Here is a 57,671-nt window from a genome sequence, read left to right as displayed (position 1 = left end):
CCATGGGTGCGGGCATCGTCGAGGTCTGTGCACGGCACGGCCTCAGCGTCGTCGCCGTCGACATGGACGACGCCGCCGTCGACCGTGGTCGTGGGCACGTCGAGCGGTCGACGGGCCGGGCCGTCGAGCGCGGCAAGATGCCGGCGAAGGAGCAGCAGGAGATCCTCGGACGGATCACCTTCGCGGCCGACCTCGAGGCGGTCGCCGACTGCGACCTGGTCGTCGAGGCGGTCCCCGAGATCCTCGCCATCAAGCGGGACCTGTTCGCGAGGCTGGACGGCATCGTCAAGGAGTCCTGCGTCCTCGCGACCAACACCTCGAGCCTGTCCGTGACCGAGATCTCCGTGGCGACCAGCCACCCCGAGCGCGTGCTCGGCCTGCACTTCTTCAACCCCGCTCCCGTGCAGAAGCTCGTCGAGATCATCTCCACCGTCGTCACCGACCCCGACATCGTCACGGCCGCCCGCGAGCTCGCCGAGCGCCTCGACAAGACCCCCGTGGTGGTCGGCGACAAGGCCGGGTTCATCGGCAACTACCTGCTCTTCGGCTACCTCAACCACGCCATGAGCATGTACGAGTCGCGCTACGCCACCCGCGAGGACCTCGACGCCGCCATGCAGCACGGCTGCGGCTACCCGATGGGCCCGCTGGCGCTGCTCGACCTGATCGGCCTGGACACGGCCTACCAGGTCCTCGACACGATGTACCGCGAGGGACGCGACAAGCTGCACGCCCCGAGCCCGATCCTCAAGCAGATGGTCACGGCCGGGCTGCTGGGCCGCAAGACCGGCCGCGGGTTCTACACCTACGAGGCGCCCGGCTCCGGCAAGATCGTCGCGGACGCGCTGACCCCCGTCGAGTCGCAGTCTCCCCGGCCCACCCGTGACGTCGCGACGGTCGGCGTCGTCGGCACCGGCACCATGGCCGCCGGCATCGTCGAGGTGTTCGCCAAGGCGGGCTACCCCGTCGTCGTGGTCGGCCGCACCGACGACAAGGTCGCCGGGGTGTCCGCCGCCATCGCCAAGAGCATGGACCGGGCGATCAGCAAGGGGCGCGCGACGGAGGAGGCCAAGGCAGAGGCGCTCGGTCGCGTCACCGCCGCCACCGACGTGTCCGCGCTCGCCGACGTCGACCTCGTCGTCGAGGCCATCGCCGAGGACGTCGACGTCAAGACCGAGATGTTCCGCCGGCTCGACGAGGTCTGCAAGCAGGGGGCGATCCTCGCCACCACCACAAGCTCGCTGCCCGTCATCCAGGTCGCGGCGGCCACGAGCCGTCCCGGCGACGTCATCGGCATGCACTTCTTCAACCCCGCCCAGGTGATGAAGCTCGTCGAGGTCGTCACGACGGTCTCCACGGAGGGCGACGTCGAGGAGACCGTGCTGCAGCTGTGCCGCACGATCGGCAAGGTGCCGGTCCGCTGCGGCGACCGCGCCGGCTTCATCGTCAACGCGCTGCTCTTCCCCTACCTCAACGACGCCGTCAAGATGCTCGAGGCCCACTACGCGACGGCCGACGACATCGACACGGCGATGAAGAACGGCTGCGCCCTGCCCATGGGCCCGTTCGAGCTGCTGGACGTCGTGGGCCTGGACGTGTCCTACGCGATCCAGCGGCAGCTCTACCTCGAGTTCCGCGACCGCGGCTACGCCCCGGCGCCGCTGCTGGAGCACATGGTCACGGCGGGCTACCTCGGTCGCAAGACCAAGCGGGGCTTCCGCACCTACTGACCACGGCCCGTATGCCGACGCGCCCTCCCTCTCGCTCCGGCGGAGGGAGGGCGCGACCTTTGCGACAATGGATGCATGCCCCGAGCCAACCGACGCAGCGAGCAGCACGTCCCGCTGGCGATGGGCCGGCTGGCGGGGATGGAGCGCCGTGAGGTCCACCCCGACGGTGCGTGGATCGTGCGGGGCGTCCGTGGGGCCTCGACGGGCAAGGTCTATCGCTGCCCGGGCTGCCAGCAGACCCTGAGCGATGCCGTCGCGCACGTCGTGGCGTGGCCGGCCGAGGGGCTGCGAGGCCTGCCGGACCGGCGGCACTGGCACACCCCGTGCTGGTCCGCCCGGGATCACCGCCACTAGCCCCCGGCATACCAGCTGGTCTGATGGCGCAGCCAGCCAGCCAGCCAGCCGTCCGCCCTGGCCCACCGTCCGCCGCCGTCCCCTTGCCCGTCCACCCGAGGAGCCGAGACCCCTTGCCCAGCCACGAGATCCGTGCCAACACCGTCCTCCCATCCCGCAGGGAGGAGATCGAGCTGCACACCGCCGACGGCCTCCGGCTCGTCGGAGAGCTCGCGCTCCCCGTGGACCGCGACCCCGTGGCGACCCTGGTGACGCTGCACCCCCTGCCGACCCACGGCGGCTTCATGGACAGCCACGTCTACAAGAAGGCCGCCAACCGGCTTCCGGCCCTGGCCGACATCGCCGTGCTGCGCTTCAACACCCGCGGTACGAGCTCGCCGCGCGGCACCAGCGAGGGGGAGTTCGAGCACGCCGAGGGGGAGCGCTTCGACGTGGCGGCGGCCATCGAGTACGCCGAGTTCCACGAGACTCCGCCGCTGCCGCACCGCTGGCTCGTCGGCTGGTCCTTCGGCACGGACCTGACCCTGATGTACGGCCTCGACCCGGCCATCGAGGGCGCGATCCTGCTCAGCCCTCCGCTGCGCTGGACCGGGTCCGAGCACCTGCGCGAGTGGGCGGTCGACGGACGGCCCCTCGTGGCGCTGGTGCCGGAGCACGACGACTACCTGCAGCCCGCCGAGGCGCGGGAGAAGTTCTCGGTCGTGCCGCAGGCCGAGGTCGTCGGCGTCGACGGGTGCAAGCACCTGTGGGTGGGGGAGACCTACGTCCGCCGCGCCCTGGACGAGATCGTCGCGCGGGTGCGACCGGGCTTCGGCCCCCTGCCGACGACGTGGGACGGCGAGGTCGTCGAGGACTGAGCGCCTGCGACGTCCCCTCAGTCGCGCTTGGCGTCCACGACGTCGACCAGCGCGCCCACGTCGCTCAGCCCCGACATCTCCGCGTCGGACAGGTGGATCCCGAAGGCGTTCTCCACGCTGAACATCAGGCTCACGTGCGCCAGGGAGTCCCAGCCGTCCACCTGGTCGGCGACGGTCTCGCGCGTCAGTGTGAGGTCGGGATCGGCCAGGACGTCGCGAAAGATCTCCTGGACCTGCTCGAGGGTGGTCGGCTCGGTCATCGATGCTCCTTCAGGGCAGGCAGCGCGACGGCGACATAGGTCGGCGGCTGCGGGAGGGGGCGGGTGAGGTCGAGGCTCCAGGTCTGCGGGGCGTCCGGGTCCTGAGGCCGGGGTGCGGCGTCGGCAGCGTCGGGCCTGACGCCCGCGTCGGCAGCGTCGGCACGACGCTCGTCGCGGGTGAACCCGCTGGACCGGTAGACGTCTCGCGAGGGGGTGTTCTTTGCGGTGGGCACGAAGTCGCCGCGCAGGCGCGCGAACCCGGCGTCGCGGGCGTGCTCGGCCAGTGCGACGAGCAGGCTCTGCTCGACGGTGCGCCCGATCACGCGGCAGGACATCACGAAGGTGTCCACGACCAGGTCGTCCCCGTCCGGCACGGCGACGAGCGCCGCGACCAGGCCGTGGTCGTCGAAGCGGTCCCGCACGCGCATCCCCCACACGACGGCCCGGTCGACGCCGGCGAGACGCTGCACGTCGGCCGCCGAGTGACGTCGGCCGGTGAGGTTGAACTGGTTGGTCTTGCCGATGAGCTGCACGATCCGCTGGGCGTTGACCTCGTCCAACGGCTCGATCGTGGCCGCGAGCTCGAGCCCGGCGAGGAAGTCCTCCCGAGAGCCGGCCTGCGCGGCGAACGCGCCGGCCTGTGCGCGGGCGCGGTACTGCGCGGTGCGGCGGGTGTCCTCGTGCGTCAGGGCGACGGCCTGCAGCCCCGGGAACCGAGCGATGGTGCGGAGGTACTCGGTCGGTGCGGCCGGCAGCTCGACGACACCGACCTGGGGCAGCGCCTGCCGGACGGCCTCCCGCTCGACGGGGTTGTCGTCGACGAAGACCAGGGCGTCGAGCCCGAGGTCCAGGTGTGCGGCCACCCGCTGCACGGCGAGCGGCTTGTCGTCCCAGGACGCCTCGAACGCGACGATGTCGTCCAGGGTCAGCCGCATGTCCGGGTGGCGTTCGAAGGGCTCCCGCGCGTCGTCGGGGTTGTTCTTGCTGACGACCGCGAGCAGCATGCCTCGGCGGGTGAGCTCCTTGAGCCAGGCCTGGAGGTCGACGTAGGCCTCGCCGGCGGCTCCCGATCCGAGCTGGATCCCGCCGACGCCGTCCTCGCCGACGACACCGCCCCACAACGTGTTGTCCAGGTCCAGCACGACGACCTTGCGTCCGAGCCCCAGGGCCGAGGCCGTGACGTCGAGGATCGCGGTGGCGAGGGTGGGGAGCGCCGCCAGGCCGACGGCGTGCTTGGAGTGGTACCAGTAGCGCGGGTCGTGCCACTGCGCCTCGCCGACCCGGGCGGCCACCGTCTCGGCATCCACGAGGTGCACGCCGTCGGGGGCTGCTGCCGCCAGCTCCAGCCCGAGGCGGCGGATCATCGCGACGCGGCCACCCGGCGACGCGAAGGCCAGGCCTGCGTAGGGGTCGTCGGTGGGCGGGACGAAGGTCGTCTGCACGATCCGCGCGCCGGTGCGCTCCTGCAGCACCTGCCACAGGCGCGTCCAGCGGGAGACCTCGGCGGCGACGTCCACCACCGGGTCGTCGCTGATCGGCGGCAGGTGCAGGTCACGGCGGTCGATCACGAGGGCCACCACGTCCGGCCCGAACGCGTAGAGCGCCGACGTCGGATCGTGCACCTGCTCCTCGTAGGCCCGGTAAGGGGTCTCGTGGACCTCCAGCCGGATGCCGTGCGCGAGTGCCGCCACCCGCAGCGCGACCGCGAGCTGGCCGCTCGTGTGGCTGCTCAGGAGGGCGAGGCGCACTGTCCTGCGCAGCCCGGGAGGGGCGTCGTGCCCGTCCGCGCGCTGCCACAGCTGCCCGAGGAGACGGTCGGCGGCGAGCCAGGTGGTCAGGTCGTCCGTCTCGGTGGCCACCCGCCCCAGGGTGGCGAGGCCCTGCGCGAGGTCGTGCTCGGCCAGCTGCCCGCGGGCGCGGGCGATCAGCTCCCCGGCCATCAGCGGACCGTGGGGATGCGCAGGACCCGGGGCTGCTGGTCCACGACGGTGGCGCCCTCGGGGACGTTGGTCATGATCGTGGTGTTGGGTCCGAGGTTGGCCCCGTCGCCGACCCGGACACCCCCGACGATCGCGCAACCCGCGCCGATGGAGACGCCGTTGCCGATGCGCGGCGCCTGCCGACGGAAGGTCTCGGGCTTGCCGCTGCCGGCGCCGAGCGTGACGTTCTGCCGGATGACGCAGTCGTCGCCGATCGTGGCGTGCGGGTGGATGACGATGCCGCTCTGGTGCGCGATCCGCACACGCCGGCCGAGCGCGACCGTGCGGGGGAGCTCGATGCCGTAGACGTTGCGGCACACCAGATATCCGGCCCGGCTGACCAGGTCTGCGGGGACCCGCGCCCACCGGGGCGCCTCGCCGGCGTCCACCCAGGCGCCGATCCGCGCCGACGCCACGGCCTGGAATCCTGGCGTCGTGACGTCGCCGTCGTGAGCCTGGCGGTCCTCGCGCAGCTGGTCCACCACCGAGAGGTGGGTCCGCAGCCACCTGACCCAGGGCCGTCGTGGCACGATCGTCGGCGTTGTCGTCGGCGTAGTCGTGCTCTCCACCGTCATGCGATTCCCCCTCGCGCTCTCGACAACACTCACGTTATGGCAGGGTTGCGTCCGGGGTGCGGCTGGGGCTGGGGGGGCGGCGCAAGGTTCACCGGACCGGGCGCTCACCATCACGAAGCATCACGCTGGGTCAGCAGCAGGTGAGCGGCAGGTCACAGGCGTCGCTGACGCGGGACGAGCACCTCCTCGTAGAGCAGGAGCAGCGCCGCGGCCGTCGGGATCGCCAGCAGCGCACCCAGCATGCCCAGCAGCGTGCCGCCGGCGAGGGCCGCGACCACCGTGACCGCCCCGGGCACCGCCACGGTGCGCTGCATGATCCGCGGCACGATGATGTAGTTCTCGACCTGCTGGTAGATCACGTAGTAGACGAGCAGGATCAGCCCTGTCTGCGGGCTCTGGATCAGGCCGGCGCCGGTCACGAGCGCTCCACCCAGGGCGGCTCCGACCATGGGGATCAGCCCGAGGAACGCGACCGTGACGGCGAGCACCTCGGCATACGAGACTCCCAGGATCCTCATGGCGATCCAGCTGAGCAGGCCGTTGATCGTGGCCACGCCCACCTGGCCGATCGCATAGCTGCCGACCCGCCGCATCATCTCCTCGGAGAGGTAGACGACCCGCGCGCGACGGCTGGCCGGGACGACGGCGTAGGCCGCCTTCTTGGTCGTGGGCAGGCTGGCGAGGAAGTAGAGCGTGAGGATGAGGACCGTGAAGGTCTGGAAGATGCCGCTGCCGAGCGCCTGCCCCGCCCCGATGAGCCCGCCCGCCACCGTGGACAGGAAGGTCTGGTCGCGCAGCCGCTCGGTGAGCTGCTGCTGCACCTGCGCCGTGAGGTTGTAGTCCTTGTCGAGGTTCTGCACCCAGGGCTGGCCGAGGAGCTGGGTGACGTAGTCGGGGGCGTTTTTGATCAGGGCGGAGGACTGCTCGACGACCGGCGGGACGACGAGGCCCGCCAGGAGCGCGAAGACGACGAGCAGGCCGAGGAACACGATCCCGACCGCGGCGCCGCGGCGCAGCCCACCCGTCACGAGCCGCTGGACCAGCGGGTCGAGGGCGAGGGTGAGGAAGAACGCGACGGTCAGCAGGGTCAGCGTGAGGCTGAGCGCGCCGATCATGCTCCACAGCGTCGCGGCGGCGAGCACGCCGATGGCGCCGACGAAGCCGATGGTGAACGGCGACTGATGGATCAGCGGGACCCCCGTCCGCGTGGGGGCCGAAGGTGTCGCGCCGGACGTGGTCGTCGTGGTGGTCGGGTCGCCGGTCCCTGACGCCGTCGGCTCGACCGTCCCGCCGGTCAGCGTGGTGTCCACGCCCCCGCCCACGTCCCCGCCCACACTCTCGCCCGCGTCCCCGCCCACCGGGAGGTCGGCGGCGTCGCGCCTGATCCGGTTGCTCTCGGCCAGGGCCTCGCGCTGGCGGGCGCGATAGGCGTGCCAGCGGCGACGTGCCGCGACCGTCCGGTCGACCAGGGGGATCCTCACGGTCCGAGGGTATGTCGGGGACCGGCCGCCACGTGGGTCACACGCGGGCGGCCGGGCCCCTCGTCATACGGCTCAGACGTCGCGGAACCGGTCGATCTCGGACTGGAGCTCGGCCCGCATCTCGGGCCTGGACACCCCGAGGCCCTGCTCGGGGGCGAGGGTGAGGACGCCGACCTTGCCCTGGTGGGCGTTGCGGTGGACGTCGAGCGCGGCCTGGCCGACCTCGTCCATCGTGTAGGTCTTGGACAGCGTCGGGTGGATCAGGCCGCGGCGGATGAGGGAGTTGGCCTCCCAGGCCTCGCGGTAGTTGGCGAAGTGCGAGCCGACGATGGACTTGAGGTTCATCCACAGGTAGCGGTTGTCGAACTCGTGCATGTATCCGGACGTCGAGGCGCAGGTCACGATCGTGCCGCCCTTGCGCGTGACGTAGACCGAGGCGCCGAAGGTCTCGCGGCCAGGGTGCTCGAAGACGATGTCCGGGTCGTGGCCGTTGGTCAGCTCACGGATCTTGGCGCCCAGGCGCTTCCACTCCTTGGGGTCCTGGGTCTGCTCGTCCTTCCAGAACCGGTAGCCCTCGGCGTTGCGGTCGATGACCAGGTCGGCGCCCATCTTGCGGCAGATCTCGGCCTTCTCCGGGGAGGAGACGACGCAGATCGGGGTCGCGCCACCGGCCAGGGCCATCTGCGTGGCGTAGGACCCGAGGCCGCCCGAGGCGCCCCAGACGAGCACGCGGTCACCGAGCTTCATGCCGGCGCCGTTGCGCGAGATGAGCTGGCGGTAGGCCGTGGAGTTGACCAGACCGGGGGAGGCGGCCTCCTCCCAGGTGAGGTGCTCGGCCTTGGGCATGAGCTGGTTGGCCTTGACGATCGCCAGCTGGGCGAGGCCGCCGAAGTTGGTCTCGAAGCCCCAGATGCGCTGCTCGGGGTCGAGCATCGTGTCGTTGTGCCCGTCGTGGTGCTCCAGCTCGACCGACAGGCAGTGGGCGACGACCTCGGTGCCGGGGGCCCAGATGTGCACGCCCGGCCCGGTGCGCAGCACGATCCCGGACAGGTCCGACCCGACGACGTGGTAGGGCAGGTCGTGGCGCTTGCCCGCGTCGCTCGTGCGGCCGTAGCGCTCGAGGAAGCCGAACGTCGGGACCGGCTCGAAGATCGAGGTCCACACCGTGTTGTAGTTGATCGAGCTCGCCATGACGGCGACCAGCGCCTCTCCGGGCGCGAGCTCGGGGAGGGCGACCTCGTCCAGGTGGAGGCTCTCACGAGGGTCCTTGTCGCGGCTCGCCCGGCCCTCGAAGATCCCGACCTCGTCCTTGTGCACCGTGACGGCCCGGTAGGACTCGGGGACGGCCAGGCCGGCGTAGGTCTCGGCCGACCGGTCCCCGCTCAGGATGGCGTCGCGGATGGCGGTCATGGCGTCGTTCGTCATGTCTGCTCCTCGGGCATGGGGCACCACTGCGTGCCGCCTCACCCGGGACGCTACTGGCGGGTCACGTCACGGCGATAGGGGTCTGAGACCTCCGACACAGGGGTGACGTCGCTCACGTGCCGGGGGCGCTAGCATGGCCGCACCGCCCGGGCAAGCCGAGCGCGATGGGGCAGACGGTGTCGTTCGTGCCCTGGGGGATGCGGGGGACCATGCGGGTGGGGAGGGCCGGGCTGTCGGGCCTGGGGTCGCTCGTCGTGTCGCGCCGGACGGCGCTGACCGGCGCTGTCCTGTGCGCCGTCTCTGGCGCCGGGCTCGCCGTGACGGACGACGGCCGGCTCGAGCTCGCCCTCGGCCCCACCTCCTCGCCGCAGTCGCGCCGCGCGGACCGCGACTGCGTCAGCTATGTCCGGACCCACCGGCCCGTGCTGTCGCTCACCTTCGACGACGGGCCGGACCCGCGCTACACCCCCGCGGTCCTGGACCTGCTGCGCCGGTATGACGCGCGCGCCACCTTCTTCGTCGTCGGCGCCAACGCCGCGGCCCACCCCGACCTGGTCGCGCGCATGCGGGCGGAGGGCCACGAGGTCGCCAACCACACGCACGACCACGCCCACTTGACGGAGATCTCGAACGCCGAGGTCCGCGACCAGATCGCCCGCGGCCGCCGCGTCATCGGCGACGCGGGGGCGCGGCTGCTGCGCCCGCCCGTGGGCCGCACCAGCACGTCGGTGGCCGAGGTCGCCCGGTCGCTGGGGGAGCGTCAGGCCTTCTGGAGCTCCTGCCTCGAGGCGTGCCTGCACGACGGCGCGCGCGTCGGGGGCACCGGCCTGGGCGAGGCGCTCGACCCCGGCGCGGTGGTCCTGGCGCACGACGGTGGCCGGGTGGAGGGACGCTGGGCCCAGGAGTACCCCCGCGACCAGACGGTGGAGGCGCTGCCGCACCTGCTGGAGGCCCTGGCCGCGCGAGGGCTGAGCTCCGTGCCGGTGGGCGAGCTCGTGCGCTCCGGCCGCATCCGCTGACCCCGCCGACCACGCCCCGGCTCCGCCATCCTCCGTGGTGCCGGCCAGTCCCGGTGGTGTGTTGCAGCACGCCACGGGGGCTGGTGGCGGCCACGGGGGCGGGTGGTTGCCACGGGGGCCGGTGGCGGCCGGGGGGCGCCCCGGACGCGCCCCCGCAGAGTCCGGCGGGGTTCTGCGTGGTGGGCTCCGCCATCCCCCGTGGTGCCGGCCAGTCCCGGTGGTGTGTTGCAGCACGCCACGGGGGCGGGCGGCGGCCACGGGGGCGGGTGGTTGCCGCGGGGGCCGGTGGTGCCTCGGCACGGGCGAGCGCCCGACCCCGTGTGGGGCGGGCGCTCCGCCATAGAAGAAGTCAGGCTGCCGCGACCCTCCGGTTCATCCCGTGACGCCGCCGGGCCCGCAGGCGTGCCCCCTCGACCTTCCGGCGCAGCAGCGCGGGGTCGTCGAGCAGCTCGTTGGTGATGCGGACGACCTCCCACCCCTGATCGCGGATGTCGTCCTCACGCACCTTCTCGCTGGGCAGCACACGGCCTGACACCGGGTCGGCATACTTCCCGCGCCCGTCGTACTCGAAGCAGACCCACTCGCCGTCGATGGCCCCGTCCACGCGGTAGCGCTTCAGACGACCGGTCACCGGGACCTGCGGCGTCGTCGCGTAGCCGAGGTGGTGCAGCGCCAGAGCGGAACGTGACTCCCCGGGTGACTCGCGTCGGCCGTCCGCCAGCCGGTGCACGAGCATCACTCCTGATCCGCCTCGCTCGAACGCGAGCCGCTGAGCCCACACGGCGAGGTCGTTCGCCGTCGTCCGGCCCGTGCGCACCGCCTCGTCGGCCGCCATGAGGGCGGACTCGGGGTCCAGCAGGGCGGTCTCCATGACGGCCCGAGCGACCCTGCACCCGGAGTCGAGCAGCAGGGCTTCGTGGACATAGACGCGTCCGCGACTCTCACGCGGGCACCCCGAGGTCCTCCATCGCATGTGGATCGTGGACAGGTCCGGCTCGTGCACCGGGAGGCCGAGATGGATCAGAGCGCTGTGGTGGCTCGCACGTTGATGTGGGTGGAGGTGCATCTCGATGCGTGTGTCCACCCGGTGGTGGTCCCGTGGCCACGGGAGGTCCTCGGCGGTGTACCAGCCTCGTCGCACCCGGGTGATCGTGCCGGCCTTGACCGCGCTGCGGAGATCGGAGTCGGTGACGCCGGAGGCGAGGGCGTCCTCGCGCGAGAAGAACTCACGGGCGAGCAGGGCTGGGGGGATCGACATGGACTGAGGATGTCTGCGTGGCCCATTCGCGACCAGGGTCCCGGCTGCTCCTGTGGATGGGGCGTTCCGCAACGCGTCGCGCTGTGGACGACGGGCCCTTCTGACGGGTTCCGGCGGGCGTTGGCCGGGGGATCTCACGGATTGTCGTGCTCATGATGTCGCGCAGGTGGCACCTCCCGGTGTCGGAGGTGCCCAGCAGCGTAGGTGGCGAGCCGCAGCACGCCACGGTCGCCGCTCAACGCCACGGGGGCTGCTCCCCGCCACGGGCGGGGCGGGTCAGGACAGGCGGGTCAGGACAGGCGGGTCAGGACAGGCGGGTCAGGACAGGGGAGGCAGGACAGGCGGGTCAGGACAGGCGGCTGGGGGCAGGACGCGGGCGCGCCCGACCCCGCGTGGGGTCGGGCGCTCCCGGCATACGGCCGGGGCCTGAGGTCAGTGCATGCCACCCGGCGCGGGCTCGACGAGCTCGACCAGCACGCCACCGGCGTCCTTGGGGTGGATGAAGTTGATGCGCGACCCGGCCGTCCCGCGCTTGGGCTCGGGGTAGAGCAGGCGCAGGCCGCGCTCCTTGAGGGTCGCGCACACGTCGTCGATGGACTCGACGCGGTAGGCCATCTGCTGCATGCCGACGCCGGACTTGTCGATGAACTTGGCGATCGTGCTCTGCTCGTTGAGGGGGGCGAGCAGCTGGATGTGGGAGGTCGAGTCGCCGACCGCCATCATCGCCTCGGCGACGCCCTGCTCCTCGTTGACTTCGCGGTGGGCCATCGTCATGCCGTACTTCGTCTCGTAGAACTCGATGGCCTCGTCGAGGTCGCGGACCGCGATGCCGACGTGGTCGATGTGCGTGAACAGTCCCTGCAGCGTGTTGTCAGCCATGCCTCCAGCCTAGGACCGGGGGTCTGCGGCCACTCACCCGGGGGCCGACGGACGGCGCGGTATGACGAGGCTCACGTCCCCGCACGACGCGACGCCCGTCACCCTCCGCAGAGCGAGGCGCCGGGACCTGGATAAGGTGGGCGGGCACGAGCCTGACCCACCACCGCTGCTGGAGGCCTCTCAATGTCCGCAACTGCCAGTCCGTCCGTCATCGTGGCCGGCGCCCGGACCCCGATGGGCCGGCTCATGGGCTCCCTCAAGGGGTTCTCCGGGGCCGACCTCGGCGCCGTCGCCATCAAGGGTGCGCTCGACAAGTCCGGCGTGGCGCCCGACCAGGTCGAGTACGTCATCATGGGCCAGGTCCTGGGCGCCGGCGTCGGTCAGATCCCCGCCCGCCAGGCCGCCGTCAAGGCCGGCATCCCGATGAGCGTCCCCGCCGTGACGGTCAACAAGGTTTGCCTGTCCGGGCTCGACGCGATCGCCCTGGCCGACCAGCTGATCCGCGCGGGGGAGTTCGACGTGATCGTGGCCGGTGGCCAGGAGTCGATGACCAACGCGCCTCACCTGCTCGCCAAGTCGCGCGACGGCTTCAAGTACGGCGACGCCACCCTGGCCGACTCGATGGTGGTCGACGGCCTGTGGGACGTCTTCACCGAGCAGCCGATGGGCCTGCTGACCGAGGCGGAGAACTCCGGCGACCTGGCGGTGTCCCGCGAGGAGCAGGACGCGTTCGCCGCGCGCTCGCACCAGCTGGCCGCGGCCGCGTGGGAGGCCGGTCGGTATGACGAAGAGGTCGTGCCCGTCACGATCCCGCAGCGCAAGGGCGACCCGATCGAGTTCCGCACCGACGAGGGCGTGCGCGGCGACACGACGACGGAGTCCCTCGGCAAGCTGCGTCCGGCCTTCACCAAGGACGGCACGATCACCGCCGGCACGGCCTCGCAGATCTCCGACGGCGCCGCCGCCGTGGTCGTCATGAGCAAGGCCAAGGCCGAGGAGCTCGGCCTCACCTGGATCGCCGAGATCGGCGCGCACGGCAACGTCGCCGGCCCCGACTCGTCCCTGCAGCAGCAGCCCGCCAACGCGATCGCCGCCGCCTGCCGCAAGGAGGGCATCGCCCCCACCGACCTCGACCTGATCGAGATCAACGAGGCCTTCGCGGCCGTGGGGATCGCCTCGACGCGCGAGCTCGGCGTGGACGCCGACAAGGTCAACGTCGACGGCGGCGCGATCGCGCTCGGCCACCCGCTCGGCATGTCCGGCGCCCGCATCGTGCTGCACCTCGCCCTGGAGCTGGGACGCCGCGGCGGCGGCACCGGCGTGGCCGCGCTGTGCGGTGGCGGCGGCCAGGGTGACGCGCTGATCATCAAGGTCGCCCAGTAGTCGCCCAGTAGCAGACCCGCCGGGGGCAGAGGCATCGACCGGCCTTCGCACCGCAGGCTGATGCCTTCGCCCCCGGTAGGTACGACCACGCCGCTCGCCAGCACGAGCGGCGCACCACGCAGGAGGAGCTGACAACCGTGTCCCGCCAGGTCGACATCCCGTCCCTCGTCGAGCAGGCCCGCGCCGGCCGCCCCCGCGCGGTCGCCCGCCTCATCTCGATGGTGGAGGACGCCCATCCGGCGCTGCGCGAGGTGATGGCGGCGCTCGCGCCCCACACCGGGCACGCCCACGTCATCGGGATCACCGGCTCCCCGGGCGTCGGCAAGTCGACCTCCACCAACGCGCTCGTCACCGCGCTGCGCCAGCGGGACCTGCGCGTCGGGGTCCTCGCCGTGGACCCGTCGTCGCCGTTCTCCGGCGGCGCGCTCCTCGGCGACCGCATCCGCATGGCCGACCACGTGCTCGACCCGCAGGTCTACATCCGCTCGATGGCCTCCCGCGGTCACCTCGGCGGCCTGTCCTGGACCACGCCGCAGGCGTTGCGGGTCCTCGACGCCGCGGGCTGCGACGTGATCCTCGTCGAGACCGTCGGCGTCGGGCAGAGCGAGGTCGAGGTCGTGGGGCTGGCCGACACGACGATCGTCCTGCTGGCGCCGGGGATGGGCGACGGCATCCAGGCCGCCAAGGCCGGGATCCTCGAGATCGGCGACGTCTTCGTGGTCAACAAGGCCGACCGCGACGGCGCCGACAACACGGTGCGCGACATCCGCCACATGATCTCGCTCGGCGACCGCACCGAGGCCGGGCTGTGGCGGCCACCGGTCATCAAGACCGTCGCCCACAAGCACGAGGGCGTCGACGAGGTCGTCGAGGCGCTCGACAAGCACGTCGCGTGGATGACCGACAAGGGCGTCCTGCGCCAGCGACGCCTCAAGCGGGCGACCGACGAGATCGAGTCGATCGTCATCAAGGGCCTGCGCGAGCGCATGGGTGACCTGCGTGGCGACCACGGCATGGAGGCCCTGGCCGCGGCCGTGGTCGACGGCCTGAGCGACCCCTACGCCGCGGCCGACCAAGTCATCGGCGACCTGACCTGACCTGACCTGACCTGGCGACCAGGCAGCCGCGCAGCCCGGCCGACCTCCGTCGGACCGAGCTCTCCCTCGGGGCTCGCCAGCAGTTCGCCTGTGCCGTATGGCGATCCACGGGCCCCCGTCACGATGTCCGATTCGTCACGCGATGCCCACCCACGGTTGCGTACAGTGGTGAGGTGCCCTTCACCCTCGCCCACCCCGCTCTGGTGCTCCCGCTGCGCCGCAGTGGCCTGCCGCTGACCGCGCTGGTGGCCGGATCGCTGTCTCCCGACGTGCCGCTCTACGTCCCCGGCGGGTTGCTGGGCAGCCGTGACGAGGGGCACTCGTGGACGCACACCTGGTTCGGTCTCGCGGTGTTCGACCTGCCCGTCGGCATCCTGATGGTCGTCGCCTGGACCTACCTGCTCGCCGAGCCGCTGCGTGACGCCGCCCCTGACGCCCTGCGGGACCGGCTGCGCCGCCGCCGCGCCCTCCCTCGCTCCGCGTGGTGGTCGGTCCCGCTCGCGGTGCTGCTCGCCAACCTGGGTCACCTGGGCTGGGACCAGTTCACGCACGAGCCGAGCTGGACGACGAACCGGGTGCCCTTCCTCGACCAGGTCGTCGCGGGCATCCCGATGAGCCGGTGGCTCATGTACGCCTTCTCCGTCCTCGGCCTAGTCGCGATCGCGTGGGTGATGTGGCGCGAGCTGCGGGACCGGCGGGTGCATCGCACGCCCCGGCTGCGACCCGACCTGGCCCCGTGGATCGTGCGCGCCCCCGTCATCGTCGCGGCGGCGCTCGCGGTCCGCACGATGATCACGGTGGGCCCCTACATGGGGACCCACGCCTTGCTCTACTACATGCTCACGTCAGGCATCGCGGCGGGTGCCGCGGTCCTGCTGGTGCTCTGCGTCGTGTGGCAGCTCGTGGCGCCGGTGGACGGGCCGGACGGGTCGGGCCGGCCCGACGCCATCGTCCCAGCCGACGACCGCAGCATCGACCGCGCCCACGAACGCACCCCCGACCAGGCGCGCTGAGGCCTCGCCCTAGGATCGAGGCATGCTCTTCGCCTTCTCGATCGCTCCCGCCACCGCCGCCGACGAGACCGGCTCGGTCTCCGACGCGGTCGCCGACGTCATCGCGGTGGTCCGCGACTCTGGCCTGCCCCATCGCACGGACGCGATGTTCACCACGATCGAGGGCGAGTGGGACGAGTGCATGGCGGTGATCAAGCGCGCGTGCGACGCCTGTGCCGAGCACAGCCCCCGCGTCAGCCTCGTCCTCAAGGCCGACCTGCGCCCGGGCCGGACGGGCGAGCTCGACGGCAAGCTGGAGCGCCTCGAGGCCAAGCTCGCCGACCGCCCCTCGTGATCGCCGAGCCCGAGCAGCTGGCTGACGCGTTCGTCGAGGCCTGGAACGACCACGACCCCGACGCCCTGGCGGACCTGTTCACCGCCGACGCGGACTTCGTCAACGTCGTGGGGCTGTGGTGGCGCGACCGGGCGGGGATCAGGGGAGCGCACGCCTACGGCTTCGAGCGGATCTTCGGGCAGAGCAGTATGACGCTCCGCCGTCGTCGCGTCCGCCGCCTCGGCGAGGTCGCCGTGGTCGTGGCGCAGTGGTCGTTGACCGGTCAGCTCTCGCCGGCGGGGGAGCCGGCCGGCGAGCGTCGCGGCGTGCTGACCCTCGTCGGACGCCGCGGCCAGGACGGGTGGCGCACCGTCAGCGCCCACAACACCGACACGGTTCCCGGCGTGGAGACCCACGTCGCGCGGGACGGCGGGCTCGACCCCACGGACTACCGCGAGCCGCGCGAGGGCGGGTCTCGATGACCGACATCCTCGTGGTGCTGGCGCTGCTCGTCGGCCTGGCCGTGCTCGCGGCGCTGGTCCTGTCCTGGCGGCGGCACCGCTCCCACCTGCCCGAGGGGCTCGTCGCGGTCGGGGTGCTCTCGATGGTGGCGGGCATGCTCGGCTGGGGAGCCTGGATCACCAGCCACGACGTGGACTCCTCCGTCGTGGCCGTGCAGGGCGGCGACCGGTGCCGCGTGACCTGGGTGGACCCCACGGACGCCACGCTCCGGGAGACGGACGTCGACTGCTCGGCCGACGACGACACGCCGCTGGGCCCCTCGGACGACCTGCGGATCAAGGCCCACACCGGCCTGCTGACGGGCACGGCGGTGTCGCACGAGGGGCCGACGACCTACGGCCTGAGGTTCTGGGTGCCGGGCCTCGGCACGGCGCTCGCCCTCGTCGGCCTCGTCCTGGTGCAGCGCCGCGCGAGGGGCTGACCCCGCCGAACGCCGGGCGCTGCGGCATACGGCCCTCTATCCTGCCCAGGTGACCGCCCCCCTCAACCTGCCGTTCGACCCGATCGCCCGCGCCGAGAGCTCGTGGCGCGAACGTTGGGGCGAGGCCGCGCCGTCCCGGCAGATGGCGACGGCCACGAGCCTGCTGCGGGTGGCGCAGATGCTCACGACGGCCTTCGACCAGGCGTGCGCGCAGCACGGGCTGACCTTCGCGCGCTACGAGGCGCTGGTGCTGCTGACCTTCGGCCGCGACAGCGGGCTGCCGATGAGCGTCATCGGGGAGCGGCTCATGGTCCACCCCACCAGCGCCACGAGCATCGTCCAGCGGCTCGAGGCGCAGGGATTCGTGCGGCGGGTGCCCAACCCGGCGGACGGTCGCGGCACGCTCGCCCAGATCACCGACGAGGGCCGCGCGGTGATGGAGGCGGCGACGCAGGACCTGCACGAGCTGGACTTCGGGCTGGACGTGCTGACGACGCACGAGCACGAGCAGCTGTTCGCCCTGCTGCGGCGCGTGCGGGTGGCCGGCGGCGACTTCACCTCGTGAGACCCCGGGCTTCGAGAGGGGCCCGAGGCGCCTGACGCGATCGGCGACGCCAGCCTGGTGACATTTACTAGGACGTCCTAGTAAATTGTGGTCCATGACCATCCAGGAGACCCAGCGCAGCGCCTCCGCCGCACCCGCCGCCGACTCGCCCGAGCGTCGCCGCGACGGGCGTCGCCGGTGGCAGGAGCGGTACGACGAGGCCGTGGCCAAGGGCCGCATCCGCACCGCCGACTTCACCACCCTGTCCGGCGTCGAGGTCGACCCGGTCTACGGCCCCACCGACGAGCAGGCCGCCGCCGACGAGCGCATGGACCGCATCGGCTGGCCCGGCGAGTTCCCCTACACCCGAGGGCTGCACGCGACGGGCTACCGCGGGCGCAGCTGGACGATCCGCCAGTTCGCCGGGTTCGGCAACGCGGTGCAGACCAACGAGCGCTACAAGATGATCCTGGCGCGCGGCGGCGGTGGCCTCTCGGTCGCCTTCGACATGCCGACCCTCATGGGTCGCGACTCCGACGACCCGATGAGCCTCGGCGAGGTCGGCCACTGCGGCGTCGCCATCGACTCGGCGTCCGACATGGACGTCCTGTTCAGCGACATCCCCATGGGTGACACGACCACCTCGATGACGGTCTCCGGGCCCGCCGTGCCGGTCTTCTGCATGTACCTCGTGGCCGCCGAGCGCCAGGGCGTCGACATCTCGACCCTCAACGGAACGCTGCAGACGGACATCTTCAAGGAGTACATCGCCCAGAAGGAGTGGCTCTTCGCCCCCGAGCCGCACCTGCGCCTCATCGGTGACCTGATGGCCTACTGCGACGAGAACATCAAGGCCTACAAGCCGCTCTCGGTCTCCGGCTACCACATCCGCGAGGCCGGCTCCACGGCAGCGCAGGAGCTCGCGTTCACCCTCGCCGACGGCTTCGGCTACGTCGAACTGGGCCTGTCGCGAGGCCTGGACATCAACTCGTTCGCGCCGGGCCTGTCCTTCTTCTTCGACTCCCACGTCGACTTCTTCGAGGAGATCGCCAAGTTCCGCGCGGCCCGCCGCATCTGGGCGCGCTGGATGCGCGACGTCTACGGCGCCACCTCCGACAAGGCGATGCAGCTGCGCTTCCACACGCAGACGGCCGGGGTGTCCCTCACCGCCCAGCAGCCCTACAACAACGTCGTGCGTACCGCCGTCGAGGCGCTCGCCGCGGTCCTGGGCGGCACCAACTCGCTGCACACCAACGCGCTCGACGAGACCCTCGCCCTCCCGACCGAGCAGTCCGCGGAGATCGCGCTGCGCACCCAGCAGGTGCTCATGGAGGAGACCGGCATCACCAATGTCGCCGACCCGCTGGGCGGTTCGTGGTACGTCGAGGCCCTGACCGACACGATCGAGGCCGAGGCGGAGGCGATCTTCACCCGCATCCTGTCGATGGGCAAGGTTCCGGTCGAGTCCTCCGACAAGGCCAGGCTGGCCGAGGTCGTCCGCGACAACGTCGGCGTCGCCGAGGGCGGTCTGTGGCCGATGACGTCCGGCATCCTGCGCGGCATCGAGGAGGGCTGGTTCATGTCCGAGATCGGGGACGCGGCCTTCACCCACCAGCTGGCGCTCGAGTCGGGCCAGAAGCGCATCGTCGGCGTCAACTGCCTCACCGAGTCGGTCAGCTCCGAGCTCGACATCCTGCGCGTCTCGCACGAGGTGGAGCGCGAGCAGGTGGCCGCGCTCGGCCAGCGTCGCGCGGGGCGCAACGAGGAGATCGCGGCCGACGCCGTCCGGCGGATGGTCGAGGTGTCCCGCACCTCGGACAACATGATCCCGGCGATGCTCGACGCGGTCCGCGCCGAGGCGACGCTGGGCGAGATCTGCGACGCGCTGCGCGACGAGTGGGGCATCTACCGCGAGCCTGCTCGCTTCTGATCCCGCTCGGGTTAGATCGAGCTCGTCGTCCGGTTACCCGGCAGCGGACCGGGTGCGACACAATGCCCGTATGACGTCGCAACCGTTCTCCAACGCCGCCGCTCGTGGTGCGGTCGACCTGTCCGGACTCAGCCAGCACCCCGCCGGCGCCCCCGCCCAGGGTGGGGGCGCCCGCCAGGGCTCCCCGGTCGTGGTGGAGGCCACCGAGGCCACGATCCAGCAGATCATGCAGCAGTCGGTCAGCGTGCCGTCCGTGCTGCTCGTGTGGAGCGCCACCCGGGGCGGCCAGGAGGTCGTCGCCGACTTCGCCGCCGTCGCCGAGGCCAGCGGTGGTCGGTTCGTGCTCGCGACGGTCGATGTCGACAGCAACCCCGGCCTCGCGCAGGCGCTGCAGGTGCAGCAGATCCCCATGGCGGTCGGCCTGCTCCAGGGCCAGCCGGTGCCGCTGTTCGTCGGCAGCCAGCCCAAGGACGTCATCCAGCAGTACGTCGACGAGCTGCTCAAGGTCGCCGTCGCCAACGGCATCACCGGCCGGGTCGACGTGGGGGAGCAGGCCGACCCCGACGCCGAGGTCCCGATGTCGCCGGAGCACGAGGAGGCCTTCACCGCCCTCGAGCGCGGTGACTTCGAGGGCGCCCGGGCGGCATACGACAAGGCCCTGGCCAAGGACCCCCAGGACCGCGACGCCCAGGTGGGCAAGGCCCAGGTCGACCTGCTCGAGCGCACCACCGGTGTCGACCTGCAGGCCGCCCGCCAGGCCGCGGCCGACGACCCGTCCGACGTGGGCGCGCAGCTGCTGGTGGCCGACCTCGACGTCATGGGCGGGCACGTGGAGGATGCCTTCCTGCGGCTCGTCGACCTCGTGCGCACGCTGGCCGGCGACGACCGCGAGACGGTCCGCCTGCACCTGATCACCCTCTTCGACGTCGTGGGCAACGACGACCCGCGCGTCAAGAAGGGCCGCACGTCCCTCATGTCCGCCCTCTTCTGACCTACCTCAGGTAGTCACGTCCGCCGGGGTTGGCACCCCAGGTCGAGGTGACTACCTCAGGTAGATCCGCCCACGACGTCCCCGACACACCCAGGAGCGCCGATGCCCGACCTGCAGCCGGTCTACGACGAGCTCGTCCGTCGACTGTCGGTGCACGAGGACGTGTTCCGCACGACCGACAACGTCACGGAGGCCAACTGCGACGGCGGTCGCAAGGAGGCGCAGGCGCCCGACCCCGGCAGCTACCTGCTGCTCGGCGCGCCCTTCCGCAACTACTCCGACGGGATCTCCTTCGCCGGGGTCCGGCTCGGCAAGCGCTATGTCAGCTATCACCTGATGTGCGCCTACCTGCGGCCCGAGACGGTCGCCGACATGTCGCCGGAGCTGCGCAAGAGGATGCAGGGCAAGTCCTGCTTCACCTTCACCAGGGTGGACCACGCGCTCTTTGACGAGCTCGACGAGATCACCCGCCGGGGTCGGGACCACTTCGCCGCCGAGGGCCTCACCCTCCGCTGATGGGGCAGGACGCGACCGACGAGGAGCGCCGGCGCCTGCGGGCGGTGGCCCACCCGCTGCGCCTGCGGATGCTGTCGCTCCTGACCGGGGCCGAGCTCAGCGCCACCGAGGTGTCGCGCGAGCTCGACATCACCCAGGCCAACGCGAGCTATCACCTGCGGGCGCTCCTGGGGGCGGGGCTGATCGAGGTGGCCTCAGAGGAGCGGGTCCGCGGTTAGCGGGTGGCGTGCCCGCCATCCCACTCCAGCATGGTCTTGCCGCTCGAGTCCCGGGCGCCCAGCGAGCGATAGGTCGCCAGGGCAGCCTCGTTGTCGGTGTCCGTGACCGTCCACAGGGCGCTGCAGCCACGCTCGGTCGCGATCGCCTGCAGCTCGCGGAGCAGGGCGGAGGCGATGCCGCGGCGCTGCTGCGCGGGGTCCACGGCCAGCTCGTAGACGAACATCTCGGTGCCCTTGTCGGGGTGGCCCATCTCGACCCCGCTGACGAACCCGACCGGCCGGTAGCCCTCGATCGCCAGCACGAGGTGGTGCCCGGGCATCTCGAGGAATCGTCGCGCGCCCTCCTCGGTGGGCGGGGTGCCGAACAGGTCGCCGGCGGCCAGCACCAGCAGCGCGTCGCGGTGGCCGAGACGCGTCAGTCGCAGCGAGCTCATCGGGCGGCGGCCTCGCGCTCGTCGCGGGGCAGGCAGGTGATCATCGCCTCGGCCACCTGGTCGACCGCGGTGGGGGAGCCGGCGACGTGCCAGGTGTGTCCCCCGACCGGCACCAGCCGCGTCACGCCGCCGGCGGCCTCCACGAGCGCCTGGCCGGGATACCAGTCCCAGGGGTGGCAGTCCGCTTGGTACCACACGCCCACGCGGCTGTCGGAGGTCCAGGCGAGGTCGACCGACGCCGACCCGAGCATGCGGACCGTCGCGCACAGCCGGGTCGCCTCGGCCCACGGCGCGATCATCTCGGGCCGACCGAACCTCGTCGGGTGCAGGTAGGTCGCCGCGCTGACCAGGTCGAGCGACAGGTCGCGGACGGGGCCGACGGGCACGCCGTTGCACGTCGTGGGGTGGTCGCGGCCCCCCAGCCAGAGCTGGTCGCTCTCGGGGTGGTACACGGCACCGAGGATCGGCCCCTCGTCGTCCACGAGGGCGAGCGCGGAGCACCAGTGCGTCATGCCGTGCAGGAAGTTGTAGGTCCCGTCGACCGGGTCGATGAACCACCTGCGGCCGCTCGTGGCCGGGGCGCTCGTCCCCTCCTCGCCGACGAGGCCGTCGTCGGGGCGCTCGGCCCGCAGCCGCGAACCCACGAGCTCCTCCGCCGCGTGGTCGGCGGCGGTGACGACGTCCGACACCGAGGTCTTGCGGGTCCCCTCAAGGCCCGCGGCGCGCATCTCGAGCGCCAGCGTGCCGGCGGAGCGGACCAGGTCGGCGGCGAGGGCGAGATCGTCGGCAGAGGTCATGGGGGCCAGCCTAGTGGTGCCGCGGGAGGTGCACCCGCCCGCGCTCACGACCTCGCGCGCACCCCGCGGTATGCCGAGAGCCCGGCCGCCTCGTGGGGATCCGCGACGCGGCCGGGCTCCGGCATACGGTCAGGACCGCCGTCGGCCGCCGGTCACTGTCCCAGGGCGGCGGAGACGACCGCCCGCGCCTCCTCCTGGACCTGCGCGAGGTGCTCCGGCCCCTTGAAGGACTCGGCGTAGATCTTGTAGACGTCCTCGGTGCCGGACGGGCGGGCCGCGAACCACGCGGACTCCGTCGTCACCTTGAGGCCGCCGATCGCCGCGCCGTTGCCCGGCGCCTCCGTCAGCTTGGCCGTGATCGGCTCTCCCGCAAGGGACTCCGCGGCGACGTCCGAGGGGGACAGCGCCTTGAGGTTGGCCTTCTGCTCGCGGTTGGCCGGGGCGTCGACGCGGGCGTAGGCCGGGTCGCCGTGGCGGGCCACGAGCTCGGCGTAGTGCTGCGAGGGGGACGTCCCGGTCTTGGCCTGGATCTCGCTCGCGAGGAGCGCCAGGATGATGCCGTCCTTGTCGGTCGACCACACGGACCCGTCGAAGCGCAGGAAGGACGCGCCCGCCGACTCCTCGCCGCCGAACGGCCCGGAGCCGTCGAGCAGCCCGGGCACGAACCACTTGAAGCCCACCGGCACCTCGACGAGCCGCCGCCCGAGGTCGGCCGCGACGCGGTCGATCATCGACGACGAGACCAGCGTCTTGCCGATGAACCCGTCGGCGGGCCAGTCGGGTCGGCCGCCGCCGTAGAGGTACTGGATCGCCACGGCGAGGTAGTGGTTGGGGTTCATCAGGCCGCCGTCCGGCGTGACGACGCCGTGCCGGTCGGAGTCCGCGTCGTTGCCGGTCGCGATGTCATAGTTGTCCTTCTGCGCGATGAGCGAGGCCATCGCGGAGGGGGAGGAGCAGTCCATCCGGATCTTCTCGTCCCAGTCGAGCGTCATGAACCGCCAGGTCGGGTCGACGAGCGGGTTCACCACGGTCAGGTCGAGGCCGTAGTGCTCACCGATGGCGCCCCAGTAGTCGACCGCCGCGCCGCCGAGCGGGTCCGCGCCGATGCGGACGCCCGCCTCCTTGATCGCGGCCAGGTCGATGACGTTGGCGAGGTCCTCGACGTAGATGCGCTTGAACTCGTAGGGCTCGCACGCGGCCCGGGCCTCGGCGAACGGCACGCGCTTGACGCCCTCGAGCCCGGCCTTGATGTAGTGGTTGGCCCGCTTGGCGATCCAGCCCGTCGCGTCGGTGTCGGCGGGCCCGCCGTGCGGCGGGTTGTACTTGAAGCCACCGTCGCTCGGCGGGTTGTGCGAGGGGGTGACGACGATGCCGTCGGCGAGGCCGCTGTCGGCGGGCAGGTCGTCGACGCCCGAGATCTTGCCCTGGTTGGCCCGCAGGATGGCGTGCGAGACCGCCGGGGTCGGGGTGTAGCGGTCCTCCGCGTCCACCATCACGTGCACGTCGTTGGCCACGAGGACCTCCAGCGCCGACGCCCAGGCCGGCTCGGACAGGCCGTGCGTGTCGCGCCCGATGAACAGCGGGCCGTCGAAGCCCTGCTCGGTGCGGTAGTCCACGATCGCCTGCGTCGTCGCCAGGATGTGGTCCTCGTTGAACGCGGTCCGCAGGCTGCTCCCGCGGTGCCCCGACGTCCCGAACGCGACCTGCTGGTCGATGTCGTCGGGGTCCGGCTTGCCGGTGTAGTAGGCGGTCACGAGGTGGGCCACGTCCACCAGGTCACGGGGCTCGGCGGGCTGTCCTGCACGGTTGGCGGTCATGGTTCCTATCCTGGCAGGGATGCCGCACCCGGGCATCCGGGCGCGGTGAGAGCCGTATGCCGCCCGCCGCCGTCACGCGGGGTGACGGCGGCGGACGGCATACGGTCAGGTGCTGGTCAGGTGCTGGTCAGGTGCTGGCCCGTCACAGGACCGCGCAGGTGCTGACCTGCGGCAGGCCCCCGAACCTCGCCTCGAAGAACGGGAGGGCGAGCGCCGAGGTGCTGAGGATCCCACCGACGTGCGCCGGGGCGAGCAGCGGGCGGAAGGACACGTTGGCGCCCTTGGCGCACCAGTCCTTGGCCAGCTGCTTGCCGACGGGGTAGGGGATGACGTCGTCGGACACGGAGTGCGTGATCATCACCGGGGCGTTGGGCTTGCGGTTGCCGATCCGGTTGTCCGCCAGGATGCTTCGCAGCGGCTCCTCGCCGAAGGAGGACGTGAACGGCAGCCCGTCCTTGGTGAGGGTCGCGCTCTTGACGAACGCCAGGTCGAACAGCCCGGTGACGCAGTTCTGCTCGACCTTGGGCAGCAGGGCCACGCCCTTGTCGTTGAGGATCGAGGCCGGGTCGACGTGGTAGGCCGCGAACAGGCCGGCCGTCGCGTAGAGCTCGAACGCGGAGTAGAGCGTCCCGTCGATCTTGGCGGGGACCGCGCTGGACAGGTCGGCGGGGGGCGCACCGGCGACGGTGCCCTTGACCGTGAGCTCAGGGGCGTAGGACGCGGCCAGCTCGGCGGCCGCCGCCACGGCGCCGCCGCCCTGGGAGTAGCCGGTGAGGCCGATCGGGGTGGAGGTATCGGTGCCGGGGAAGCCCGCCCGCTGCGCCGCGCGCGCCATGTCGAGCACCGCGTGACCCTGGGCCTCGCGCACCATGTAGGTGTGCGTGCCAGGGGTCCCGAGCCCCTGGTAGTCGGTCAGGGCGACCGTGTAGCCGCGGAAGAGCAAGTCCTTGAAGAACAGCGTCTCGTACTCCGACATCGCCTTGAGCTGGCGGGAGGGGGCGCAGGAGTCGCCCATGCCCTGGGTGCCGGCGGCGTAGCTGATGATGGGCCGTTTGCCCGGACCGATCCAGGGGGTCTTGGGCGAGACCATCACGCCGGTGACGGCGATCGAGCGGCCCTCGCGGTCCTTGGAGGAGTACATGACGCGGCGGGCGTCGAAGGTGAGGGAGGAGGCGTCCAGGGGGTCGAGGACGTTGTCGGCCTTCTCCGTGCGGATGATGGTGCCGGGCGTGCTGGGGATCTGGGCGGGCGGCTCGTAGAACGCGGGACGAGCGGGCTCGGGGGAGTCGCTCAGGGTGCTGGCGCCGGCGGTGCCGGGGATCGCGTGCTCGTCCGCCGAGGCGATCGCCGGGGCGATGGCGAGGAGGGTGACGGCGAGGACGGCGGTCGCGGCGGTGCGACGGCGGGGCAGGGCAGAGGACAACGGTGTCTCCTGTCGGGAGGGGTGAGGTGCCGTGAGGCTACCCGCCGGTAGGCCTCCTTGCCTCGACCTTGTTACTCACCAGTTCGCATGACCATGCGCGAGTGCGCGGCCGCCCCTGTCGGCCTTGAGCATGCGGGAGGGGCCCCACCGTGCTGGTGGGGCCCCTCCGGTCGTATGCCGTGACCGCGCGTTGTCAGACCTGCGTCTCGTCCGGGGTGGCGCCCAGCTCGGGCCGCGAGGCCGCGTCGGCACCGATCTCGGTCGATGTCGAGGCCGAGGCCGAGGCCGAGGTCGAGGTTGAGGCCAAGGTCGAGGCCGACGTCGAGGTCAGCTCGGGGCGCTCCTGCCGCAGCACCGCCGTGGGCTCGGCCGGGACGGGGGTCTCCGCGCTGAACCACACCGTGGCGAGCGGCGGCACCGTGATCTCGGCGGAGTAGGGGAGCCCGTGCCAGGGGATCTCCTCAGCGACGACCTGGCCGAGGTTGCCGACCCCGGAGCCGGCCCACTCGGTCGCGTCGGTGTTGAGCACCTCGCGCCAGACGCCCGGGTGGGGCAGGCCGATGCGGTACTGGTGGTGCGGACCGCCCGAGAAGTTGGACACGCAGGCCACCGCGGGACGGCCCTCGCCCTCGTCCTTGCCGTAGCGCAGGAACGAGAACACGTTGCCCTGGGCGTCGTTGGCGTCGACCCAGCGGAAGCCCTCGCCGGACGTGTCGAGCTGCCACAGGGCGGGCGACTCGCGGTAGGTGCCGTTCATCGACTTGACCATCTGGTGCACGGCGAGGTGCCACGGCTGGTCCAGGAGCCACCAGTCCAGGCTCCGCGCGTCGGCCCACTCGGCCTCCTGCGCGAACTCCTGACCCATGAACAGCAGCTTCTTGCCGGGGTGGGCCCACATGAAGCCGAGGTAGGCGCGCAGGTTGGCGAGCTGCTGCCAGCGGTCGCCGGGCATCTTGCGGAGCAGGGAGCCCTTCCCGTAGACGACCTCGTCGTGCGAGATCGGCAGCACGAAGTTCTCGCTGAACGCGTAGACCATGCCGAAGGTCATCTCGCCGTGGTGGTACTGCCGGTAGATGGCCTCGTGCTCGACGTAGTCGAGTGTGTCGTGCATCCAGCCCATGTTCCACTTGAAGCCGAAGCCCAGGCCGCCGATCTCGGTGGGTCGGGTGACGCCCGGCCAGGACGTGGACTCCTCGGCGATGACCATCGCGCCCGGGTGGTGCTTGTAGACCGTCGCGTTGGTCTCCTGCAGGAGCTGCACGGCGTCGAGGTTCTCCCGGCCGCCGTACTGGTTGGGCAGCCACTCGCCCTCGTTGCGGGAGTAGTCGAGGTAGAGCATCGACGCCACCGCGTCGACCCGCAGGCCGTCGATGTGGAACTCCTCGAGCCAGTAGAGCGCGTTGGCGACGAGGAAGTTGCGCACCTGCGGACGACCGAAGTCGAACACGTGGGTGCCCCAGTCGGGCTGGTCGCCGCGGCGGGGGTCCGGGTGCTCGTAGAGCGCCTCGCCGTCGAACTTCGCCAGGGCGAAGGCGTCCTTCGGGAAGTGCGCCGGGACCCAGTCGAGGATGACGCCGACACCGGCCTGGTGCAGCGCGTCCACGAGGTGGCGGAACTCGTCGGGCGAGCCGAAGCGCGAGGTCGGGGCGTAGTAGCCGGTGACCTGGTAGCCCCAGGACGGGCCGTAGGGGTGCTCGGCGACGGGGAGGAACTCCACGTGGGTGAAGCCGAGGTCGTTGACGTAGGCGACGAGCTGGTCCGCGAGCTCGGTGTAGGACAGCCCCAGCCGCCACGAGCCCAGGTGGACCTCGTAGATGCTCATGGGCTGCTCGTGGCGCTGCGTGGCGTCGCGCTCGGTGATCCAGGCCTCGTCGGACCAGCGGTAGGTCGACTCGTCGACGACCGACGCGGTGGCCGGCGGGATCTCGGTGCGCCGCGCCATCGGGTCGGCCTTGGCGCGCCACTGGCCGTCCTTGCCGAGGATCTCGTACTTGTAGCGGGTGCCGGGCTCCACGCCGGGGATGAACAGCTCCCACAGGCCCGAGCCACCGAGCGACCGCATCGGGTGGCCCTGGGAGTCCCACGTGTTGAAGTCGCCGGCGACGCGGACGGTGCGGGCGTTGGGCGCCCAGACGGCGAAGCTGGTGCCCCGCGTCGTGCCGAGCGGGCCGTCGTAGGACCGGACGTGCGAGCCCAGGACGTCCCACAGCTGCTCGTGGCGTCCCTCGGAGATGAGGTGGATGTCGACCTCGCCGAGGGTCGGCCAGAAGCGGTAGGGGTCGTCGACCGTGTGCTTGAACCCGTCGCCGTAGTCCACCGCCACGCGGTAGTCGGGCACCTGGTCGGCCTCGATGGTGGCGGTCCAGACACCCTCGTGCTCGTGCTGGAAGGGGACGACCCGGCCGTCGAGGACGAGGTCGACCGTCGCGGCCCGCGGCTTGAAGGTGCGCACGGTGACGACGCCCTCGCCCTGGTGCGGCCCGAGGACCGAGTGCGGGTCGTGGTGGTGACCGTGGACGAGCCGGTTGATCTCGTCCGTGTGCACCGGCACCGGACGGGGGCCGGTCGGCGTCACGGACCGCGCGGGTGCGGCGGCCTGGGTGGACGTGCTGGTCTCCGTGGACGCGCCGGTCTCCGTGGACGGCCTGGCCTCGGTGGACGCGGTGCTGTCGGTGGACATGGCTGCCGCGGCGCGGGAGCGGACCTCCTGGGCGGCGGAGCCCGCGGCGTTGCGCGCCGCCTCGCCGACCTGCGAGGCCACGGCTGCGCCGACGGCGCCCACGACGCCGGAGACCGCACCGAGCAGCCGCGACGACCGGTCGCCGCCGTCGCTCTCCTGCGTCGGCTTCTCGCGGCGCGTGCTGCCGGAGCCGGTTGGTGCGGCGTCGGCCGAGGGAGCGGCCGTCCGGGGGGTGCTGGGGGTGCTGGGGGTGCTGGTCGCGCTGGCGCTGTCGGCCGACTCGTCGGTGCGGGGTGCGTCGTGGTCCTTCATCGTTGTTCCCTTCGCTGCAGCCACCAGGCGCTCGACGGCGCCGGTGGGGATGGGGAGCCACGAGGGACGGTTGCGTGCCTCGTAGACCACTTCGTACAGGGCCTTGTCGAGCTCCATGGCGCGCAGCACCTCGGGCTCGTGGCGGGGGTCGCGCCCGGTGGCGTCGGCGTAGCCGTCGAGGAAGGCCTCGCGGGCGGCGTGCGCCCAGGCGGCGGCGCTCTCGGAGCGGCTCGCGTCCTCCTGCGCGACCGAGCCGGCCGCGTAGTCGAAGGACCGGAGCATGCCAGCCACGTCGCGGACGGCCAGGTCGGGGACGGTGCGCTCGGCGAGCGGGCGCAGGGGCTCGCCCTCGAAGTCCAGCAGCACCCAGCCGCGCCCGGGCACGTCGAGGACCTGCCCGAGGTGGTAGTCGCCGTGGATGCGCTGCAGCAGCGGCCAGTCGGCGTCGCGGGCGGCGGCGAGGATCGCGTCGACCTCGGCCTCCTGCTCGCGCAGCGGCGGGTGGGCCTCGGCGGCCAGGACCCAGCGGCTGCGCATCGACAGCGCCAGGGTGCGGTGGTCCTCGTCGGTGGCCTCGGCGGTCTCCATCGCCTCGGCGAGCGTGCGGTGCACCTCGCCGGTGGCGACGCCGAGGGCGCGGGCGCGCTCGGTGAAGTCCGTGCCGGTGCTGGCGGCCTCGAGCGCGACGCGCCAGGCGTCGCGGACGTCGGGCAGGAACTCCTGGGCGAACGCGAGGTGGCCGCGGACGTCGTGCCCGTTGTCGGTCCAGCGCCCGCGCAGCGAGCCGAGGGGCCTCGGGACCAGCGTCGAGCCGGCCTCGGCCAGGGCGGTCTGCACCGTGACGTCGGGGTTGTCGCCGGCCGACAGCACGCGGAACACCTTGACGATCAACGGTGCCGGGGCACCGTCCGCGTCGTCCGCGGTGACGATGATCGAGGTGTTGGACTGCTCGCCGGACAGCACCTTGGCGCTGCGTATGGCGACGCGCCCGACCCCGTCGACGGGGCTGCCCTGCGCGCCGGTGTCGACCTTGCCGTGGTCCGGGGTGGCCTCGGTGTCTCCCTCGACGATGGTGCGGACGAGCTCGGCGACGTAGGCGGGGTCGTGCGGCGCGTCGTAGACGTAGCGCGGGCCGAGCACCGAGTGCTCCATCGTGCCGACGAGCGCGTGCTCACCGCCCTCGAGGGGCGTCGCGCGATAGGTGAGGGGCACCTGGTAGAGCACGGGAGGCTCGGCCGCGGTGTCGCGGACCAGCAGCGTCTCGATGCCGACCTCGCCCTCGGGGTCCTGGAAGCGGTAGCCACCGACCCGCGCGAGCTGGGGACCGTCCTCGGAGCCCTTGCCGATGAACCACCGCTGCTCGCCGATCCACGCCTGCAGGGCCTCGAGCTTGGTCGGCTCCAGCGTGGCTCCGGCCTCGATCTTGCACGTGCCTGCCATCTCAGTCCTCGTTCCCGGTCTTGCGGACCAGCTTGAGCCAGAAGAAGTCTCGCGAACCCATGGTCACCGTGAAGCGTGCCCGCTCGTCCACGGAGACGAAGCCGCTGCCGCCGAACAGGTCCTGCACCTGGGCTCCGGCATACGCGCTGGGCAGCTGGATCCTGGTGCCCTGGGGGCGCGGCGACAGGTTGTTGACGCACAGGACGGTCTCGGCGGGGGTGTCCTCGTCCGCCTCGGCCTCGGTGACCTCGCGCAGGAAGGCGAGGATCGCGTCGTTGTCGCTCGGCATGACGGTGAAGGTGCCCATGCCCATCACCGGGTGGTGACGGCGCACCTGCAGCATGCCGCGCATCCAGTGCAGCAGCGACGAGCTGGACGCCATCGCCGCCTCGACGTTGACGTTGTTGTGGTGGTAGACGAGCGACTGGATGACCGGCAGGTAGAGCTTGCCGGGGTCGGCGCTGGAGAAGCCCGCGTTGCGGTCCGGCGTCCACTGCATGGGCGTGCGCACCGCGTCGCGGTCGTTGAGCCAGATGTTGTCGCCCATGCCGAGCTCGTCGCCGTAGTACAGGCACGGCGAGCCGGGCAGGGACAGGACCAGCGCGTTGATCAGCTCGATCTCGGCGCGGGAGTTGTCCAGCAGGGGAGCGAGGCGGCGGCGGATGCCGACGTTGGCCTTCATGCGCGGGTCGGGGGCGTACCAGCCGTACATCGCGGCCCGCTCCTCGTTGTCCACCATCTCGAGCGTCAGCTCGTCGTGGTTGCGCAGGAAGGTGCCCCACTGCGTGCCCGTCGGGATCTCGGGGGTCTCCTCGAGCACCTTGATGATGGGCGTGGCCTTGCCCTCGCGCAGCGCGTAGTACAGGCGCGGCATCACGGGGAAGTGGAAGCACATCTGGCACTCCGGCGCCTCCTCGGAGCCGAAGTAGTCCACGACCTCGTGGGGCATCTGGTTGGCCTCGGCCAGCAGGATGCGACCGGGGTACTCCTCGTCCACCATGCGCCGCAGCTGGGCCAGGAACTCGTGCGTCTTGGGGTGGTTCTCGCCGTTGTGCCCGTCCTCCTCGAAGAGGTAGGGGACGGCGTCGAGCCGGAACCCGTCGATGCCCATGTCCATCCAGTAGCGGACGATGTCGAACATCTCCTCCTGGACCTTGGGGTTCTCGAAGTTGAGGTCCGGCTGGTGGGAGAAGAAGCGGTGCCAGAAGAACTGCCGGCGCACGGGGTCGAAGGTCCAGTTGGAGACCTCGGTGTCCACGAAGATGATGCGCGCGTCGGAGTACTTGGTGTCGTCGTCGGACCAGACGTAGTAGTCGCCGTAGGGCCCCTCGGGCTCCGAGCGGCTCGCCTGGAACCACGGGTGCTGGTCGCTGGTGTGGTTCATCACGAAGTCGGTGATGATCCGGATGCCGCGGGCGTGGGCCTGCGACACCAGCTCCTTGAACTCCGGCAGCGTCCCGAACTCCGGCAGCACCGCGCGGTAGTCGGCGATGTCGTAGCCGCCGTCGCGCAGCGGCGACGCGTAGAACGGGGGCAGCCACAGGCAGTCGACACCGAGCCACTGGAGGTAGTCGAGCTTGCCGAGCAGGCCGGTGAAGTCACCGGCGCCCGACCCGTTGCTGTCGGCGAAGGCGCGGACGAGCACCTCGTAGAAGACAGCCTTGCGGAACCAGCGCGGGTCGTGCTTGAGCCCGGGCTGGGCGAGGTTGAGGCCGTGCACCTGTTAGAACCTCCGGACGTGGATGATGTGGGCGGGTTCGGCGTCACGGCCGAGGCGGACGAAGTTGTCCGGTCCCCAGTGCCAGGACTGCTGGGTCATCTCGTCGTGCGCCACGAACCCGTCACCGTATCCCAGACCGAGGGCGGCCATGTCCAGGTGGATCCAGGACTCCCGCGTCGAGTGCGGGTCGAGGTTGGCGACGACGATGACGGTGTCGTCGTGACCGTCGGGTGTGCGTGCGGTCTTGGAGAACACGATGATGTTCTCGTCCTCGCAGTGGTGGAACGTGATGTTGCGCAGCAGCCTCAGCGAGGGGTGCCAGTGACGGATCTGGTTGAGCGTGCGCAGGTAGCCGTCGAGCGACTGACCGGCCTTGGGCCCACCGGGCGCGTAGTCCGCCCAGCCGCGGTCCTTGAGCTGGTACTTCTCGTTGTCGATCTGCTCCTCGGCACCCGGGCGCGCGACGTGCTCCATCAGCTCGTAGCCCGCGTAGATGCCGTAGGTCGGGACGAGGGTGGCCGCGAGCGCAGCCCGGACCTTCCAGGCCGCCGGCCCGCCGTACTGCATGTAGGGCGTGAGGATGTCGTGCGTCGTCGGCCAGAAGGACGGGCGCATGTAGGCCGCGGCGTCGCCGGCGAGCTCGGTGACGTACTCCTCGAGCTCCCACTTCTCGTTGCGCCACGCGTAGTACGTGTAGGACTGCTGGAAGCCGATCTTGCCCAGCGTGTGCATCATCGCGGGCTTGGTGAACGCCTCGGCCAGCCAGATGATCTCGGGGTGGGTCTTGGCCACGTCGGCGATCAGCCACTGCCAGAACTCGACCGGCTTGGTGTGCGGGTTGTCCACGCGGAACAGCGTGACGCCGTGGTCGATCCACACCTGGATGACGTCGCGGACGGCCTGGTAGATCCCCGCCGGGTCGTTGTCGAAGTTCAGCGGATAGATGTCCTGGTACTTCTTGGGCGGGTTCTCGGCATACGCGATGGTCCCGTCGGCCCGCGTCGTGAACCACTCCGGGTGCTCGGTGACCCAGGGGTGGTCGGGCGAGCACTGCAGGGCGATGTCGAGGGCGACCTCGAGCCCCAGCTCGCGCGACCGGGCGACGAACGCGTCGAAGTCCTCGAACGTGCCGAGGCTCGGCTCGATCGCGTCGTGGCCACCCGCCTCGGAGCCGATGGCGTACGGCGAGCCCGGGTCCAGCGGTCCCGCGGTCAGGGTGTTGTTGGGGCCCTTGCGGTTGGTCCTGCCGATGGGGTGGACCGGGGTGAGGTAGACGACGTCGAAGCCCATGTCCCGGATCGCCGGCAGCCGCTCGGCGGCGGTGCGCAGCGTCCCGGTGTGCCAGGTCCCGTCGGCGTCCTGGTAGGCGCCCTCGGAGCGGGGGAAGATCTCGTACCACGCCCCGGCCAGCGCCAGCTGGCGCTCGACCAGCCAGCTCTGCTCGGGGGAGGGGGACACGTAGTCCCGCAGCGGGCGGGCCGTGATCTCACGCGCGACGGCGTCGCCCGCCCCGGCATACAGCCGCTCGGGCACCGGACGGGAGGTGTCGCGCAGGGCGACGACGGCCTCCCGCAGGACCTGCTGCTGCTCGGGGGAGCGCTCGACCTCGGCGAGGGCCCGCTCGAGCACGAGCGCACCCTCCTCGAGCATGAGCTCGACGTCGACGCCGGCCTCGACCTTGATGACGGCGTCGTGGTGCCAGGTGCCGTAGGGGTCGGACCAGCCCTCGACGCGGTAGGACCACAGGCCCTCCCGGTCGGCGGCGATCTGCGCCTCCCACAGGCTCAGGCCGACGTTGGTCGAGCGCATCGGGACGTATGCCGTGCGCCCGTCCGGATCGGTGATGGCGACGGAGGCGTTCACGGCGTCATGGCCCTCGCGGAACACCCGCGCGGTGACGGTGAACGGCTCGTGCACGACGGACTTGGCGGGCAGTCGCCCCTCGTCGACGCGAGGGGTCACGTCGAGCACGGGGATGCGGCCGATGGGGGTCTGGGGGGCGGATGACAGTCGTGGGGCGGTCACTCGCGTCACGGTACCCAAAGAGTGTGTCCGGATCGCACCTGAGAGGTCGTCGTCTCGCCCAGCGGAGCGTTTCCTCGCCGGTTCTCGCAGGTTACGGCGTGGTGCGGCCAAGGCCGGGTCTCCAGGGGGGCCCGTCCACTACAGTTGGCGGCAGTCCCGGACCGCCCCAGGCCGCGCTGCAGCGGACCGTCGGATTCTTCGTGTCCGGGTGAACCACGACACCGGAGGCGACATGACGCAGGACGCGACCCCGCTGGACCCCAGCTCGAGCTGGCTGGCGGACGAGAGGCCCCTGCCCTACGACACCACGACGACCGGACCGTCGCTCGAGCCGAGCAACCCGCTGGCCACCGCGCCGGTCGCCCGGCCCCCGCGCACGGTCGACGGGTTCGCCCGGGAGTACCTGCGCGAGCTGAACTTCGGCGAGGGCGTGGCCCTGTCGCGAGCGTCCCAGAACGACCAGTACCTCGCCCTGGCGCGCACGATCCGGCACTACCTCATGGCGGACTGGCTGGAGACGGCCCGGCGTCGCCGCGAGCACCCGACCAAGATGGTCGGCTACCTGTCGGCGGAGTACCTCCTCGGCCGGCAGATGGGCAACGCCCTGCTCGCGACCGACCTCGGCGCGATCGCCGACCAGGCGCTCAAGACCCTCGGCCTGGACCTGCGGACGCTGCGCGCCCAGGAGGTCGAGCCCGGCCTCGGCAACGGCGGCTTGGGGCGCCTCGCCGCCTGCTTCGTCGACTCCCTGGCCACGATGGACGTCCCGTGTATCGGCTACGGCATCCGCTACGAGTACGGCATCTTCCGGCAGACCTTCGAGGGCGGCCGGCAGGTCGAGGTCCCCGACTCGTGGCTCTCGCTCGGCGGACCGTGGGAGTTCCCGCACCCGGACCGCGCGGTGACCGTGGGCTTCGGCGGCAGCACCGAGACCTACGTCGAGGACGCGGGGGACGGCTCCGGCCGCCAGGTCCAGCGCAACCGCTGGGTGCCGGCCTGGAACGTCCTCGGCGTGCCCTACCACTACATGGTCCCGGGCTACCAGAACGGCGTGGTCAACACCCTGCGCCTGTGGAGCGCCCGCGCCACGCAGGCCTTCGACCTGCAGATCTTCAACTCCGGCGACTACGCGGCAGCCGTGCGCGCCCAGACCTTCGCCGAGAACATCTCCAAGGTGCTCTACCCCGAGGACTCCACCCCGCAGGGCCGCGAGCTGCGCCTGCAGCAGCAGTACTTCTTCGTCGCCTGCTCGCTCAAGGACTTCATCGACCGCACGCTGGAGAAGGACTTCGACCTCCACCGCCTGCACGAGCGGATCATCTTCCAGCTCAACGACACCCACCCGGTCATCGCGATCCCCGAGATGATGCGCCTGCTGATGGACGAGCACGGCATGGAGTGGGACGAGGCATGGGCCGTCACGCAGAAGTGCTTCGCGTACACCTGCCACACGCTGCTACCGGAGGCCCTCGAGGTCTGGCCCGTCGAGCTCGTCGGCCGTCTCCTGCCGCGCCACCTCGAGATCATCTACCGCATCAACGAGGAGTTCCTCGAGACGGTCCGCGAGGCCTTCCCGGGCGACGAGCTGCGGGTGCGTCGTATGTCGATCATCCAGGACCACCCCGAGCGCGCCGTCCGCATGGCCAACCTCGCCACGGTGGCCGGGGTCAAGGTCAACGGCGTGGCCGAGCTGCACTCGCAGCTGCTGCGCGACAAGGTCCTGCCGGACTTCTCCGAGATGTGGCCCGACAAGTTCACCAACGTCACCAACGGCGTGACCCCGCGCCGCTTCATCCGCCTCGCCAACCCCACGCTGTCGCAGCTGATCACCGACACCATCGGCGTCGGCTGGGAGACCAAGCTGGAGCGGCTGGAGAGCCTCGAGCCGTACGCCGAGGACGAGGAGTTCCGCGAGCGCTTCGCCGCGGCCAAGCAGGCCAACAAGAAGCGCCTGCGCGAGCTGCTGGCGGTGCGCGACGGCATCGAGCTGCCCGAGCACGGCATGGTCGACGTGATGGTCAAGCGTCTGCACGAGTACAAGCGCCAGACGCTCAAGCTCCTGCACATCGTCTCGCTCTACGAGCAGATCATCTCGGGGCAGATCGACAAGGACTCGGTCGTGCCGCGCACGTTCGTGTTCGGCGCCAAGGCGGCCCCCGGCTACCACATGGCCAAGGAGATCATCTACCTCATCAACTCGGTCGCCGCGACGATCAACGCGGACGAGCGCGTCAAGGGTGTGCTGACGGTGGCCTTCCCGGCCAACTACAACGTCACGCTCGCCAACAAGCTCATCCCGGCCGCCGACCTGTCCGAGCAGATCTCGCTCGCCGGCAAGGAGGCGTCGGGCACGGGCAACATGAAGTTCGCCCTCAACGGCGCGCTCACCATCGGCACGGACGACGGCGCCAACGTCGAGATCCGCAAGCTCGTGGGTGACGACAACTTCTTCCTGTTCGGCATGGACGAGCCGCAGGTCGCGGCGCTGCAGGCCAAGGGCTACGTGCCCAGCGCGGTCTACGAGGCCAACCCGCAGCTGAAGCGGGCCATCGACCTGGTCGCGTCGGGGCACTTCACCGGCGGCGACCGTGGCCTGGCCGCAACCGTCGTCGACGACCTGCTCTACAACGACCGGTTCATGACGCTGGCGGACTTCCAGTCCTACATCGACGTGCAGGGCGAGGTCGACGAGGCCTACCGCGACCAGGAGCGCTGGACGCGCTCGGCGATCCTCAACGTCGCCCGCAGCGGCTTCTTCTCCTCCGACCGGTCGATGAAGGACTACCTGCGGCGCATCTGGATGCCCACGCACGACTGACCGCCCGCGTCACCCCACCGCACCCCGAAGATCGTCAGTGTTTGGTCCACCTTTCTTGGACCGAACACTCACGATCCCAGTGGGGTGTGGGTGGGATCCAGGCAGCTGCCGTATGACGGGCCAACGGCCTCTCGCCGTCCTCCGCACGCCGGCTCGACTCCGCCTGACGCGGCTGCGGCTGCGCGTTCCCGCCTACGTGGCTCCGGCCAGCTCCCGGGGCGTGCTGCAGCGCGCCGCCGTGACCAGTCGGCGCCACCGTGACCAGCCGGTGCCACCGTGACCAGCCAGCGCCACGGTCCTAAGTCTTGGCTGCCGGTCGCCGTCTTGAGCTGCAGCCCCAGACGGGGATCGGCCGCCCAGACGGGAGACGGTCATAGAGACGGGGGACAGTGCTGAGTGCTGTCCGGTGGTGGGTTCCTGCCTACGTGGCTCCGGCCAGCTCCGGTGGCGTGCTGCAGCGCGCCACCGTGACCAGGCGCCGCCGCCGTGCCCAGTCGGCGCCGCCGGCTGCGCTGCCGGCCTGCGTCTGGATCACCGTCCTGCGTCTGGGCCACTGTCCTAAGTCTTGGCTGCCGGCCGCCGTCTTGAGCTGCAGCCCCAGACGGGGATCGGCCACCTAGACGGGGGACGGCCACCTTGACGGGGATCGGCTACCTAGACGGGGGACGGCCACCCAGACGGGGTCGGCTACCCAGACGGGGGAGAGGCGATGGTGGGGTCAGCGGACGACGATCGCGTCCCCGACCGGCCGCTCGCCCGTCGCGTCGGACGGGTGGGTCACCAGCCGGCCCCGCACGACCATCGCCGTCGACCCGCCGCCGTCCAGGTTGATCGCGTCGACCATCCCCAGGTCCTTGGCCACCTGGGCCGCCTCGGGGATCGACAGCCCGAGCTCGCCGAGCTGGCGGCCGTCGACCGTCACCAGCATCGTGCGTCCGGCGCGGTCCACGCCGGCGAAGGTGCGGGGGTTGCGCTGCAGCACCCACCCGTAGTCGAAGCTGGGGTTGTCGGGCTGGTGCATCCCGTCGCGCTTCTGCGTGACGTGCAGCGCTCCGTCGCGGACGAGCTCGGGTCCGCCGTTGACCACGGTCGTTCCCTTGCGGTCGAGGCGGCGGCCGTCGTCGGTCAGAGCCTGCTCGACCCCTGCCCGGTCACCGACGCGCAGCCGCGCCAGGGCAGCGGCCGTCTGTCCGGTGGCCTGCACCGAGGTCTGCCCCCGCCCGAGGACCGTCCCCCGAGACGTGTGCACGGCGATGACGCGGCCGCGGTGGAGCACGACCTCGGCGCCCGGGCCCGACGGGGTGCGGGCCCCGAACTCACGGGTGTACGCCACGGCCTCGGCCGAGTCGCGGCAGGTGACGTCGTGCAGCGGCAGGGCCGTGGGCAGATCGGTCAGGTCTCCGCCGCAGTTGCGGATGAGGCCGATCACGCGGTTGATCCCGTCGAGCCGCACGCGACCCTGGGCGTGGACGAGCTCGCCCGTCCAGACCGGATTGACCACGCGGGTGTGCCGCGCCTTGGGGTCCAGAGCGAGCGCGGGCCGTCCGGCGACGGTCTCGGACAGCAGCCGTCCGTCATACACGGCCGCTCCGGCGGGGTCGCCCTCGGCGCCGGCGGTCGGGTCCATGACGAAGAAGCCGGCGTTGATGGCCGCCGTGGCGCGCGTGAACCCGGCCAGCGCGCTGGTCTTCTCGCGGCGCTCCAGGTCGGGGCCGTAGGTCGCGCCGAGCCGACCGCGGAAGGTGCGGGGGTCGATGGTGATCACGTTGACGGTCCACGGGCCCTTGGCCGCGACGTCGCCGTCCCAGCCGGAGTACCACGATCGGGACGCGAACCCGGCCGCCTTGAGACGGGCCACGAGCGCGTCGGCCGCCGCCTTGTCCGCCGTGCGCTCGACGAGCCGCAGGCGGTAGCCGAGGACCCCGGCCGGCACGTCGGCGGCCGCGGGACGACGGACCTCCTCCACGACGGCGGGGAAACCGGCGCCGGCCAGCCGGGCCCGCTGCGCGTCGGCGGCGGCCCGGTCCTGGATGGACCGGGTCGGGGTGTCGGGGTCGTTGCTGCTCCCGAGGGCGGGCATGTTGACCTCCACCACCCAGCGGAGGGCGGGGTCGGCGGTGCCGCGCGTGACGACGGTGCGGGTGACGCCTCGCTGGACCGGGGTCGTGACCCGGGACTCCGGCAACCCCGGCGCGCCGAGGTGCAGAGCGGTCGGGGAGCCCGGTCGTGGGTGGCGGTGCTCGGGGACGGAGGTCGCGGGGACGGAGGTCGCGGACGCGGGGACGGCCGTGGCGGCGGCGACGAGCGCGGCCGGGACGGCGACGGCGGCGAGGACGACCGCGGGGCGGCGGGTGCGAGTCATGCAGGGAGGCTAGGGGCGTGGGGCGTCCGCCGTATGACGGGGCAACGGTCTCTCGCGGTCCTGCGCATGGCCCGCCGGTGAACGCCTCCGCCCCTCCGTCCGGAGGGGATCAGCGGATGGCGCGGAAGATCTGCATCGACGGCCCCGACGTGACGCGTTCCTGGCCCGGGACGAGCCGCTCGCCCGCGGCGTCCGGCCGCTCCCACGCGCTGTCCCACATCAGGCGGTAGGCCTTGACCGCGTCGGCGTGGGGGAGCGTGACCGTGATGTCGTGCGCCGACCCGTGGAAGCACAGCAGGAAGGACTCGTCCTCGACGCAGTCCCCGTCGATGTAGGTGAGCAGCGTCGCGTTGCCCGGGTCGTCCCAGCGGGCGGCGGTCATCGGCTCCCCGTTGAGCGCGTACCACATGAGGTCCGCCGTGCCGTCCGGGTGGGGCGCCCGCCCGCCGAAGAAGTGCCGCTGCCGTAGCGCGGGGTGCTCGCGCCGCATCCGGGCCAGCCAGCTCGTCGTCTCGACCAGGTCCTCCTGCCACGGCTGCAGCGACCAGTCGACCCACGAGGCGCCGTTGTCCTGGCAGTAGGCGTTGTTGTTGCCGCGCTGGGAGCGGCCGAGCTCGTCGCCCGCGCAGAGCATCGGGACGCCGGCCGCGACGAACAACGTGCCGAGCAGGTTGCGCATCGAGCGGCGCCGCCGCGCCTGGGTCCCGGGGTCGGCGGGCCCCTCGGCGCCGTGGTTCCAGGACCGGTTGTTGTCGGTGCCGTCGCGGTTGTTCTCGCCGTTGGCGCCGTTGTGCTTGACGTCGTATGCCGTGAGGTCGGCCAGCGTGAAGCCGTCGTGCGCCGCGACGAAGTTGACCGAGGCGACGGGGCTGCGGTCGTGGTGGCGGAAGAGGTCCTCCGACCCGACGAGCCGGGTGGCGAGGTGCGAGACGCCGTGGCCGGACTGGCCGTGCGCGCTGCGCGCCTGGTCGACGAGCCAGAAGGTCCGCACGTCGTCGCGGAAGCGGTCGTTCCACTCGGCGAAGGGCGGGGGGAACTGGCCGGTGCGCCAGCCGTTGAAGCCGATGTCCCAGGGCTCGGCGACGAGCTTGGTGCGCGAGAGCACCGGGTCCGAGCGCAGCGCCATGAGGAAGGGGTGGTCGGGGTCGTAGCCGTCGTCCTTGCCCCGCCCGAGCGCCACCGCGAGGTCGAACCGGAAGCCGTCGACGTGGCACTCGGTCACCCAGTAGCGCAGCGAGTCCAGGACCAGGCGCATGGGCACGATGTGGCGCGTGTCGAGCGTGTTGCCGCAGCCGGTGACGTCGACGTCCCGGCCGCGCCCGTCGAGGCGGTAGTAGGTCGCCGCGTCCAGCCCGCGCAGCGACAGCGTGGCCCCGTCGACGCTCTGCTCGCAGGTGTGGTTGTAGACCACGTCGAGGATGACCTCGATGCCCGCGCGGTGCAGGGCCTTGACCATCCCCTTGAACTCGGCGAGCACGCCCTGGGGGTTGGTCGCGGCGGCATACGGCGCGTGCGGGGCGAAGAAGCCGAGCGTGTTGTAGCCCCAGTAGTTGGCCAGGCCGCGCTGCACGAGCTGCGGCTCGGACTCGAAGGCGTGGACGGGCAGCAGCTCCAGGGCCGTGATCCCGATCCGCGTGAGGTGGGCGATGGTGGCGGGGTGCGCGATCCCGGCATACGTCCCGCGCAGGTGTTCGGGGACGCCCGGCAGGCGGGCCGTGAGGCTGCGGACGTGGGCCTCGTAGAGGACGGTCGAGGAGATGGGGTTGCGCGGGTGGGCGTCCCCCTCCCACTCGAACCGGCCGTCGACGACGACGCCGCGGGGGACGAAGGGCGCGCTGTCGCGGGGGTCGATCACGTCGATGTCACCGTGCAGCGAGTCGTCGACCGAGTGGCCGTAGACCTCGGGCCGCCAGGTCACGGCGCCCTCCACGGCGCGGGCGTAGGGGTCGAGCAGCAGCTTGGCGGGGTTGTGCCGGTGGCCCTCCCACGGGCGCCACGGCCCGTGCACCCGGTAGCCGTACCGCTGCCCCGCGCGTACCCCGGGGACGGTGTCGAACCACGTGCCGAAGGCCCTGTGTCGCAAGGGGATCCGTCGCTCCGAGGCGCCCGTCCGGTCCTCGGGGTCGAAGAGGCACAGCTCGACGGCGTCGGCGTGCCCGGCGTGGACCGCGACGTCCGCCACGTCCACCCCCGAGACGGGGTCCACCCGCAGCGTGACGCCGAGGGCAGGGGTGTGGTCGGTCGTGGTCGGGGCCATGGCGCCGAGTGTAGGGCGGGCCGCGCGCCGGACGGCGCGGACGCTCGGGGGGCGAGGATGGCTCGGGCCAGTCCGTGACGTTACGGTGGAGCCATGACGGATCCCACCTCCCTCCCCAACTTCCCGCCGCCTGCCGACGAGCACCCGCTGCGCGGCCAGGTCCTCTCCGCCCTCCACGACGACGGGCTCATGGCGGACCTCGACGCCGACGGCGACGTCGCCTACAAGGTGCAGGGCCAGCAGCTGTTCGTCCGGTGCATCGAGGGCGACGTCACGATCATGCGCGTCTTCGGTCAGTGGCAGATCGGCGAGGACGTACCCGCCGACGAGCTGGCCCAGCTGCGCGCCTGCAACGAGCTGTCCCTGCGCATGAGCGTCGTCAAGGCCGGCCTCGCCGGCGGCACCCTCGTCGTGACCGCCGAGCACGTCATGCTCCCGGGCACCGACGTCAAGGTCCTGCTGCCCATGACGACCTCCGTCGTCCTCGCCGCCGTCCAGACCTGGCACCAGATCGCCACCGGTCAGGTCCAGCTCGACGAGGACGGCGACGGCCAGGGCGACCTCGGCCAGGGCGGGCTCCAGCAGTCCTGAGCCCCTCCGGCCGTATGCCGTCGCGCCCCTGCCCTCCCTCGTGCGGGGAGGGGCGCGCCCGTTCCCCCGAACGTCCGCAGGTGAAGTTACCAGCGGGTAATGTAGAGGGAGGCCCGGGCGTGACGTCCGCCGGTGTGGTGACCACCACTGCGCCGACGCGTCCCGTCAGGGCACAATGCCAACCGTGCGGCGTCGCCGTCCTGGCGCACGCCGCGAGCACCGAGAGAAGAGGACCCGCACGCATGGACATCGTTGTCTGCGTCAAGCACGTGCCGGACGCCCAGGGCGACCGCGGCTTCGACGACACCGACTGGACCACCGACCGCCAGGCCGTCGACGGCCTCATGTCCGAGCTCGACGAGTACCCCGTTGAGGAGGCGCTGCGGATCATCGAGGCGGGCGAGGGCACCCTGACCGTCATCACGATGGGCCCGGACGCCGCCGCCGACGCCGTCAAGAAGGCCCTGCAGATGGGCGCGGACAAGGGCGTCCACGTCAACGACGAGGCGCTGCACGGCAGCGACTCGGTCGCCACCTCCCTCGTCCTCGCCGAGGCCATCAAGAAGGTCGGCCAGCCCGACCTCGTGATGTTCGGGATGGCGTCGACCGACGGCGCCATGAGCGTCGTCCCGGCCATGGTCGCCGAGCGTCTGGGGCTGCCCCAGGTGACGCTGGCGTCCGAGCTCACCGTCGAGGGCTCCTCGGTGACGATCCGCCGCGACGGCGACACCGCCACCGAGCGCATCGAGGCATCCCTGCCCGCCGTCGTCTCGGTCACCGACCAGACCGGCAACGAGCCGCGCTACCCCTCCTTCAAGGGGATCATGGCCGCCAAGAAGAAGCCCGTGGAGACCTGGTCGCTCGCCGACCTCGGCATCGAGCCCGCCCAGGTGGGCCTCGAGGCCGCGTCGACCAAGGTCGAGCAGGCCACGCCGCGCCCACCGCGCGAGCAGGGCACGATCGTCAAGGACGAGGGCGAGGGCGGCACGCAGCTCGCCGAGTTCCTCGCGTCCAAGAAGTTCATCTGAGCCGGCCACGGCGACAAAGGAGTTCACTGACATGGCTGAAGTTCTCGTACTGGTCGACCACACCGACGGCAAGCTCAAGAAGACGTCCGCCGAGCTGCTGACGCTCGCGCGCCGCATCGGCGAGCCGAGCGCCGTCTTCCTCGGCAAGGGCGTCGAGACCGCCCTGCCCGTCCTCGCCAAGTACGGCGCGGAGAAGGTCTACGTCAACGACGACGAGCAGATCGCGCAGTACCTCGTCGGCCCGACGGTCGACGCCTTGGCCGCGGTCGTCGCGCAGGCGTCGCCGGTGGCGGTGCTGATGACCACCGGCACCAACGCCAAGGAGGTCGCGGGTCGCCTCGCGGTCCGCTGCGACGGTGGCGTCCTCACCGACGCGATCGACGTGGAGTCCGGCGGCAACGGCGTCCTCACGACGCAGTCCGTCTTCGCCGGCAACTGGACCGTCCGGGCCACCGGCACCAAGGGCCCGACCTTCGTGACGGTCAAGCCCGGCTCGGTCGCCCCCGAGGCGTCCCAGGGTGCGGCCGCGCAGGAGTCCGTCGCGGCGGAGATCTCCGACGCGTCCAAGGGCGCCCGCATCGTCGACAGCCAGCCCAAGCAGTCGACGGGCCGTCCGGACCTGTCCACCGCGCAGATCGTCGTCTCCGGCGGTCGTGGCACGGGCGGCGACTTCGCCAAGGTCGAGGAGTTCGCCGACTCGATGAAGGCCGCCGTCGGCGCCTCGCGCGCGGCCGTCGACGCCGGGTGGTACCCGCACTCCTCGCAGGTCGGCCAGACCGGCAAGCAGGTGTCGCCGCAGCTCTACGTCGCGTGCGGCATCTCCGGCGCGATCCAGCACCGGGCGGGCATGCAGACGTCCAAGACGATCGTCGCCGTCAACAAGGACGAGGAGGCGCCGATCTTCGAGCTCGTCGACTTCGGCGTCGTGGGCGACCTGTTCAGCGTCCTGCCCCAGGCCACCGAGGCCGTCAAGAAGCGCTGACCTCCCCCAGGTCGATCCGGGGCCGCCGCCACGCGCACGCGTGAAGGCGGCCCCGATCTTCGTCATACGGCCTCTAGGGTGGGAACCGCCCGGCGGGGCCACGACGTCCACCAGAGGACGTCAGCAGCAGTGCAGCGGTGCGGAGGGGGATTCACATGACCACGCGACGGTCCCAGGTCGTGGTGCTTGGGATGACGGCCGTCCTGGCGGGTGCGATCACCGGCTGCTCGTCGGGCACCCGCCCCACGTCGGCCGGGGTCTGCGTCGACCCCGACACCAACACCCGCGTCGAGGACCGCTACTGCGACCAGTGCCTCGACCCACGCACGGGCAAGCCGCTGCGCAAGCCCAACGGCCAGCCCTACACCGAGGCGGAGTGCGAGGCCCAGCACAGGCGGGGTGGCGGCGGGGTCCTGCTGCTCGGCGGCCTTCGCGGCCCGGGCTACTACTACTACAACAACGGTGCGCGGGTCCCGCGGGTTGGGGGCGCCGTCAGCGGCGGCAGCTTCAGCGCACCGTCCAACCACTCCTACGTCCGCGGCGGTGTCGACCGCAACGGCACGACCCTCGACGCGTCGAAGGTCAAGGGCGGCAAGACCACGACCATCTCGCGGGGCGGCTTCGGCGGGTCCGGCAGCAAGGGCAGCAGCTGATGCGGCGCGTCCCCTCGGAGCCGCGGACCGGCTGGCGGGAGACGGTCGAGTCTCAGGGGCTGGTCTATCCCGTCACCGTCCGGCCCGACGGCACCGAGCGCCCCTACTGGTACGAAGAGGCCTACTACGCCCTCACCGCCGCCGAGGTCGACCAGCTCGAGGCCGCCACCGAGCAGCTGCACGGCATGTGCCTCGAGGCCGCCCGCCACCTCGCCACCGGAGCGATGGGCGACCTCGGGCTCCCCGAGGGGTCGCTGCGGCTCGCGCAGGCCTCGCTCGACGCCGCCACCCCGTCCCTCTACGGCCGGTTCGACCTGCGCCACGACGGCGAGGGACCGCCCAAGCTGCTGGAGTACAACGCCGACACCCCCACCGGGCTGCTCGAGTCCGCGGTGATCCAGTGGTTCTGGCTCGAGGACACCCACCCCGACCGCGACCAGTGGAACTCCGTGCACGAGAGGCTGATCGCCGCGTGGCAGGACCTGGCGCCGCGCATCACCCAGCCGGTCTGGTTCGCCCACCACGAGGGCGAGACCACCGGCGAGGAGTGGATGACCGTGACCTACCTGCGCGACACGGCCGAGCAGGCCGGCCTCGCGACGCAGGGCATCACGATGGGGCAGATCGGCTACAACGAGGCGGCCGAGTACTTCGTCGGGCACGAGGCGCAGATGCTCCGCACCTGCTTCAAGCTCTACCCGTGGGAGGACATGCTCCGCGAGCCGTTCGGCCGCTGGGTCGAGCCGCGCCCCAACCCGATGTACGGCACCACGTGGATCGAGCCGCCGTGGAAGGTGCTGCTGTCCAACAAGGCGCTGCTGGCCGCTCTGTGGCACCTCTACCCGGGGCACGAGCTGCTGCTGCCGGCCTACCTCGACGAGCCGCGCGACCTGACCGAGTGGGTCGCCAAGCCGTTGCACGGGCGCGAGGGTGACAACATCCGCATCCACGCCGAGGGGATCGAGCACGAGCAGCCCGGCGGCTACGGCGCCGAGGGCTGGTGCTACCAGCAGTGGTGCCCGCTGCCCGAGCTCGACGGCAACAAGGTCGTGCTCGGCAGCTGGGTCGTCGACGGGCGCGCCGCGGGCGTCGGCATCCGCGAGAGCGACGGCTGGATCACCGACTACGACGCGCGCTTCGTGCCGCACCTGATCGACACCGCACCACCCAGCGAGGCCCAGCGCACGGCATGGGTCGACGACGACCGGAGGGGATCCCGACGATGAGCGACATGCTCGAGTCTCTGCTGTATGCCGCTGTCTACTGCCTGGCCGGGATCGCCCTGCTGGCAGGGGGATTCGTCACGATGGACCTCCTCACGCCGGGGCGGCTCGGCGAGCGCATCTACACCGAGCGGTCGATCAACGCGGCCCTCATCGTGGGTGCGGAGTTCCTCGGGCTCGGGGCGATCGCGTTCACGACGATCTGGACCAACGGCAGCGCCGGCTTCGGCGCGGCGCTGGCCTGGACGCTGGCGTTCGGGATCCTCGGGATCGCCCTGCAGGCCGTGAGCTTCCTGGTGCTCGACGCCATCACGCCGGGGTCGCTGCGCGCGATCGCGGTCGAGCAGGGCCTGCACCCGGGGGCCATCGTCGCCGCGTCCGCGATGCTCGCGGTGAGCGCCATCGTGTGCGCGTCGATAGCCTGACCGCGTGACCGACGACACCACCCGCACCTGGCGGCCCCTGCCCACCGACCGTCCCGTCCGGGTCGCCCTGCTCGGCCACGGCCTCGCCGGCAGCGTCTTCCACGGCCCCCTGCTGGCCGCCGACCCCCGGTATGCCGTCGCCGTCGTCATGACCTCGTCGCCCGAGCGCGCGGAGGCGGCCCGCAGCGCCCATCCCGGTGTCGAGATCGTCCCGGACGCCGACGCCGTGTGGGAGCGGGCCGACGACCTGGACCTCGCGGTCGTGGCCACACCCGGCGAGACCCACGCGCGGTTCGGCATACGGGCTCTCGAGCACGGTCTGGCCTGCGTCCTCGACAAGCCGGCCTGCACGACGGCCGCGGAGGGCGCCGAGCTCCTGGCCACCCAGGCGCGGACCGGGGTGCCGCTCACCGTCTTTCACAACCGCCGGTTCGACGGCGACTTCCTCACGGCCCGGCGGCTGCTGCGCGAGGGGCGGCTCGGTGAGCTCGTGCGGATCGAGTCGTCGTTCGAGGTCTGGAAGCCCACGGTCACCAAGGCGTGGAAGGCCGGCGCCAGCCCCGCCGAGGGCGGCGGCGTGCTCTACGACCTCGGACCGCACCTGATCGACCAGGCCGTCCAGCTCGCCGGTCCGGTCGAGGGCTCGTATGCCGTCCTGCGGGCGCTTCGCGCGGGTGCCCTCTCGGACGACGACGCGGTCGTGGTGCTGCGGCACGAGTCCGGTGTCGTCAGCCACCTCACCGCGAGCACCCAGGCGCGCCGGCCCGGACCGCGGATGCGGGTGCTCGGCACCGAGGGCGCCTGGACCTGCTACGGCCTCGACGGTCAGGAGAAGGCACTCGGGGCGGGTGCCTCGCCGAGCGACGGCGACTTCGGGATCGCCGGGTCCGAGCGGGGGAGCGTGCTCACCACCGACGCCGGCGACGAGGCCGTGCCGCTGGAGCGGGGGGACTACCCGCGCTTCTACGCCGAGCTGGCCGACGCCCTGCAGGGGAGGGGTGAGGTGCCGGTCGACCCGGCCGACGCCGTGGGCGTGGTGGGCCTCATCGCCGACCTGCACCGTCGCCACCCGGTCCGACCGCGCCCGTAGACTCGAGGGCGTGCTGCAGGACTACGCCTATCTCGACCACGCCGCCACGACCGCCGTCCACCCGGAGGTGATCGAGGCCGTCGCGGCCCGTCGCGCCGTGGTCGGCAACCCGTCCAGCCTGCACACCGCCGGCCGTGCGGCCCGCCGCGTCGTCGAGGAGTGCCGCGAGCAGATCGCCGAGGCGGTCGGGGCCCGCCCCTCGGAGGTGGTCTTCACCTCCGGCGGGACCGAGGCCGACAACCTGGCGGTCATCGGCGGCTATCGCGCTCGTCGGGCCGCCGACCCCGCCCGCCGGCGCGTCCTGACCAGCACCGTCGAGCACCCCGCCGTCCTGGACGCCGTGGAGCACCTCGTCACGCACGAGGACGCCGAGGTGACCTGGCTCGAGGTCGACGAGACCGGTCGGGTGCGCCTCGACCAGGCCCGCGCCGCCATCGAGGACGATCCCGGCTCGGTCGCCCTCGTCTCGTTGATGTGGGCCAACAACGAGGTCGGCACGATCCAGCCTGTCGCCGAGGTGGCCTCGATCGCCGCCGCGCACGGCATACCCGTGCACACCGACGCCGTCCAGGCGGTGGGGCACGTGCCGGTGGGCTTCGCGGAGTCGGGCGCCACCCTGCTCTCCCTGACGGCGCACAAGCTCGGCGGACCCGTCGGCACCGGGGCGTTGCTGGTGCGCCGCGACGCCGCCGTGTCGCCGCTCACCCACGGCGGGGGCCAGGAGCGCCAGATCCGGTCGGGCACCCTCGACACCGCGGGCATCGTCGGCCTGGCCACGGCGCTCGAGATCGCCAGCCGGTCGAGGGAGTCCGAGACGGAGCGGCTCGTGGCGCTGCGCGACCGGCTCCTGCACGGGGCGCTCGACCTGGGGCTCGGCATCCGCGTCGGCGGGGACTGGGAGCCGGGCGACGCGAGCCGCCGGCTGCCCGGCAACGCCCACCTGCTCGTCCCCGGCTGCGAGGGCGACTCGTTGCTCTATCTCATGGACGCGGCCGGCGTGCTCTGCTCCACGGGCTCGGCCTGCCACGCCGGCGTGCCGCAGCCCTCGCACGTGCTGCTCGCCATGGGGCTCAGCGAGACCGAGGCGCGAGGAGCCCTGCGCCTCACCCTGGGGCACACCTCGACCGAGGCCGACGTCGAGCGCGCCCTCGCCGCCCTGCCCGGCGCGGTGGAGCGGGCGCGGCGCGCCGGGTCGCTGTCGGGGGAGGGGCCGCGCGAGACCTCTGCGTCTGAGAGGGCCGAGCCTGCCGAGACCGCCGAGACCGCCGCGACCTCGACCGAGACCGCCCAGGCCCCGCGGGTCGACCTGTCCGACGCGGAGGTCGCGAGCTGATGCGCGTCGTCGCCGCCATGAGCGGGGGCGTCGACTCGGCCGTCGCCGCGTCGCGCATGCTCGAGGCCGGGCACGACGTCGTGGGCGTCCACCTCGCGCTGTCCACGTCCGCCGCCACGCTGCGCGAGTCTGCCCGCGGCTGCTGCACGCTCGAGGACGCGGGCGACGCCCGCCGGGTGGCCGACCGGCTCGGGATCCCGTTCTACGTCTGGGACATGGCCGCGCGGTTCAAGGCCGACGTCGTCGACGACTTCGTCCAGGAGTATGCCGCCGGCCGGACCCCCAACCCCTGCCTGCGCTGCAACGAGCGCATCAAGTTCGCGGCGCTGCTCGACAAGGCGCTGGCGCTGGGCTTCGACGGCGTCGCGACGGGGCACTACGCCCAGGTCGTGGAGACCACCGGTGCCGACGGGACGAGGCGGCGCGAGCTGCACCGCGCCGTGGACCAGGCCAAGGACCAGAGCTATGTCCTCGGGGTGCTCGACGCCGACCAGCTCGCGCGGTCGTTCTTCCCCCTCGGCGACTCCACCAAGCCGCAGATCCGCGAGGAGGCGGCGGCCCGTGGCTTCGCCGTGGCCAAGAAGCCCGACTCGCACGACATCTGCTTCATCGCCGACGGCGACACGCGCGGCTGGCTGGCGCAGCGGCTGGGGGAGCAGCCCGGCGAGATCGTCGACGAGACCGGCTCGGTCGTCGGCAGCCACCAGGGCGCCTACGCCTACACGGTCGGGCAGCGCCGCGGCCTGCGCCTCGGCCGGCCCGCCGCGGACGGGGCGCCGCGCTACGTCGTCGACGTGGACGTGCCCCGCAACCAGGTCGTGATCGGTCCCGCCGACCTGCTCGGCATCGACGCGATCCGCGGCGACCACGCCCGCTGGTGCGGCGCGCCGCCCGCCGGCGAGGTCGAGGTGGGGGCCCAGCTGCGGGCGCACGGCGAGGAGCTCCCGGCCCGGGCCTGGGTCGACGGGGACGCCGTGCAGGTCCGGCTGCTCGAGCGCACGCGTGGCGTCGCGCCCGGCCAGTCGGTCGTGCTCTACGACGGCACCCGCGTCGTCGGGTCCGCCACCATCGCCGAGACCTGGCGCGATGGCGGTGCCCGGCATGAGGGTCGCCGGGACCGGGTATGCGGCAGACCTCACCAGCGGACGGCACCGAGCGCCGACCGCACGACCGGCAAGGAGATGACCATGACGGACATCGACCCCCAGGGCACCGAGCTGCGCAACCACGAGCTGGCCGACGAGGACTCGCGCCAGCACACGGAGACGGCGGTCGAGGGCGACGCCGAGGGCCAGCAGGACGCCGAGCGCGTCCACTCCGAGGACCCCGCCGAGGGCTGAGCCGCCGTTCGAGAGGCGACAGACGGGGGTGATCCGCGACGGATGACCCCCGTCTGTCGCCTTCCGACGTGTACGAGCCGGATGCCGGAGCGCGCTACCGTCGAGGTGTGACGAGAGCGACAGGCATGGGTTCGTGGCCGGGCACCGACGTGCGCGAGACGCAGCGCGGGGTGCGGTCGCTGCTCGCCGAGGACGGGTTGCCCTACCTGCCCGAGCTGCCCGACCGCGGGCCCGGGGCCGACATGGTCGGGCGCGCCGCGGCGCTGCTCGTGGACCTGCACGTCGACCTGCAGCCGATGGGCTGGCGGTTCGTCGACCGACCCGGACGCGACGCCGACCGCGCACGCTCGTGGTGGGGGCAGGACCTGGACGAGCTGGCCGAGAGCTTCGACGGCTACCAGGGCGAGCTCAAGGTGCAGGTCGCCGGGCCGTGGACCCTCGCGTCGTCGGTCTGGCTGCACCGGGGCGAGCGCAGCGTCGTCGACCCGGGGGCCGTCCGCGACCTGGCGGGCTCGCTCGCCGAGGGCATCAAGGGTCACGTCGCCGAGGTGGAGCGCCTCGTCCCCGGGGCGCGCGTCGTGCTGCAGCTCGACGAGCCGTCCCTCCCCGGCGTGCTCGCCGGTCGCCTGCCCACCGCCAGCGGCTTCGGTCGGATCCCCGCCGTCGACTCGTATGTCGCCGCCAACCTCGTGGGGGAGGTGCTGCAGGCGGCGGGGGACCGGCATACGGTCGTCCACTGCTGCGCCAAGGGCACGCCCCTCGCCCTGCTGCGCACCATGGGAGCCTCGGCGCTCGCCGTCGACGCCACCGTCCTGGGTCCCAAGGGCTGGGAGTCGCTCGCCACCACCCTCGAGGCGGGCACCGACGTGTGGCTCGGCAGCTATGCCTCGGCGTCGCCGCTGCCCACCGTCGCCGCCGTCCACGACGGACTCGTGCGCCGCTGGCACGAGCTCGGGCTCGCGGCCAGCGACCTCGCGGAGGTCACGATCTCGCCGGCGTGCGGGCTGGTCGGGCTGTCGCCCGCCGACGCCGTCGCCGCGCAGCGCCTGGCGGTTCAGGTGGCCGAGGCGGTCACCGAGACGGCCCTGGGGTGAGCGCCACCCGCGTCTCCTGGCAGGTCAAGTGGATCGGGCTCGTCCTGATCTGGGGCTCGAGCTTCCTGCTCATGAAGGTCGGGCTCGGCGCCCTCGCGCCCCTGCAGATCTCGACGCTGCGCGTGGTGTCCGGCGCGGTCGTCGTCGTGACCCTGCTGCACCTCGGCCGGGGTCGGCTGCCGAGCGAGCGGCGAGCATGGCTGCACCTGCAGGTCGTCGGATTCTTCTTGTGCACGGCGCCGTTCACGTTGTTCGCGCTCGGCGAGACCCGGGTCAGCTCGGCGCTCGCCGGCATCGGCAACGCCGTCACACCCATCGCCACCGTCGTGCTGACCATGCTGTTCGTCCGGGACGAGCACTACTCGCTGCCTCGCCTGGCGGGCGTGGTGCTGGGGTTCGTCGGGGTCGTCGTGATCATGCAGCCGTGGGCGGTGCACGAGCGGCCGGACCTGCTGGGCTTCGCGATGACGCTGGCCGCGGGCACGTGCTACGGCATCGGCTGGACCTGGCACCGGCTGCACCTCAAGCGCTACGACCCGGGCGGGCTGAGCGTGCCGGCCGGCCAGCTCGTCAGCGCCTCGGGCCAGCTCGTGCTGCTGCTCACGGCGTGGTGGGCGCTCGGCGGGTCCGGCCTCTCGGCGCCGTGGTCCGCCCACCTGGTGCGGGCCGAGGGATCGGTGACCGGGTCGCTGCTGGCCGTGCTCGTGCTCGGCATGGTGGGGACGGGGTGGGCGTTCACCGCGCAGTTCGACGTGGTGCGGGCCGCCGGGGCGACGGTGGGGACCTCGGTCACCTATCTCATCCCGGTCGTGTCGGTGCTCCTCGGCGTGCTCGTGCTGGACGAGCACGTGACGGCCTGGACGCTGGTGGGTTTCGCGTTCGTGCTGGCGGGGGCCGTGCTCATCGGCCTCGGCAACCGCTGGGCGACGTCGCACGCAGCCCGGCGCGCTGCGCGAATCCACTGACCCCGTTCGGCAACCACGTGGCATCGTCCCCAAGGCGTCATCACTCGCCGGAGGTCACTTGGCAGGGAGGGAGCGCGCGAAGTCCAGCCCCACCTCGAGCCAGGCGCGCAGCCCCTCGTGCGTCGCCAGCGTGCGCTCGTCGACGACCAGCCAGTTCTGCATCTCCCGGCCCTTCATCACCATCCGGCTCGCCCCGTCCTCGGCCACCAGCCGGTCCGCCTCCTCCGGGTCGCAGCGCAGCATCAGCCCGCCGGCGCTGACGGCGGCCACGGCCATGTTGCCCGACGCGAGGAAGGCCAGCCCGCCGAACATTTTCTTCTCCGTCACGTCCAGGTCGTCCTGCACGTACGCCCGGATGCGGGCGGCCAGGTTCTCGTCATACGCCATGCCCACGATGATGGCGCACGCGGTCGCTCAGGGGGTCTGTCCGACCCGTCTGGCACGATGCACGTATGGCGAGGAGCACGTCCCCGGCTCGCGGGGTCACCGACGACGAGGCCGACATCCCGACGACCGAGACCGAGGTGGCCGACGCCTCGGTCGAGGCCCGCCACGAGTGGACCGACGTGGCGCAGCGGGTGGTCGAGGCGCAGGAGGCCTACTACGGCCGGGACGCGCCGACGCTGTCGGACGCGGACTACGACCAGCTGATGCGCCGCCTGCAGGAGCTCGAGGAGGAGTTCCCCGACCTGCGCACGCCCGACAGCCCGACCCAGCGCGTCGGGACCTTCCACCAGGCCACCGACTTCGCTCCGGTGGAGCACCGCGAGCGGATGCTCAGCCTGGACAACGTGTTCTCCGCCGACGAGCTGGCCGAGTGGCTGGCCCGGGTCGAGCGCGATCTCGAGGGGGCGCCGCACTACCTGTGCGAGCTCAAGATCGACGGGCTCGCCATCAACCTGCTCTACGAGGGCGGCCGGCTGGCGACGGCCGCCACGCGCGGCGACGGGCGCGTGGGGGAGGACGTGACCCCCAACGTCCGCACGATCGAGGGCATCCCGCACCGGATCACCGGCGACGACGTGCCGGACCTGCTCGAGGTGCGCGGCGAGATCTTCTTCCCCATCGAGGCCTTCGGCGACCTCAACGCGAGCCTGGTCGAGCAGGGCAAGGCGCCCTTCGCCAACCCGCGCAACGCGGCGGCAGGGTCGTTGCGGCAGAAGGACTCTCGCATCACCGCGACCAGGCCCCTGCACATGCTGGTCCACGGCGTCGGCGCCCGGACGGGCTTCGCCATCACGCGCCAGAGCCAGGCCTACGAGCTGCTGACGGCCTGGGGCTTCCCGACGTCCTCGCACTACCGCGTGCTCGCGAGCCCGCAGGAGGTGCTGGACTTCGTCGCCTACTACGGCGAGCACCGGCACGACGTCGAGCACGAGATCGACGGCATCGTCATCAAGGTCGACGAGATCTCCCTCCAGGGCCGGCTGGGGACGACCTCGCGGGCGCCCCGCTGGGCGATCGCCTACAAGTACCCGCCCGAGGAGGTCAACACCACGCTGCTGGACATCCGGGTCAACGTCGGCCGCACCGGGAGGGTCACGCCCTACGGCGTGATGGAGCCGGTCAAGGTCGCCGGCTCGACCGTCGAGATGGCCACGCTGCACAACGCCTTCGAGGTGGTGCGCAAGGGCGTGCTCATCGGCGACACCGTGGTGCTGCGCAAGGCCGGTGACGTGATCCCCGAGATCCTCGGCCCGGTCGTCGACCTGCGCGACGGCACCGAGCGGGAGTTCGTGATGCCGACGCACTGCCCGGCGTGCGGCACCGAGCTCGCCTACGAGAAGGAGGGCGACAAGGACATCCGCTGCCCCAACGCCCGCTCCTGCCCGAGCCAGCTGCGCGAGCGGGTCTTCGGCCTGGCATCGCGCGGCGGGTTCGACATCGAGGCGCTCGGCTGGGAGGGCGCGATCGCGCTCCTGGACTCCGGCGTGATCGCCGACGAGTCCACGTTGTTCGACCTGAGCGCCGAGGACGTGGCCCGGGTGCCGCTCTACACGCGGGCCGCCACCAAGAAGGAGCTGGCCGACCCGGACTCCGTGCCCGAGCCGGGGATCGTGGACGGGCACGTCCTGTCCGCCAACGGCCGCAAGCTCGTCGACAACCTCGACAAGGCCAAGGAGCAGCCCCTGTGGCGCGTCCTCGTGGCGCTGTCGATCCGTCACGTCGGGCCGACCGCGGCGCGGGCGCTCGCCACGCACTTCGCCTCGATGGACGCCATCCGCGCCGCGTCGGTCGAGGAGCTGGCAGACGTCGAGGGGGTCGGCGGCGTCATCGCCGAGTCGGTCGTGCAGTGGTTTGACGTCGACTGGCACCGCGAGATCGTCGAGCGCTGGGCGGCCTCCGGGGTGCGTATGGCGGACGAGCGGGACGCCTCGATCGAGCGCACGCTCGAGGGTCTCACCGTGGTCGTCACGGGCTCGCTCGAGAGCTTCACGCGCGACTCGGCCAAGGAGGCGATCATCGCCCGCGGCGGCAAGGCGGCCGGCTCGGTCTCCAAGAAGACCGACTTCGTCGTCATCGGCGACAACGCCGGCGCCAAGGCCGCCAAGGCCGAGGAGCTCGGTCGCCCGATCCTGGACGAGGCCGGCTTCGTGCGCCTGCTCGAGGGCGGCCCGGACGCCGTCTCCTGACGCGCCTGCACGGCCGTTCCCGCCGGGCCACTCGCGCCCGTCACAGATCTTCGGGTTCTATCCCGAAGATCTGCTTCTATTGCGAAGGCGCGGCGGAGGCGAATGGCAGAGCTGCCAGGGGTGCGTCGGGTGGCTTGGCGCCGGGTCGAGAGACTGTGCGCGGGTACTCCTGGCGACTGGTGGTGACGGTCGGTGAGGGCCTCGGCGGATGGGTGTTTCCGCTGGTCAAGGGTGGTTTCCGGTCATATTTTTCGCTATCATGTTCGTATGACGAGAGCGCCGCTCCGCGAGGCTCACCAGCCCGACGCGGGTCCGGCACGCCGCCACCTGACCCCCCTGTCCGAGGCCGCGACCGGGACGCTGTCGGCGGTTGGGGTGGACGCGGTCGTGGACCGGTTGGTGGTGCTGGACGAGACCCTCACCGACGTGCAGCGGACCGCGTTGCTGGCGTCCCTGCAGCGGTTGGAGCGGGCGGCGCAGGCCGCGCAGCTGCGGGTGATGCTGGCCCTGGACGAGGACCGCCACGACCAGCGCGAGGCATCTGGGCGCGCGTCGGACCGGGGTTCCTGCGCGCCGGGGGTCGCGGCGCAGGTCGGGGCCGCGTTGGGGTGCTCGGCGTCGGCGGCGGGGTTCCGGCTGGGGTTGGCGCGGGTCGCCGACCGGGAGCTGCCCCGCCTGGCGGGTCTGCACCGGCGGGGGCTGGTCTCGCTCGATCACGTGCGGGCGGTCGCGGCGGCCACGATCGGAGTCGGGCGTGATGACCGGCTCACCGTGGACGAGGAGGTCGCCCCGCGCGCGGCGGGGTGGACCGTGCGGGAGCTGGAGGCCCGGGCCCGGGCGATCGCCTACGAGCTGGACCCGGCCGCGGCGACCGCGGCCCACGACCGTGCCGTGGCGGACCGGCACGTGTCGGGTCGCCCGGTCGCGGGCGCGATGATGCGCTTGTCGGCGTTGCTGCCGTTGGTGGAGGGCGTGGCGTGCCTGGCGTCGTTGGGTCGGGGTGCGCAGGCCGCGAAGGCGGCCGGGGACGCGCGCAGCGTGTCGCAGCTGCGCGCGGACCTGCTGGTGCAGCGGATCACCGGGGAAGCGCCCGGGTGCATGCCGGTCGAGGTCGGGGTCGTGATGAGTGACCTGACCGCGTTCGGGACCGGGGACACCGCGGCGTGGCTTCCCGGCTACGGCCCGGTCCCCGCCCCCGTCGCGCGCCGGCTGCTGCGCGGTCAGGACGAACGCCACCACGGCAGCCACCCCGACGGTGACACCGGGCCGGGGTACGTGCCTGGTGAGGGGGTCGACGGAGACGACCCGGCCGTGCTGGCGCGGGCGGCGGACGTGTTCCTGCGCCGCTTGTACACCCACCCCGACACCGGGCAGCTGGTCGCCCTGGACGCGCGAGGTCGCACCTTCGACGGCGCGTTGCGTCGGTTGATCGTGTGGCGCGACGGGACCTGCCGCGCCCCGGGCTGCGACTCGCCCATCCGTCACGTCGACCACGTCCAGGCGTGGCGGGACGGCGGGCCCACCAGCGCGAGCAACGGCACCGGGGTGTGCGAGGCCCACAACTACGCCCACGAAGCGGCCGGCCACACCGCACACGGCCTCCAGCACCGGCCAGACGACACCGGCTGGGACCCGCCACCAGCGATCACCTACCGCTACCCCGACGGCAGTCAGCACACCACCACGGCCCCACCCCTGATCCCCTCCATCTGGGGACCCGTCGGCAGCCACCCGCGCCGAGAGTGCCGGGAGCGCCGGGAGCACGACTGAGGTCAGCGTCACGATCCGGCCACGTCGCCTGTGCGGCGTCCGAGTCGTCACCCGATCGGCGGCATACTCATGCGCAACGGCGTCTGCCACCAGCGGGCGCCCTGAGGGTGAACGGATGTCACGACCATGAGTGACCAGACCTGGCAGATCATCTCGATGGTGATCTACCTGATCGGCATGATCTACATCGGCTACTGGGCCTACCGGCGCACCGTCGGTCTGGGGGACTACATGCTCGGCGGCCGTGGCCTCGGCCCCGCCGTGACCGCCCTGTCCGCCGGTGCCGCCGACATGTCGGGCTGGCTGCTCATGGGTCTGCCCGGCGCGATCTACGCCACCGGGCTGATCGAGGCCTGGATCGCCGTCGGCCTGACCGTGGGCGCCTGGCTCAACTGGAAGTTCGTGGCCCCCCGGCTGCGGGCCTACACCAAGGTGGCCAGCGACTCGATCACCATCCCGAGCTTCCTCGAGAACCGCCTGCGCGACAAGTCCCGGATGCTCCGGATCGTCTCCGGCGTCATCATCCTGGTCTTCTTCACCTTCTACGTCTCGTCCGGCATGGTCGCGAGCGGCGTCTTCATGAAGCAGTCCTTCGGCATGGAGTACCACGTCGGCATGCTGTTCATCACGGCCGTGACCGTGGCCTACACCCTGTTCGGCGGCTTCCTCGCGGTGAGCTACACCGACTTCGTGCAGGGCCTGATGATGTTCTGCGCGCTCATCGCCGTCCCGATCATCGGCCTGTTCGCCGTGGGCGGCCCGGCGGAGGCGGCGCGCTCGATCCGGGCGGTCAACCCCGACGCGCTGTCCATGGTCACCGGCGCGACCACGGTCGGCGTCGTCAGCTCGCTGGCCTGGGGCCTCGGCTACTTCGGTCAGCCGCACATCATCGTGCGGTTCATGGCCATCCGCTCGGTCGAGGAGACCAAGCAGGGTCGGCGCATCGGCGTGGGCTGGATGATGCTGTCCTGCCTCGGCGCCATCGCCACCGCCCTCGTCGGCGTGGCCTACTTCCAGCAGAACCCCGCCCTCAAGATCTCCAACCCCGAGACCGTCTACATCGCCATGGGCCAGATCCTGTTCCACCCCATCATCGCCGGGTTCATGCTCGCCGCCGTGCTCGCCGCGATCATGAGCACCGTCTCCTCCCAGCTGCTCGTCACGTCGTCGGCGCTGGTGGAGGACCTCTACAAGGTGATCGGGCGCCGCGAGGGGTCGGACGCGTCATACGTGCTGCTCGGCCGCCTGGGTGTCCTCACCATCTCGCTCATCGCCGCCGCCCTGGCGTGGTCGACCACGTCGCCGATCCTCAAGCTCGTGGCGTTCGCGTGGGCGGGCTTCGGCGCGGCGTTCGGCCCGACGGTCCTGCTCGCGCTGTTCTGGCGCAAGCTCACGGCCAAGGGTGCACTCGCCGGCATGGTGGTCGGGGCCCTGCTCGTGTGGCTGTGGGCCGCCAGGAGCGGGGGGATCTTCGACTACTACGAGATCCTGCCGGGCTTCATCGGCAACCTCCTCGTCGCCGTCGTGGTCAGCCTGCTGACCCACCACCACGACGAGGAGATCCGCGTCGAGTTCGACGAGACGGTGCGTCAGGTCCGCCGCGAGGAGGCGGCGGCGGAGGGCTGACCCCACCCGCCCGTCCCCCAAGAACGTGAGGGTTTGGTCCAAGAAGGTTGGATGTCGTGTCTCGGTAC

46 protein-coding genes and 1 pseudogene (1 of these 47 running past the window's edge) are annotated in these 57,671 nt (G+C 72.0%); 30 read left to right on the top strand and 17 right to left on the bottom strand.

The window, feature by feature from the left end; genetic code table 11:
* The 3 genes from B4K29_RS04690 to B4K29_RS04680 form a co-directional block, all read left to right on the top strand.
* Window positions 1-1,730: the 3' portion of a 3-hydroxyacyl-CoA dehydrogenase family protein gene (locus B4K29_RS04690; protein ID WP_286966500.1), read on the top strand. Its footprint begins 43 nt before the window's first position; 1,730 of the gene's 1,773 nt are visible here — the last part of the coding sequence; its start codon lies beyond the left edge, outside the window; its stop codon occupies window positions 1,728-1,730.
* Between the two features lie 75 nt (window positions 1,731-1,805).
* Complete coding sequence (locus B4K29_RS04685; protein WP_286966499.1) at window positions 1,806-2,084, top strand: hypothetical protein; 279 nt, start codon at window positions 1,806-1,808, stop codon at window positions 2,082-2,084.
* 113 nt (window positions 2,085-2,197) lie between these two features.
* Complete coding sequence (locus tag B4K29_RS04680) at window positions 2,198-2,941, top strand: alpha/beta hydrolase (protein WP_286961643.1); 744 nt, start codon at window positions 2,198-2,200, stop codon at window positions 2,939-2,941.
* A gap of 17 nt (window positions 2,942-2,958) precedes the next feature.
* Here B4K29_RS04680 and B4K29_RS04675 read toward each other — a convergent pair whose 3' ends face one another.
* The 5 genes from B4K29_RS04675 to ccrA form a co-directional block, all read right to left on the bottom strand.
* Entirely contained in the window at window positions 2,959-3,201 is a 243-nt protein-coding gene (locus B4K29_RS04675) for an acyl carrier protein (protein WP_286958991.1), read from the bottom strand.
* On the bottom strand, window positions 3,198-5,141 hold the full coding sequence (locus tag B4K29_RS04670; protein ID WP_286961642.1) for an HAD-IIIC family phosphatase: 1,944 nt from the start codon (window positions 5,139-5,141) through the stop codon (window positions 3,198-3,200). The genes B4K29_RS04675 and B4K29_RS04670 overlap by 4 nt, the downstream gene beginning before the upstream one ends.
* Window positions 5,141-5,755 (bottom strand): serine acetyltransferase, encoded by a 615-nt coding sequence (locus B4K29_RS04665; RefSeq protein WP_286961641.1) that lies wholly within the window; start codon window positions 5,753-5,755, stop codon window positions 5,141-5,143. Before B4K29_RS04665 ends, B4K29_RS04670 begins: the two co-directional genes overlap by 1 nt.
* Window positions 5,756-5,907: 152 nt before the next feature.
* Window positions 5,908-7,236 carry an AI-2E family transporter gene (locus B4K29_RS04660; RefSeq protein WP_286961640.1) on the bottom strand — a complete coding sequence of 443 codons (1,329 nt, stop codon included), beginning with the start codon at window positions 7,234-7,236 and terminating at the stop codon, window positions 5,908-5,910.
* A gap of 72 nt (window positions 7,237-7,308) precedes the next feature.
* Window positions 7,309-8,646 carry a crotonyl-CoA carboxylase/reductase gene (gene ccrA, locus B4K29_RS04655; RefSeq protein ID WP_286966563.1) on the bottom strand — a complete coding sequence of 446 codons (1,338 nt, stop codon included), beginning with the start codon at window positions 8,644-8,646 and terminating at the stop codon, window positions 7,309-7,311.
* Between the two features lie 191 nt (window positions 8,647-8,837).
* Between ccrA and B4K29_RS04650 the strand changes: the two genes are divergently transcribed.
* Window positions 8,838-9,680: a polysaccharide deacetylase family protein gene (locus B4K29_RS04650; RefSeq protein WP_286961639.1), complete on the top strand. Its 843-nt coding sequence runs from the start codon at window positions 8,838-8,840 to the stop codon at window positions 9,678-9,680.
* A 349-nt stretch (window positions 9,681-10,029) separates the two neighbouring features.
* Here B4K29_RS04650 and B4K29_RS04645 read toward each other — a convergent pair whose 3' ends face one another.
* Window positions 10,030-10,938 (bottom strand): type IV toxin-antitoxin system AbiEi family antitoxin domain-containing protein, encoded by a 909-nt coding sequence (locus B4K29_RS04645; RefSeq protein ID WP_019285632.1) that lies wholly within the window; start codon window positions 10,936-10,938, stop codon window positions 10,030-10,032.
* A gap of 432 nt (window positions 10,939-11,370) precedes the next feature.
* Entirely contained in the window at window positions 11,371-11,817 is a 447-nt protein-coding gene (mce, locus tag B4K29_RS04640; protein WP_019285631.1) for a methylmalonyl-CoA epimerase, read from the bottom strand.
* A gap of 183 nt (window positions 11,818-12,000) precedes the next feature.
* Between mce and B4K29_RS04635 the strand changes: the two genes are divergently transcribed.
* The 11 genes from B4K29_RS04635 to B4K29_RS04585 all read left to right on the top strand — a co-directional run bounded on the left by B4K29_RS04635 (window position 12,001) and on the right by B4K29_RS04585 (window position 20,765).
* Entirely contained in the window at window positions 12,001-13,200 is a 1,200-nt protein-coding gene (locus B4K29_RS04635; protein ID WP_029212237.1) for an acetyl-CoA C-acetyltransferase, read from the top strand.
* Between the two features lie 137 nt (window positions 13,201-13,337).
* Window positions 13,338-14,297 (top strand): methylmalonyl Co-A mutase-associated GTPase MeaB, encoded by a 960-nt coding sequence (meaB, locus tag B4K29_RS04630; RefSeq protein WP_029212238.1) that lies wholly within the window; start codon window positions 13,338-13,340, stop codon window positions 14,295-14,297.
* 173 nt (window positions 14,298-14,470) lie between these two features.
* A complete protein-coding gene (locus B4K29_RS04625) occupies window positions 14,471-15,310 on the top strand; it encodes a DUF4184 family protein (protein ID WP_286961636.1) in 840 nt (279 codons plus the stop codon).
* Window positions 15,311-15,332: 22 nt separating this feature from the next.
* The gene (locus tag B4K29_RS04620) at window positions 15,333-15,644 is read left to right on the top strand and encodes a thiamine-binding protein (RefSeq protein WP_286958985.1); all 312 of its coding nucleotides are present in this window, start codon (window positions 15,333-15,335) and stop codon (window positions 15,642-15,644) included.
* Window positions 15,641-16,105, top strand: a complete 465-nt coding sequence (locus tag B4K29_RS04615) for a YybH family protein (protein ID WP_286961635.1) — start codon at window positions 15,641-15,643, stop codon at window positions 16,103-16,105. Before B4K29_RS04620 ends, B4K29_RS04615 begins: the two co-directional genes overlap by 4 nt.
* Entirely contained in the window at window positions 16,102-16,566 is a 465-nt protein-coding gene (locus tag B4K29_RS04610) for a hypothetical protein (RefSeq protein ID WP_286966498.1), read from the top strand. The genes B4K29_RS04615 and B4K29_RS04610 overlap by 4 nt, the downstream gene beginning before the upstream one ends.
* 49 nt (window positions 16,567-16,615) lie before the next feature.
* Entirely contained in the window at window positions 16,616-17,131 is a 516-nt protein-coding gene (locus B4K29_RS04605) for a MarR family winged helix-turn-helix transcriptional regulator (RefSeq protein WP_239265348.1), read from the top strand.
* 94 nt (window positions 17,132-17,225) lie between these two features.
* Window positions 17,226-19,040 carry an acyl-CoA mutase large subunit family protein gene (locus B4K29_RS04600; protein WP_029212244.1) on the top strand — a complete coding sequence of 605 codons (1,815 nt, stop codon included), beginning with the start codon at window positions 17,226-17,228 and terminating at the stop codon, window positions 19,038-19,040.
* A gap of 70 nt (window positions 19,041-19,110) precedes the next feature.
* Window positions 19,111-20,031 carry a tetratricopeptide repeat protein gene (locus B4K29_RS04595; protein WP_286966497.1) on the top strand — a complete coding sequence of 307 codons (921 nt, stop codon included), beginning with the start codon at window positions 19,111-19,113 and terminating at the stop codon, window positions 20,029-20,031.
* Window positions 20,032-20,133: 102 nt separating this feature from the next.
* A complete protein-coding gene (locus B4K29_RS04590; protein ID WP_286961627.1) occupies window positions 20,134-20,547 on the top strand; it encodes a hypothetical protein in 414 nt (137 codons plus the stop codon).
* Window positions 20,547-20,765: a winged helix-turn-helix domain-containing protein gene (locus tag B4K29_RS04585; protein WP_019285621.1), complete on the top strand. Its 219-nt coding sequence runs from the start codon at window positions 20,547-20,549 to the stop codon at window positions 20,763-20,765. Before B4K29_RS04590 ends, B4K29_RS04585 begins: the two co-directional genes overlap by 1 nt.
* Here the strand turns inward: B4K29_RS04585 and B4K29_RS04580 are convergent.
* From B4K29_RS04580 to B4K29_RS04550, 7 genes are all read right to left on the bottom strand, one after another.
* Window positions 20,762-21,199: a GNAT family N-acetyltransferase gene (locus B4K29_RS04580; protein WP_019285620.1), complete on the bottom strand. Its 438-nt coding sequence runs from the start codon at window positions 21,197-21,199 to the stop codon at window positions 20,762-20,764. The genes B4K29_RS04585 and B4K29_RS04580 overlap by 4 nt on opposite strands.
* Complete coding sequence (locus B4K29_RS04575; protein ID WP_286958981.1) at window positions 21,196-21,996, bottom strand: inositol monophosphatase family protein; 801 nt, start codon at window positions 21,994-21,996, stop codon at window positions 21,196-21,198. Before B4K29_RS04575 ends, B4K29_RS04580 begins: the two co-directional genes overlap by 4 nt.
* Window positions 21,997-22,148: 152 nt before the next feature.
* Window positions 22,149-23,813, bottom strand: a complete 1,665-nt coding sequence (gene pgm, locus B4K29_RS04570; protein WP_286958980.1) for a phosphoglucomutase (alpha-D-glucose-1,6-bisphosphate-dependent) — start codon at window positions 23,811-23,813, stop codon at window positions 22,149-22,151.
* A gap of 142 nt (window positions 23,814-23,955) precedes the next feature.
* Window positions 23,956-25,236: a lipase family protein gene (locus B4K29_RS04565; RefSeq protein ID WP_286958979.1), complete on the bottom strand. Its 1,281-nt coding sequence runs from the start codon at window positions 25,234-25,236 to the stop codon at window positions 23,956-23,958.
* A gap of 193 nt (window positions 25,237-25,429) precedes the next feature.
* On the bottom strand, window positions 25,430-29,668 hold the full coding sequence (glgB, locus tag B4K29_RS04560; RefSeq protein ID WP_286966496.1) for a 1,4-alpha-glucan branching protein GlgB: 4,239 nt from the start codon (window positions 29,666-29,668) through the stop codon (window positions 25,430-25,432).
* A 1-nt stretch (window position 29,669) separates the two neighbouring features.
* Window positions 29,670-31,388, bottom strand: a complete 1,719-nt coding sequence (gene treS / locus B4K29_RS04555; RefSeq protein ID WP_286958976.1) for a maltose alpha-D-glucosyltransferase — start codon at window positions 31,386-31,388, stop codon at window positions 29,670-29,672.
* Between the two features lie 3 nt (window positions 31,389-31,391).
* A complete protein-coding gene (locus tag B4K29_RS04550) occupies window positions 31,392-33,413 on the bottom strand; it encodes an alpha-1,4-glucan--maltose-1-phosphate maltosyltransferase (protein ID WP_286958975.1) in 2,022 nt (673 codons plus the stop codon).
* 232 nt (window positions 33,414-33,645) lie between these two features.
* Here B4K29_RS04550 and B4K29_RS04545 point away from each other — a divergent pair, with 232 nt between their 5' ends.
* The gene (locus tag B4K29_RS04545; protein WP_286958973.1) at window positions 33,646-36,231 is read left to right on the top strand and encodes a glycogen/starch/alpha-glucan phosphorylase; all 2,586 of its coding nucleotides are present in this window, start codon (window positions 33,646-33,648) and stop codon (window positions 36,229-36,231) included.
* Between the two features lie 718 nt (window positions 36,232-36,949).
* Here B4K29_RS04545 and B4K29_RS04540 read toward each other — a convergent pair.
* Both B4K29_RS04540 and glgX read right to left on the bottom strand, forming a co-directional pair.
* Window positions 36,950-38,593, bottom strand: coding sequence for a phosphodiester glycosidase family protein (locus B4K29_RS04540; RefSeq protein ID WP_286961615.1), 1,644 nt, complete (start codon window positions 38,591-38,593; stop codon window positions 36,950-36,952).
* Between the two features lie 109 nt (window positions 38,594-38,702).
* Window positions 38,703-40,850, bottom strand: coding sequence for a glycogen debranching protein GlgX (gene glgX, locus B4K29_RS04535; RefSeq protein ID WP_286966493.1), 2,148 nt, complete (start codon window positions 40,848-40,850; stop codon window positions 38,703-38,705).
* A gap of 93 nt (window positions 40,851-40,943) precedes the next feature.
* Here glgX and B4K29_RS04530 point away from each other — a divergent pair, with 93 nt between their 5' ends.
* The 11 genes and pseudogenes from B4K29_RS04530 to B4K29_RS04480 all read left to right on the top strand — a co-directional run bounded on the left by B4K29_RS04530 (window position 40,944) and on the right by B4K29_RS04480 (window position 51,574).
* Window positions 40,944-41,441 (top strand): T3SS (YopN, CesT) and YbjN peptide-binding chaperone 1, encoded by a 498-nt coding sequence (locus tag B4K29_RS04530; RefSeq protein WP_029212255.1) that lies wholly within the window; start codon window positions 40,944-40,946, stop codon window positions 41,439-41,441.
* 242 nt (window positions 41,442-41,683) lie between these two features.
* On the top strand, window positions 41,684-42,469 hold the full coding sequence (locus tag B4K29_RS04525; protein WP_019285604.1) for an electron transfer flavoprotein subunit beta/FixA family protein: 786 nt from the start codon (window positions 41,684-41,686) through the stop codon (window positions 42,467-42,469).
* A gap of 31 nt (window positions 42,470-42,500) precedes the next feature.
* On the top strand, window positions 42,501-43,451 hold the full coding sequence (locus B4K29_RS04520) for an electron transfer flavoprotein subunit alpha/FixB family protein (RefSeq protein ID WP_019285603.1): 951 nt from the start codon (window positions 42,501-42,503) through the stop codon (window positions 43,449-43,451).
* A gap of 155 nt (window positions 43,452-43,606) precedes the next feature.
* Window positions 43,607-44,104 (top strand): hypothetical protein, encoded by a 498-nt coding sequence (locus B4K29_RS04515; RefSeq protein WP_019285602.1) that lies wholly within the window; start codon window positions 43,607-43,609, stop codon window positions 44,102-44,104.
* Window positions 44,104-45,330, top strand: coding sequence for a glutathionylspermidine synthase family protein (locus B4K29_RS04510; protein WP_286966490.1), 1,227 nt, complete (start codon window positions 44,104-44,106; stop codon window positions 45,328-45,330). Before B4K29_RS04515 ends, B4K29_RS04510 begins: the two co-directional genes overlap by 1 nt.
* Entirely contained in the window at window positions 45,327-45,752 is a 426-nt protein-coding gene (locus B4K29_RS04505) for a DUF350 domain-containing protein (protein WP_286966489.1), read from the top strand. The genes B4K29_RS04510 and B4K29_RS04505 overlap by 4 nt, the downstream gene beginning before the upstream one ends.
* A 4-nt stretch (window positions 45,753-45,756) precedes the next feature.
* Entirely contained in the window at window positions 45,757-46,842 is a 1,086-nt protein-coding gene (locus B4K29_RS04500; protein WP_286966488.1) for a Gfo/Idh/MocA family protein, read from the top strand.
* A 10-nt stretch (window positions 46,843-46,852) separates the two neighbouring features.
* Window positions 46,853-48,175, top strand: coding sequence for a cysteine desulfurase family protein (locus tag B4K29_RS04495; protein WP_286966486.1), 1,323 nt, complete (start codon window positions 46,853-46,855; stop codon window positions 48,173-48,175).
* A pseudogene (gene mnmA / locus B4K29_RS04490) lies at window positions 48,175-49,260 on the top strand (tRNA 2-thiouridine(34) synthase MnmA); the annotation flags it as partial. The gene B4K29_RS04495 and the pseudogene mnmA, both read left to right, overlap by 1 nt.
* Before the next feature lie 362 nt (window positions 49,261-49,622).
* Window positions 49,623-50,609 carry a methionine synthase gene (locus tag B4K29_RS04485; protein WP_286966485.1) on the top strand — a complete coding sequence of 329 codons (987 nt, stop codon included), beginning with the start codon at window positions 49,623-49,625 and terminating at the stop codon, window positions 50,607-50,609.
* On the top strand, window positions 50,606-51,574 hold the full coding sequence (locus B4K29_RS04480) for a DMT family transporter (protein WP_286966484.1): 969 nt from the start codon (window positions 50,606-50,608) through the stop codon (window positions 51,572-51,574). The genes B4K29_RS04485 and B4K29_RS04480 overlap by 4 nt, the downstream gene beginning before the upstream one ends.
* A 54-nt stretch (window positions 51,575-51,628) precedes the next feature.
* Here B4K29_RS04480 and B4K29_RS04475 read toward each other — a convergent pair whose 3' ends face one another.
* Window positions 51,629-51,961, bottom strand: coding sequence for a TfoX/Sxy family protein (locus B4K29_RS04475; RefSeq protein ID WP_019285595.1), 333 nt, complete (start codon window positions 51,959-51,961; stop codon window positions 51,629-51,631).
* 65 nt (window positions 51,962-52,026) lie between these two features.
* Between B4K29_RS04475 and ligA the strand changes: the two genes are divergently transcribed.
* From ligA to putP, 3 genes are all read left to right on the top strand, one after another.
* On the top strand, window positions 52,027-54,207 hold the full coding sequence (gene ligA, locus B4K29_RS04470) for an NAD-dependent DNA ligase LigA (protein WP_286966483.1): 2,181 nt from the start codon (window positions 52,027-52,029) through the stop codon (window positions 54,205-54,207).
* 267 nt (window positions 54,208-54,474) lie between these two features.
* Entirely contained in the window at window positions 54,475-55,977 is a 1,503-nt protein-coding gene (locus tag B4K29_RS04465; protein WP_286966482.1) for an HNH endonuclease signature motif containing protein, read from the top strand.
* A gap of 126 nt (window positions 55,978-56,103) precedes the next feature.
* Window positions 56,104-57,603 (top strand): sodium/proline symporter PutP, encoded by a 1,500-nt coding sequence (gene putP, locus B4K29_RS04460; RefSeq protein WP_286966481.1) that lies wholly within the window; start codon window positions 56,104-56,106, stop codon window positions 57,601-57,603.
* The last annotated feature ends 68 nt before the right edge of the window (window positions 57,604-57,671 follow it).

The sequence above is a fragment of the Arsenicicoccus sp. UBA6765 genome (assembly GCF_002453335.1).
Lineage (GTDB): Bacteria > Actinomycetota > Actinomycetes > Actinomycetales > Dermatophilaceae > Arsenicicoccus > Arsenicicoccus bolidensis.
This window is presented reverse-complemented; position numbering and strand designations above follow the sequence as displayed.

What these genes read in the sequence shown, in the direction of transcription:
- B4K29_RS04505 (WP_286966489.1), top strand. Translation starts at nt 45,327, where the DNA reads ATGAGCGACATGCTCGAGTCTCTGCTGTATGCCGCTGTCTACTGCCTG.
- B4K29_RS04515 (WP_019285602.1), top strand. Translation starts at nt 43,607, where the DNA reads ATGACCACGCGACGGTCCCAGGTCGTGGTGCTTGGGATGACGGCCGTC.
- B4K29_RS04585 (WP_019285621.1), top strand. Translation starts at nt 20,547, where the DNA reads ATGGGGCAGGACGCGACCGACGAGGAGCGCCGGCGCCTGCGGGCGGTG.
- B4K29_RS04665 (WP_286961641.1), bottom strand. Translation starts at nt 5,755, where the DNA reads ATGACGGTGGAGAGCACGACTACGCCGACGACAACGCCGACGATCGTG.
- glgX (WP_286966493.1), bottom strand. Translation starts at nt 40,850, where the DNA reads ATGGCCCCGACCACGACCGACCACACCCCTGCCCTCGGCGTCACGCTG.
- B4K29_RS04545 (WP_286958973.1), top strand. Translation starts at nt 33,646, where the DNA reads ATGACGCAGGACGCGACCCCGCTGGACCCCAGCTCGAGCTGGCTGGCG.
- putP (WP_286966481.1), top strand. Translation starts at nt 56,104, where the DNA reads ATGAGTGACCAGACCTGGCAGATCATCTCGATGGTGATCTACCTGATC.
- B4K29_RS04475 (WP_019285595.1), bottom strand. Translation starts at nt 51,961, where the DNA reads ATGGCGTATGACGAGAACCTGGCCGCCCGCATCCGGGCGTACGTGCAG.
- B4K29_RS04670 (WP_286961642.1), bottom strand. Translation starts at nt 5,141, where the DNA reads ATGGCCGGGGAGCTGATCGCCCGCGCCCGCGGGCAGCTGGCCGAGCAC.
- B4K29_RS04575 (WP_286958981.1), bottom strand. Translation starts at nt 21,996, where the DNA reads ATGACCTCTGCCGACGATCTCGCCCTCGCCGCCGACCTGGTCCGCTCC.
- B4K29_RS04610 (WP_286966498.1), top strand. Translation starts at nt 16,102, where the DNA reads ATGACCGACATCCTCGTGGTGCTGGCGCTGCTCGTCGGCCTGGCCGTG.
- mce (WP_019285631.1), bottom strand. Translation starts at nt 11,817, where the DNA reads ATGGCTGACAACACGCTGCAGGGACTGTTCACGCACATCGACCACGTC.
- ccrA (WP_286966563.1), bottom strand. Translation starts at nt 8,646, where the DNA reads ATGACCGCCATCCGCGACGCCATCCTGAGCGGGGACCGGTCGGCCGAG.
- B4K29_RS04540 (WP_286961615.1), bottom strand. Translation starts at nt 38,593, where the DNA reads ATGACTCGCACCCGCCGCCCCGCGGTCGTCCTCGCCGCCGTCGCCGTC.
- B4K29_RS04530 (WP_029212255.1), top strand. Translation starts at nt 40,944, where the DNA reads ATGACGGATCCCACCTCCCTCCCCAACTTCCCGCCGCCTGCCGACGAG.
- B4K29_RS04520 (WP_019285603.1), top strand. Translation starts at nt 42,501, where the DNA reads ATGGCTGAAGTTCTCGTACTGGTCGACCACACCGACGGCAAGCTCAAG.
- B4K29_RS04620 (WP_286958985.1), top strand. Translation starts at nt 15,333, where the DNA reads ATGCTCTTCGCCTTCTCGATCGCTCCCGCCACCGCCGCCGACGAGACC.
- B4K29_RS04525 (WP_019285604.1), top strand. Translation starts at nt 41,684, where the DNA reads ATGGACATCGTTGTCTGCGTCAAGCACGTGCCGGACGCCCAGGGCGAC.
- B4K29_RS04675 (WP_286958991.1), bottom strand. Translation starts at nt 3,201, where the DNA reads ATGACCGAGCCGACCACCCTCGAGCAGGTCCAGGAGATCTTTCGCGAC.
- B4K29_RS04580 (WP_019285620.1), bottom strand. Translation starts at nt 21,199, where the DNA reads ATGAGCTCGCTGCGACTGACGCGTCTCGGCCACCGCGACGCGCTGCTG.
- B4K29_RS04590 (WP_286961627.1), top strand. Translation starts at nt 20,134, where the DNA reads ATGCCCGACCTGCAGCCGGTCTACGACGAGCTCGTCCGTCGACTGTCG.
- B4K29_RS04595 (WP_286966497.1), top strand. Translation starts at nt 19,111, where the DNA reads ATGACGTCGCAACCGTTCTCCAACGCCGCCGCTCGTGGTGCGGTCGAC.
- glgB (WP_286966496.1), bottom strand. Translation starts at nt 29,668, where the DNA reads ATGGCAGGCACGTGCAAGATCGAGGCCGGAGCCACGCTGGAGCCGACC.
- B4K29_RS04635 (WP_029212237.1), top strand. Translation starts at nt 12,001, where the DNA reads ATGTCCGCAACTGCCAGTCCGTCCGTCATCGTGGCCGGCGCCCGGACC.
- B4K29_RS04510 (WP_286966490.1), top strand. Translation starts at nt 44,104, where the DNA reads ATGCGGCGCGTCCCCTCGGAGCCGCGGACCGGCTGGCGGGAGACGGTC.
- B4K29_RS04600 (WP_029212244.1), top strand. Translation starts at nt 17,226, where the DNA reads ATGACCATCCAGGAGACCCAGCGCAGCGCCTCCGCCGCACCCGCCGCC.
- ligA (WP_286966483.1), top strand. Translation starts at nt 52,027, where the DNA reads ATGGCGAGGAGCACGTCCCCGGCTCGCGGGGTCACCGACGACGAGGCC.
- B4K29_RS04645 (WP_019285632.1), bottom strand. Translation starts at nt 10,938, where the DNA reads ATGTCGATCCCCCCAGCCCTGCTCGCCCGTGAGTTCTTCTCGCGCGAG.
- B4K29_RS04465 (WP_286966482.1), top strand. Translation starts at nt 54,475, where the DNA reads ATGACGAGAGCGCCGCTCCGCGAGGCTCACCAGCCCGACGCGGGTCCG.
- pgm (WP_286958980.1), bottom strand. Translation starts at nt 23,813, where the DNA reads ATGACCGCCAACCGTGCAGGACAGCCCGCCGAGCCCCGTGACCTGGTG.
- B4K29_RS04685 (WP_286966499.1), top strand. Translation starts at nt 1,806, where the DNA reads ATGCCCCGAGCCAACCGACGCAGCGAGCAGCACGTCCCGCTGGCGATG.